We start from the raw sequence: 42,362 nt of genomic DNA on the forward strand, positions 1-42,362 counted from the left end.
TACAAGGGAAAACGCCCGCAATTGGGCAAGCGGGTATATGTAGACCCCTGCGCGACATTGGTGGGCGATATCGAGCTGGCTGACGATGCCAGCATCTGGCCCATGGTGGCGGCGCGGGGGGATGTAAACCATATCCGCATCGGTGCCCGCAGCAACATTCAGGACGGCACGATGCTACACCTGACCCGCAAGAGCGCCAGCAATCCGACCGGCTATCCACTGCTGATCGGTGAAGATGTCACGGTCGGCCATAAGGCGATGCTGCACGGCTGCACCATCGGCAACCGGGTGCTGGTCGGCATGGGTGCCATTCTGCTTGATGGCGTCGTGGTCGAAGATGATGTGATGATCGGAGCCGGCAGTCTGGTGCCGCCGGGCAAGCGACTCGAGTCAGGCTTTCTATATATAGGGAATCCCGTCAAACAGGCTCGCCCGCTCAAACCGGCCGAGCTCGCCTTCCTCAAAACCTCGGCGGACAACTATGTCCTGCTCAAGGATGAGTATCTGCAAGAGACGTTATAGGAACGGCAGAGATGAAGAAGCCCGGCATGATGCCGGGCTTCGCTTCTTATATAGCTATATAGCCGTGCAGAACGGCTGACCGGAAATCAGTGGGCCTGATCCCAGTTGTCACCGGTACCCGCTTCAACCAGCAGCGGCACATGCAGTTCGGCTGCGGCCGACATCTTCTCCTTGATGATGGCGGTGTACTCCTCCAGCTTCTCTTCGCGGATCTCGAACACCAGTTCATCGTGTACCTGCATCAGCATGCGGATCGACTCATCCTCGATACCGCGGATCCAGCTATCCACGTTGATCATGGCGCGCTTGATGATATCGGCGGCCGTGCCCTGCATCGGGGCGTTGATGGCGGCCCGTTCGGCAGCCTTGCGCAGACCGGCGTTGCGGGACTTGATATCCGGCAGATAGAGGCGACGACCAAACAGGGTCTCGACATACCCCTGGGCTTCCGCCTGCTGACGAGTGCGCTCCATATACTCCAGCACGCCCGGGTAGCGCTCGAAGTAGAGATCCATGTACTTCTGCGCTTCGGCACGACCGATCCCCAGCTGCTTGGCCAGACCGAAGGCACTCATGCCGTAGATGAGGCCGAAGTTGATCGCCTTGGCACTGCGGCGCATGTCGCTGGTCACCGCCTCGAGCGCCACCCCGAACACCTCGGCGGCGGTCGCCTTGTGGATGTCCTTGCCTTCGGCGAAAGCGGTCAGCAGACCCTTGTCGCCGGAGAGGTGCGCCATGATGCGCAGCTCGATCTGGGAGTAGTCCGCCGCCACCAGCTTGTAACCGGCGCACGGGATGAAGGCCTGCCGGATGCGGCGCCCCTGTTCGTTGCGCACCGGGATGTTCTGCAGGTTGGGATCAGATGATGACAAACGGCCCGTAGCCGCTACCGCCTGATGATAGGAGGTGTGCACCCGCCCGGTCTGCGGCTTGATCATCAGCGGCAACTTGTCGGTGTAGGTGGACTTGAGCTTGGCCAGACCGCGATGTTCCATCAGCAGTTGCGGCAGCTCATAGGTCTCCGCCAGCTCGGCCAGCACCTCTTCTGCGGTGGACGGTGCCCCCTTCGGAGTCTTTTTGATGATCGGCAGGCCCAACTTGGTGAAGAGGATCTCCCCCAGCTGCTTGGGCGAAGAGAGGTTGAACTCCTGCCCGGCCAGCTCATGGGCCTGCTTCTCCAGCTCCGCCAACCGCAGCTCGATCTCCTGGCTCTGCTGGTGCAGCAACTTGGGATCGATGGTGGTGCCGAGCAACTCCATCCGCGCCAGCACTGGCAGCAGCGGCAGTTCGATCTCGCTGAATACCCTGGCAAGGCCCGGTACGGCCTCCAGCTGACCCCAGAGGGTCTGGTGCAGACGCAGGGTAATATCGGCATCTTCCGCCGCATAGGGGGCCGCCTGCTCCAGCTCGATCTGGTTGAAGGTGAGCTGTTTCACTCCTTTGCCGGCGATATCTTCAAAGGAGGTAGTCTCGACCCCGAGGTAACGCTTGGCCAGCGAATCCATGTCGTGGCGGCTGGCGGTGGAGTTGAGCACGTAGGACTCGAGCATGGTGTCGTAGGCGATACCTTGCAAGTCGATGTCATGGTTGAGCAGCACGTTGCGGTCGTACTTGAGGTTCTGCCCCACCTTGAGACGGGTCGGATCTTCCAGCAGCGGTTTGAGCTTGCCGAGCACCACGGCCTCGCTCAGCTGTACCGGCGCCCCCAGATAGTCATGGCCAAACGGCACATAAGCAGCCTTGCCCGGCTCAACCGCGAAGGAGACGCCAACAATCCGTGCCTCCATATAATCGAGACTGGTGGTTTCGGTATCGAAGGCAAACAGCGGTGCCGCTTTCAACTGTTCCAGCCAGCCGTCAAACTCGGCTTCGTCCAGAATGCAGCGGTAGTCGGTTTCGATGGCGGCAACCGGAGTGGTGTTGTCATCGCCAGCGTCGCCCTGTCCGGCGCTCTCGCTCCCCTCTTCACCACCGGATTCCAGCTCCTTGATCAGGTTGCGCAGCTCGTATTCGCGATAGACCGCCAGCAGGGACTCCTTGTCGACCGGCTTGAGCAACAGCTCTTCCAGACTCTGTTCCAGCTCGACATCGGTCTTGATGGTCGCCAGTCTATAGGAGAGACGAACCTGCTCCTCCTGCTCGCGGAACTTGTCGGCGAACGCCTTGGAGCCACGGAAGCCGAGGGCAGCCACCTTGTCGAGGTTGGCGGCAATCTCGTCGATGCTGCCAATCCCCTGCAGCAGGGCCAGTGCGGTCTTCTCGCCGACACCGGTCATGCCGGGAATGTTGTCGACCTTGTCACCCATCAGGGCCAGGTAGTCGATGATGAGCTCGGGCGGTACGCCGAACTTCTCGATCACCCCTTCCCGATCAGTCTTCACATCTTTCATGGTGTCGATCAGGGTGACATGGTCGGAGACCAACTGCGCCATGTCCTTGTCACCGGTGCTGATCAGTACCGGCAGCTGCTTCTCGGTCGCCTGGCGGGCCAGGGTGCCGATCACGTCGTCTGCCTCGACGCCTTCGACCATCAAAAAGGGGAATCCCATCGCCTTGATCATCTGGTGGATAGGCGCAACCTGGCTGCGCAGATCGTCCGGCATGCTGGCGCGGGTCGCCTTGTACTCGGGATAGATGTCGTCGCGGAAGGTCTTGCCCTTGGCATCAAACACCACGGCCACATGACAGTCAGGATATTGCTTGCGCAGGCTGCGCATCATGTTGGCCATGACACGGACGGCGCCGCTCGGCAAACCGGTCGATGTGCGCAGATCGGCCTGCTGGGAGGCGAAGAAGGCGCGGTAAAGATAAGAGGAGCCGTCGACCAGAATAAGGGGGTTGCTAGGGGCCATGAAATCGTCCTGCCAGAGATAAACAGCCGCTAGGATGCCACAGGGCCCCCCTCACACCAAGGGGCGCAGCAACAGCACACAGCGCCCGATAAAGGGACTCAATCTGTGGATAACTCTGTGTTCAAAAATGGGGCGCATCAGAGCACACAGTGATAAAACTGTGCATAAGAATATAAAAAGCCATTAAAAACAATGTGTTGAGATCGCAAAAACCGATCGTGAGAAAGTTAGAATGATCTCGATCAATGTGGAAAAAGATTTAAGGGAGTAGGTACGGCAGGATCCAAAACGAAACAATCCTAGCACAGCAAGATGACTTGACCAGCGGAGGGCGAGCGATAACCATACAAAAGTACAACAATCCATCCTGGCTCACATTTTCAACAACGAGGAGTTTGCCATGAAAAAAGTGGCCGTGATTTTGAGTGGCTGCGGTGTCTTTGACGGGGCCGAAATCCACGAGGCCGTCATCAGCCTGCTGGCGTTGGCCCGTCAGGGAGCCGCCGTCCAGTGCTTCGCCCCGAACGTGGCGCAGCTCCATGTCATCAACCACCTGACCGGTGAAGTGAGCGAGGGGGAGAGCCGCAATGTGCTGGTCGAAGCGGCCCGTATCTGCCGTGGCCAGATCAAGGATGTGGCCGAGCTGGATGCGGCCGACTACGACGCGCTGCTGGTGCCCGGCGGCTTTGGCGCGGCCAAGAACCTGTGTGACTTCGCTATCAAAGGAGCCGAGTGCCAGATCCAGCCCGATGTGCTGAAAGCGTGTCAGAGCTTTGCCAACGCCAACAAACCGGCCGCCTATATCTGCATCGCCCCCGCCATGATCCCGCTGATCTATGGCGCCGGGACGCTGGCGACCATCGGCCATGACGAAGGCACCGCCAACGCCATCGAGGCGATGGGTGGCAGCCATCTCAACTGCCCGGTCAACGAATTCGTGGTGGATCAGGAGCGCAAGGTGATCTCCACTCCGGCCTACATGCTGGCCAACAACATAGTCGAAGCGGCAGACGGCATCGAGAAGACAGTCAAGCAGCTGCTGGCGCTATAATCCTCACCCAGCCAAAAACAGACGGGCCGCTCATGGAGCGGCCCGTTTTCAATTCTGCCTGAAGGCGATGAGTTAGATGGTTTCGCCCATTTGATCCATTTTACCCAGCAGGGCACGCAGACGCTCCTGCCATGCAGTGTGCTCGTTGCGCAGCTGATGGTTCTCGTCTTGCAGCTTGCTGTTCTGCTCTTTCAGCTCGTCCAGCTCCATCTTCAGCAGGGAGATGTTGTCGACAGCGGATTGTACTTTGGATTCGAGTTGCTCAAGGACTTCTAGTGACATATGCATACCTGTTTGTTCAATTGCGATGCCCCACAGAGGGCGATTCAAGCGCGTGAAGCCAGCATACCCCGAGCGCATCGGCACAAACAAGCCAGTGCGCTGTAAAATGCGCCTTCCATAGATGTATTGTCTAAATATGCGTCTATTTTTCTCGCATCCTGCGCCCGAGCCGCGACAACACACTGAACCGTGCGTAAAAGACCCCGCCGCCCGCGCATCATTTGCCCCCTCCTGACGGCGCCGCCGTTATCCATGCAAGGCGATATAAGCCCCCAGCAACAGACAGGCGACGACATACATCAGCAGGCCATAAAGCAGGTTCCAGCGCAGGATCAGCCCGGCACTGAGGTTGTAGCGGGAGGCCAGCGCCAGATTGGAGCCGGAGAGCGGACTGGTGCCGGTGGCAAGCCCCCATCCCAGCAGGAAACACATACCTAGCAGGCTGGGATCCGGCGCCAGCGGCCAGAGCAGCGGCGCCAGCCCGGAGATACTGATGAGCGGATGCACCCCAACGATGGCCACCAGCAGGATCAGCAGCAGAGTGAGGGATGCCTCAAGCCAGCCAAAGTGGTTGAACAGTGGCAGGCCATGACCGGCACCGAGATCGATGACCGACAGCGCGCTGTTGATGCCTGCCGCCAACAAACCGGCCCCCAGAAACAGCACCAGCTGACCGCCGATGGCGGGAAAGCGTTCCACCACCTGCCGCTTGAGGGCCGCCTTGCGCCCGACCCTAGGCATAAAAAGCAGCGCCAGCAGCGGGGCCACCAGCGCGATCACCGCCAGAATGCCGAGCTGGGGCCAGACCTGCTTGATGAGCAGTACCAGCAGCGCCAGCGTGACCGGCAACCCCAGGGTCTGCAGCCGCAGCGGATAACCGGCAAAGTCGGCCACTCCGATCCTCTCCACCTGCCAGGCAGTCAGCCCCATCGCCAGCAAGGCGGCGAGGATCCCGAACGGCAGAATATGGGAGAGCTGCAAGCCCGGCGCATAGGTGAGCGCCACCGCCATGGCGACAAAGAAGGGTGACCAGAAGGCAGCGGCACAGAAGATCCGGCTCAGCACCATCACCTGACGCCGCTCCAGGGTGCCATTGCGCTCCAGCCGATCGCCGATGATGAACAGCACCGAGAGGTTGATGACCGCCCCCAGCAGATTGAGGCTGGCCATAGTGCTCCACAGCCCCTTGCGTCCGGTCCAGGAGGTGGTGCCGGTCAAGAGACCTGAGGTGGCGAGGTTGAGGGTGCTCACCGCGGCAAACATGGTGAGCATATTGATGTTGGGCAGCAGCCAGTCACCGGCGGTGAGGGTCGCGCCCTGCCACCAGGAGAAGAAGAGCAGCCACAGCGCCGCGCCATACAAGGCCAGCGCCTGCCGCTTGGCGGCCCCCACCAGCCAGGGCCAGGTGAGCAGTGATGCCCCCCAGGCCGCCATGGCCGCTGGCCAAGGGGAGAGTCCCAGATAGAGATGGAGCAGGTTGAGCAGCCACATCCCCAAAATCAGATAACCCGACCAGCGTTTGGCCATCGACTACTCCGGCCGGGAGATCAGAGACACTGATCCATATCCAGTGAAGGCTTGTCGCACTCCGGACGGCCGACGATCTTGGCGGGTACGCCAGCGACCGTGGTATGAGGCGGCACCGGGTTGATCACCACGCTGCCCGCGCCAATTTTGGCGCCCACGCCCACTTCGATATTGCCGAGCACCTTGGCGCCCGCCCCTATCATCACCCCTTCGCGGATCTTGGGATGGCGATCGCCGCTCTCCTTGCCGGTACCACCGAGGGTAACGCTCTGCAGGATGGAGACATCATCTTCAATCACCGCCGTCTCGCCGACCACTATGCCGGTGGCATGGTCAAACATGATCCCCTTGCCGATGCGGGCAGCCGGGTGCACATCCACCCCGAACACCACCGAGATCTGGTTCTGCAGGTAGAGCGCCAGCGAGCGGCGCCCCTGACGCCACAGCCAGTTGGCGACCCGATAGCCCTGCAGGGCATGGAACCCCTTGAGGTAAAGCAGCGGGGTGGAGAAGAGGTCGACCGCCGGATCCCGCTCCTGCACGGCGCAGATGTCGGCCGCCACTACCGTCAGCAACTCGGGCTCGCTGCGCAGGGCCAGCTCGATCACCTCGCGCAGAGCGATGGCGGGCATGGTGGCGCTGTCGAGTTTGTTGGCCAGCTGGAAGCTCAGCGCCGAACGCAGATTCTTGTGATTAAGAATGGTGGAGTGGAAGAAGCTGGCCAGCATCGGCTCCTGGGCCGCCATGCACTGTGCTTCTTGCTGAATTTTGTGCCAGGTTTTGGCAACCAGTTCATCCATGTTGCAGCCTACTGTTGTTCTGGGTGAGGGCTCTGTTGTTCTTTTGTCAGCACCGAGATGGGGTCCATGTGAATGATGACATCCATCCGCTCGAATGCCTGGCGTACCGCCAGCTCGGCTTCATCGGCGATCTGATGGGCCTTGACCAGGGGGATCTGATCATCCAGTTCCAGATGCAACTGTACGAATCGGGTCGGCCCGGATTGACGGGTGCGCAGGTCATGTACACCGTGTACACCTTCTACGGCACAGCAGAGCGCCATTATTCTCGCTTGTTCTTCCGCTGGCAACTGACGATCGAGCAGGGCCTGCACCGACTCGTAGCCGATATGTCCCGCCCCCCACAGCAGGAGCAACCCGATCAGGATGGCAAACAGGCCGTCAGCCCAGTACCACCCCTGTCCCGCCAGCACCAGCGCCAGCAAGACACCGGCGTTGAGCAGCAGATCGGAGCGGTAGTGCAACATGTCCGCCTTGATGGCCACGCTGTTGGTCTTGCGAATAACGAAACTCTGGAAACTGACCAGCAGCAGGGTCAGCACAATGGAACCGCCACTAACCCAGAGACCCGCCTCTAACCGTTCAATAGGTGCCTGTTTGAGCAGGGAGGAGATGCCGTGCATCACCAGCAGCAGGGCGGAGCCGGAGATAAAGGCCGACTGGATCAGCCCCGCCAGAGACTCCGCTTTGCCGTGACCGAAGCGGTGTTCATCATCGGCCGGGGCCAGCGCATAGCGAATGGCCAGCAGGTTGATGATGGAGGCACTCACATCCATGAAAGAGTCGGTGAGCGACGCCAGCAGGGTCGACGAATCGGTCATCAACCAGGCGATCAGCTTGCCGGTGATCAGCAAGGTTGCAGTGGTAACCGCCGCCATGCTGGCAAAGGTTACCCAACGGGAATATTGTTGATGGCTCAAAACCGGCTTTCCTCTGACGATGAAAAACTTATTATACCCTGACCCCGGCGTCGATTTGGCGCGAAAATCAGTGGAACAAGAAGCGATGAACAGAATACTCCTGGTCGACGACGATCTTGAATTGACCCAGCTGCTCACCGAAATTCTGACCCTGGAAGGATTTCAGGTCACGGTCGCCGAGGATGGTGAAGAGGGGCTGCAACGGCTGGCGGAGCAGGGCTTCGATCTGGTGCTGCTGGATGTAATGATGCCAAAACTCAACGGCTTTGCCATGCTGACCAAGCTGCGCAAAACCCATGAAACCCCGGTGCTGATGTTGACCGCTCGTGGCGACAGCCAGGATCGGGTCAACGGTCTGGAGGCCGGAGCCGACGACTATCTGGCCAAGCCATTCGACGATCGGGAGCTGCTGGCCCGGGTTCGCGCCATCCTGCGCCGCACCCAGAGTGCCCCGCCCCAGCGTGGCAGCTCCTCCGACGAAGTGCACTTCATGGATATAGTGCTGCAACCCGGCCTGCAGCAAGCCCGCTGCGGCGAACAGCTGCTGGAGCTGACAGCCACCGAGTTCGGACTGCTGGAGTGCCTGTTGCGCAATCCTGGCCAGATCGTCAGCAAGAGCCACCTCTCCGAACAGGTGCTTGGCAAGAAGCTGGAGCCCTTCGATCGGGCCATCGACATGCACCTGAGCAACCTGCGCAAAAAGTTGCCGGAGCGCAGTGATGGCCAGCCCCGCTTCAAAACCGTACGGGGGCGCGGTTACCTGTGGCTAGAGCAAGAATAAAGAGTACCAGCTCCCTCAACGGCATATCGACCCATATCTTCCTCTGGTTCTGGTTCATGCTGCTGGTGATGCTGGCCGCCGTGATCAGCCTGCCCACTCTGGATCCTCGCAACCAGATCCCGCTGCCGACCCATGAGGCAGTGCGAATGCAGAAAAATGTGCAGGCCCTGCTCAACGCTGCCGATCCGGATCAGGATTTCGATCTGGCCAAAACGATGGACAAGATCGCCATGCTCCCGGTGGACAATGTCTACCTGCGCGACGAGAGGGGCCAGATCCAGTCCACCACCCATCCGCGCAAGTTTGTGGTTCGCTTCATGGTGGACGCCGACGACCCGGCCAAACCCATGCTGGGCAACGAGGATCGCAAGGCGATCGCAGGGCCTTTCCTGATGGAGCACCGCGGCCATCGCTACCACGTCTATTTCGGCCTCAATGCCGAGAATCCCTATCTGTTCCTGTTCATTCAGGTGCTGGATCACCCGATCCGCATTCTGGGCATCTCAATGCTGGTCAGCACCCCGCTCTGCCTGCTGCTCGCCTGGCGGTTGACCCGTCCCATCCTGCAATTGCAAAAGTCAGTCTCCCAACTGGCGGCCGGCAATCTGGAGGTGCAGATCCCCAACTTGGGACGGGGCGATGAGATCGGTCAGCTGGCGGATAACGTCAGCCGCATGGTAGAGACGCTCAAGAGCATGATCCAGAAGCAGAAACAGCTGCTTTCCGATATCTCCCACGAGCTGCGCAGCCCCCTCACCCGGATGCAGTTGGCGCAAGCGCTGATCCGCCGCAAACAGGGGGATAGCGCCGAGCTGGCGCGGATCGAATCGGAGATTGGGCGGCTGGACAAGCTGATCGGTGACCTGCTCGATCTGTCGCGGGTGCAACAGCATGTTGAGGCCCCTATCGTGCAGCCGCTGGCCGATCTACTGGAGCCCATCCTCGAAGATGCGATGTTTGAGGCGAACCAGAGCGGCAAGCAGCTCAGGTTGCCACCGCTGCCCGCCGAGTCGATCCAGATGTGGCCCGAGCTGCTGGCCCGGGCGGTGGAAAACCCCCTGCGCAACGCCCTCAAGTATGCCCGCGAGTTCATCAAGGTTGAATGGTATCGGGATGGGCAGGAGTGGGTGATGACTATTCGTGATGACGGGCCCGGCGTCCCCGACGAACAGCAGATATTGCTGTTCCAACCCTTCTTCCGGGTCGATGATGCCCGCAACGCCAAGACCGGTGGCACCGGGCTGGGACTGGCTATCGCATCGGAGGCGATCCAGCGTCACGGCGGCACCATTACGGCCAGCAGCAATCATCCAACCGGACTGACCATCACGATCAAGCTGCCCATCGCCTGATCCTTTTCATCCGGACGGGCGCTGGGTATGCTGGCGCCCCTTCTTGGCTTTACACCTCTTTGCAGGAGCTCGTCATGCTCGATATCGTCCTCTACCAGCCGGAAATTCCGCCCAACACCGGCAATATCATCCGGCTTTGCGCCAATACCGGTTACCGGCTCCATCTGATCGAGCCGCTGGGATTTGAGTGGGATGACAAGCGGGTAAAACGGGCGGGACTCGACTATCACGAGTTTGCCGAGGTGAAGCGCTGGCCGAGCTATGAGGCCTTTCTGGCCGCCGTGGCGCCCAAGCGGGTGTTCGCCTGCACCACCAAGGGCCGCACCGCACACTCGGCGGCCCAGTATGCCCTTGGCGACGCCCTGCTGTTTGGCCCGGAGAGTCGCGGCCTGCCCACCGAGATCATCGAGAGTCTGCCGTTCGAGCAGCGGCTGCGCATCCCTATGGTGCCCCAGAGCCGCAGCATGAACCTCTCCAACGCGGTGTCTGTCTTTGTCTACGAGAGCTGGCGCCAGCTCGGCTACGACGGTGCCATGTAAGCGCCACCGATGATCAGTGGCGGGCGTCGAGCAGATGCCCGCTGCGCTCCAGCCGCCAGCAAGTGACCCCCAGCGACAGACCGCGCCCCACCATCAGCGCCGCCATCGCCGCCCATAACGCGGCCACGCCCCACGACTGACAGAGCCACCAAATCGGGAAGAAGCCGCCAAACGCGGCCAGCAACATGCTGTTGCGCATCTCCCGCGCCCGGGTCGCCCCGATAAATACGCCATCCAGCAGGAAGCACCAGACCGCTAGCAAGGGCATGGCGATCAGCCAGGGAAGCTGACGATTTGCCTCCGCCACCACGGCCGGAATGTCGGTGATATAGCCGATAAGGTGGGCACCAAAGAGGGCAAACAGCAGGGTAAAACCACTGGCGATGAGGGAGGCCCAGCCCAGATTGAGCACGATGGCCTCCCGCAGTTTCTGCCGATCCTGCTGACCGATGGCTCGTCCTACCATGGCCTCCACCGCATAGGCAAAACCATCGAGTCCGTAGGAGATGAGCATCAGGAAGTTGAGCAGCACCGCATTGGCGGCCACCGCCACGTCCCCCAATCGTGCCCCTTGCAAGGTCATAAAGGCAAAGCAGAGCTGCAAACAGAGGGAGCGCAGGAAGATATCGCGGTTGAGGCCGAGCAACCGCACCATGGGCGCAAGCTGCCGCCAGCGCTGCCAGCCATCCTGCCACACCGTCGGCGCCAGTTGCCGCAGCTGACGGCGTACCAGCCAGATACCGACTGCCAGCGCGCAGTAGTCCGCCATGACCGAGGCCGCTGCCACGCCGCGCACCTGCCAGCCGAGCCCGAGCACAAACAGGGCATCGAGCGCCATATTGACCAGATTGGTGAGGATCAACATCACCATGGGGCTGCGGGCATCCTGCATCCCCAACAGCCAACCCATGATCACCAGATTGCAGAGCGCCGCCGGGGCGCTCCAGATCCGCACCGCCACATATTGGCCCGCATAGAGCTGCACCTCGGGCGAGCCGCCACTCAGGGCGATCAGCCGTGGCAACAGGGGGAAGAGCAACAACAGCAGCGCCAGGCCAAGAGTAATGGCCAGCCCCAGCGCCCGCAGCAGAGTATCGAGCTGGGCACGACCGTCGGCGGCGCCGTGCGCCTGCGCCGTCAGGCCGGTGGTCGACATCCGCAAAAAGCCGAGCAGCCAGAAGATGAGGTTGATCAGGGTCGCACCGACCGAGACGCCCCCCAGAAACCAGGCCTGACCGAGATGACCGATCACCCAGGTGTCCACCAGCCCCAGCAAGGGGGTGGTGATATTGGAGAAAACCATCGGCAGGGCGAGCGCAAAGACGGCGCGGTGGCGAGAGGGATCTCGCCACCAGGGGGCAACAGCTGGGGTCACGCTCAGTGGCCTGCCAACTTCAGGATGCGGGCGAAATCAGAGAGCATGGTGGCCATCTGCACCCTGGGCACCTGACCCGGCGCCACCTGCGGGCGGAATACCGCCTGCAGCTTGCCCTTGGGATTGATGAGCACGATGGAGGCGGAGTGATCGATCAGATAATCCTTCTCCCCCTGATTGGCGATGGAGTAGATCAGCCCCAGATTGCGCACAAACGGGAACAGCTTGTCGTGGGGGGCGGTAGCCGCCTTGAATTCGGGATTGAAGAAGGCGGTATAGGTCTTGAGGCGTGGAATATCGTCACGCTGGGGATCCGCCGAGATAAACACCACCTGACTGTCGGGCGCCATCTTCTTCAGCTGGTCATAGACGGAGCGCATATCTGCCAGCGTGGTGGGGCAGATATCGGGGCAGAAGGTGTAGCCGACGAACAGGAAGGTCCAGTGCCCCTTCAGGTTGGCAGGAGTGAACGGCTGGTTGTCCGCATCGGTAAAGGCAAAATCATTGATGTCCCGCCCCGCCGGATAATAATCGGCCTGTTCCGGCTGCTCTGGCTGCGTGGCGTAAAACACCAGGATCAGACAGGCTGTCAGCAGCAGAAAGAGCAGGGGATAGCGGAGCTTCATCATAACAAGAGACCCTTTCAGTTCGAGGCAGATGGCCAGCAGTGACCGGACAAGAGGGAGGCATTGTACCCCAGCGAGCCGCCAAGGTGGTTCAATCTTGTGCAACGCCCTGTCAGGAGTCGACCATTTGGCATAATTAATCGCCAGTTGCGGCCATAAAAAAACCGGCCCCCTCGGGTGCCGGTTATGGATGGATTTGTTTGTCTCTTCTGCTCAGGGGCGAGCGTTACGCCCCTGCTGCAACATCTTGCCGATGGCCCGCACGCCGATGGGAATCACGGGGGCCAGCCAGCCCTCTTCCCCCTGGCGATCGCCGTGACCCCGTTTGAACAGCAGCACCAGACGCACCACCTTCTCTTTCGGGCATCCCAGCCAGAGCGTCCAGTGCGAACCACGATGGTGCAGCCAGAGACCGTAAAACCAGGTCATCCGGCTACCTTTGACAAAACGGGTGATTGACGATTCCGCTGGCGCAGCCCCAGCCTCTGAATCCCATGGCGATCTTGATGCCATACCAGTCCTCCTTGACCGACAGGTCATGTTGCTTCGTCGGCCTGAACTGGGAACAGGCCCGTCACGACTATCTGCAACCATTACGAGTGGTCCCCTTTGCCTGACAAGGCTCGGGATCTACCCACTCCCCCTTCATATCCCGTGAAGGTGTACTGCCCGATTCTCGTTGTTACCGGCCCTCCCGTCCCGGCGCATTGCGATGGTCAGAGGGAGGTGCCAAGCCCTGTCTCGGCGACAGGGCACTGATCTGAGCATATATCTGAAATGGATGATTGGTAGCCGGTCGCGCAGGACAAAAATGCCGCCGCCGATGATCTGTTTGATATGACAGGGAAAGTGCGCCAGAAACAGCACGGCCTCCCGAAGGAGGCCGTGTGGCAAACGCAGTTGGCGGGGATGATTACATCCAGTCGGCGTTGCGGATCACCCCGACCGCCAGCCCTTCGATGGTGAGCTGCTGGCAGGAGAGGTCCACCTCGATGGGGGAGAGCTCTTCATTCTCCGGCAGCAGCCATACCTGACTGCCCTTGCGCTGGAAGCGCTTGACGGTGACATCCTCATCGAGACGGGCGACAACCACCTGACCGTTGCGCACCTCCTGGGTCTTGTGCACCGCCAGCAGATCGCCATCCAGAATACCGATGTTCTTCATGCTCATCCCCTGCACCCGCAGCAGAAAATCTGCGCGCGGATGGAACAGGGCGGGATCAACCTGATAGTGGCTCTCGATATGCTCCTGAGCCAGAATGGGTTCACCGGCGGCAACCTTGCCGATGAGCGGCAGGCCGCTCTCTTCCAGCACCTCTTCCTCTTCGAGCAACAGGCGAATGCCGCGGGACGTGCCCGGCATGATCTCGATGACCCCTTTTTTGGCCAGGGCCTTCAGATGTTCTTCGGCCGCATTGGCCGACTTGAAACCAAGCTTCTGGGCAATCTCGGCACGAGTCGGCGGCATGCCGGTCTCGCTCATGTTCACCTTGATCAGCTCCAGCACTTCGGCCTGGCGGGGGGTAAGGGGTTTCATAGAATTGGCACCTGTCTTTTTATACAGCACACTGGCAGTATATACAGTGCAGTGGCCAAGGCAAGGCGCAGCTGACATTTGTCGCGACCAACCCCTCATTTACTGCTGTTTTGATCCTGCGCAGCCGACTCATCGTACCTCTCGGCGACAAGGGGCTGTCGATTTGCTATGCTCACGCCGCATTTTTTTGGAGAGCAGACGCACATGTCCCTAGGACAGAAGATTTCCAGAGCCATCTTGCAATGGCCGGTCAGCGGCTTGGTCAATCACAAGAGCCTGCCGGAAAATCCCATCACAGAACTCAATCTGGATCCGGCCAGACCCATCGTCTATGCCCTGAAAACCAGTTCGATCACCGACCTGATGACCTTGCAGCAGTGCTGCGAGGATCTCGGTCTGCCCGGCCCCTTCACGCCGCTGGAGCTCAACGGCCAGCTGCTGCCGCGCTATGTCTGTCTGGATCGTCCGCCTCCCCTGTTTGGCAAACGCAGCAAACCGCTCCCCTTCCTGCAGGAGTTTCACCAGCTGCTGGATCTGCACAAGCAGGATCCCGAACTCGATATCCAGGTGGTGCCCGTCACCCTGTTCTGGGGCCGCGCCCCGGGTCGGGAAGGCGAAGAGGCTTCCGGCTGGAACATCATCAGCAGTCTGGCGCCGAACCGGCTGAAGAAGGCGCTCATCGTGATCCTCAAGGGTCGCGAGAATCTGGTGCGCTTCTCGCCGCCGCTCTCCCTGCGCTACATGGCGGACAAGCACGGCACCGACGAAGGGATCGCCCACAAGCTGGCACGAGTGGCCCGAACCCACTTCAGCCGCCAGCAGCTGGCTGCCACCGGCCCGAAACTGCCGAACCGCAACCTGCTGTTCAAGCAGTTGCTCGACTCCGCGGTGATCCAGCAGGCGATTGAAGAGGAGGCCCAGCGCGAGGGGATCAGCCTCGAGAAGGCGCAAAAGCGCGCCCATGGCTACATGGACGAGATCGCCTCCAACTTCTCCTACCGGCTGATCCGCCTGGGCGAGAGCTTCCTCGGCTGGCTGTGGAACAAGCTCTACCGCGGTTTGTCGGTCAATGGCGCCGAGAAGGTACGCCAGTTGGCGCAGGAAGGGCACGAGATCGTCTACGTTCCCTGCCACCGCAGCCACATGGACTACCTGCTGCTCTCCTACGTCATCTACCACCAGGGGATGGTGCCGCCCCATATCGCGGCAGGCATCAACCTCAACTTCTGGCCGGCGGGCCCCATCTTCCGCCACGGCGGCGCCTTCTTCATTCGCCGCACCTTCAAGGGCAACCCGCTCTACAGCACGGTATTCCGGGAATACCTCAACCTGCTGTTTGCCAAGGGTTACTCGGTAGAGTTCTTCACCGAAGGTGGTCGCTCCCGTACCGGCCGTCTGCTACCGCCCAAGACCGGCATGCTGGCGATGACCCTGCAGGCAATGATGCGCGGGCTGGACAGGCCGGTCACTCTGGTGCCGGTCTATCTGGGCTACGAGCACGTGATGGAGGTGAACACCTACCACAACGAGCTTAAGGGGAGTCGCAAGGAGAAAGAGAGCTTCCTGCAGGTGCTCGGCATCCTGCGCAAGCTGCGCAACTACGGCCGTGGTTTCGTCAACTTCGGCGAGCCGCTGACTCTCAACAGCTACCTGAGCGAACACATCCCCGACTGGAAAAAGCACATCGGGGAAGAGGAGCGTCCGGAGTGGATGGCGGGCACCGTCAACAATCTGGCCGAACTGCTGATGACCCGCATCAACGGCGCTGCCGCGGTCAACGGCCTGACCCTGAGCGCGCTGGCGCTGCTGGCCGCCGAGCGCCACGCCCTGACCCGCGACGAATTGCAGGCCCAGCTCAACACCTATCTGGATCTGCTCAAGGCGGTGCCTTACAGCCCGCAGAGCACCATTCCGGATGAGGATGCCAAGACCCTGCTGGATCAGGCGATGGAGCTCAACAAGTTCGAGGTGAGCGAGGACAAGCTGGGGCAGATCATCAGTCTGGACCGCTATCAGGCGATCCTGCTGACCTACTACCGCAACAACATCCTCCACCTGTTCGCCATGCCCTCTCTGGTGGCGGCACTGATCGAACGGTGCGAAGGGATCTCCCGCAGCGAGATCATGGCCCGTTGCATCGACATCTATCCGCTGCTCAAGACCGAGCTGTTCCTGCGTTATGAAGAGGATGAGCTGCCGGCGCTGGTCGATAGCCTGCTCGACGCGCTGCAGACCCAGCAACTGATCGAGACCCGCGATGACGGCTACTGGGTCAATCCGGCCAACCAGATGCGCCTGCTGCTGCTGGCTGAGAGCATTCAGGAGACCCTGCAACGCTACGCCATCGTGCTGACCCGGGTGCTGGCCCAACCCCATATCGAGGCGGAGCAGCTGGAGGCGGACGGCCTGATGATGGCAGAGCGCCTCGGCACCCTGCACGGCATCAACGCCCCCGAGTTCTTCGACCAGAAGCTGTTCAGCACCCTGATCCACACCTTGCGCAAGGAGGGCTACCTCTCTCCCGAGTGCAAGCCGGATCTCGGCCGCTTCCAGGCGCTGGCCGACAATATAGTGCCGCTGCTGAGCAACAAGATCCGCCGCACTATTCAGGCAGGCAATCAGCTCTGATCTGCAACGCAAACAAAGAAGGCCGCATGATGCGGCCTTCATTTTTATCGGAGTCTGCGTGGGAACATGTCACGCCAGCAGGTAATCGAGCACCAGACCGGCAAACACCAGCGCCCCCACATAGTTGTTGTTGAGAAACGCCTGGAAGCAGGCTTCCCGCTGCCGCTCACGAATAAGCCGCTGCTGATAGACAAACAGCACCGCCGCCCCCAGCAATCCCCAGTAATACCAGCCCCCCAGCGTCATCAGCTGCCCGACCGCCAGCAGCAGCAGCAGCGTCGAGAGTTGCAATGCGCCGATGATCCGTTTGTCGTAACGACCAAACAGGATGGCGCTGGATTTGAGGCCGATCTTGAGGTCGTCATCCCGATCCACCATGGCGTACTGGGTGTCGTAAGCCACCGTCCAGAGCAGATTGGCGAAGAAGAGCAACCAGGCCACCAGCGGCAGGGCATCCGCCTGGGCAGCATAGGCCATCGGGATCGACCAGGAGAAGGCCATCCCGAGCACCAGCTGGGGATTGGAGATAAAGCGCTTCATGAAGGGGTAGCTCACCGCCAGCAGCAGGGCGACAAACGACAGACCGATGGTGAGCGGATTCATGGTCAGCACCAGACCAAACGAGATAAGCGCCAGCACGAAGAAGAGCGCCAACACCTCCCACGGCTTGACCCTACCCGTAGGCAAGGGGCGACCAGCGGTGCGTTTGACGTGGCCATCGAAGTTGCGATCCGCATAGTCGTTGATGACGCACCCTGCCGAGCGCATCAGAAAGACCCCGACCACAAACACGGTCAGCACCCAGAGATTGGGCAGGCCACCAGCGGCCAGCCAGAGCGCCCACAGGGTTGGCCACAGCAGCAGCAGAGTGCCTATGGGTTTGTCGACGCGGGCCAACTGCATGTAGGCAAGTCCCCGCTCCTTGGTTAACAGATTCACTCCAGCTCCTTGTCACAGACGAGAGAGGGCAGAAACAGCTCATGCACCAGCAGTGGCCACTGCCCCAGAAACAGACGGGAACGACGCCCCCAGACAGTGGCGGCCGGGCAACGGGGATTGGCGGCAATATCGAAACGGGCCAGCTGCAGGTGATCGCGGCGGGCAGGCTCATGGCCAAATACCCGCTCACCCAGCGGCTGCTCGCCAAGCTCGGCAATGCCGCTCCCTTGCAACGCGTCATCGGCAAACAGGGTCCAACCCAGCACGGCGGGCCCACGATCCCCGTGCAGGATCACCTCGCGGCAGGTACCGGCCGGAGAGGCCGAATCCACCAGCCACTGCTCATCGGCAGTAAGGGCGACCGGGTGATTGCCCAGCCACTCCACCGAAAAGTGGCGATTGTGCTGACGCAGCCGCAGGGTCATGGAGCCGGGCTCCAGCAGCCAGGGGCGCAAGCTGGCGGGCAATTCACAACATTCGGGGGCCAGCCACCCGCTTAACGGCGTGAGAGGAACAGTCAACTCGGACTTCACAGCTTCACCATCCAGAGATTTCCGTGTTCAGGTTAAAATCCGGTTTATTATCCGTAAATCAATAGCGAAATGTAAGAACATCCGTGCTTGACGGCCCCGATGGCAACATCAAAAATGGGTTATCTCTTGCTGATGAGCCATCTATATGAAGATCTTCAAAATTCTGCTGGTGTTGTTACTGAGCTGTGGTGCGCTGCATGTACAAGCCTCATCCGAAGAAGAGCCGCCCGCCGAGGGCGCAGAGGGCGCTGCCAAACCCGGTTTCTCCTATCATGCGCTCGACCCCGACATCATCACCAACTACCTGAGCAACGGCAAAACCCTCGGTTATGTCCGGGTTACGGTGGAGCTGATGGCCGAGAACGAGGCCGACCTCAAGCTGCTGGAGCAGCATGACCCGTTGATCCGCGATACCATCATTCGCTTGATGGGCAGCAAGAGTGCCGAGCAGATAAAATCCCTGGTCAGCCGCGAAGAGCTGCGCAAGGAGTGCGAGACCAAGGTCAACGAACTGCTGGTCCGAGAGACTGGCAAGAAAGCAGTACGCGAACTCATCTTCACCAAGTTCCTTTACCAGTAATCCCTCCCGAAACAATCGCTTATTGGCATATCAACCAATAAGCGAGTTTTGCCGGTTCACTCGAAATGAAAATCGATTACAATACGGCCGTCGAGTCGTAGAGGTAGTCGTTATGGGCAGCAAAACCCTGTGTGAATGGCGCCGTCACGAGATCCCAGCCGATCTCAAGGCGTTGCGAAAGATAGTCCGCAAACCCAAGTTTGTCTGCGGAAAGTGCGCCCGCAGTGCCAATGACAAGGGTTATCTCTGCCAACCGCTGCGCTTGAAAGAGGAGTAACGCCCCTCCCTGTCAGGGCGTTATTGATCAGTCCACCCCTGACGCCCCTGCTCGAACAATCTGCGCGCCTGGATATCATTCGGGCAGACTCCGCGATACTCCTCGCCTGAGCGGCCGGCCAGATAGAGATGCTCGGGGCGGCAATACCATGCCAATCCCTTCTGGCGTCCCTGCTCCCACAGTTCGGTGTCCACCTGTTTGCCGCACTGGCCCTGATGGAACTCGACCCGCTCGGCGGTGAAGCCCAGCTTGCCATCTGCCTCCCCTACCTCACTCCACACCTTCTCGCAGGGATCATCGTTGGAGACACAGCCACCCAGCAGGGCAGCCAACAATATGATGGTGAGTCGCATAGTCATCCTTGAGCGTCGTTTGGGCAGTTCATTCTACCCAGCGGCCTGCCCCTGACCAAGGGCGAACACTCAACCGTGTGAGCGCGGCAAAAAATCAGGCGGGCACAATGCCCGCCTGTTCATTCAATGCTATGGATCACGGGTTGTTGAAGGGGTCATCGAAGGGATCATCGTCCTGCCAGCCTTCTTCTTCCCACTGATCCAGCTCTTCCTCCCAGGAATCCGGCTCCCAATCATCATCAGAGGAGTCGTAATCCGGCTTGTGTCCACCCATCTTCACTCTCCTTGGATAGTTCACCCGCACTCCAATTTTATCCGGAATTGTCGGGCTCGCCAGTCAGAGGGAGTTCAAAGTTTGACCAAGGTGCGGCCGGCGATCTGGCCTTGCGTGATGGCCTCGGCAGCCTCCACTACCTGCTCCAGCCCAATCTCGGTAACCGCCTGTGCGAAGAAGCTGGCAGGCAGATCCCGTGCCAGTCGCTGCCAAGCCAGTTGACGACGTTCAAACGGGCACATCACCGAATCGACCCCCTGCAACCGTACGTTGCGCAGGATGAAGGGCATCACACTGGTCGGCAGATCAAAACCGCCCGCCAACCCACAGGCCGCCACGGCGCCGCCATAGTTCATCTGGGCCAACAGCTTGGCCAGCACCTGACTGCCAACGGTATCGATGGCTGCGGCCCACAGCTGCTTCTCCAGCGGCTTGGCGGGCACAAGCAGTTCGCTGCGCGGCACGATGCGGCTGGCACCCAGCGCAGTCAGCATGGCGCCCTGCTCTTCGGGACGACCAGTCAGCGCTGCCACCTGATAGCCAAGGGCAGCCAGCAGGGCAACCGAGGTGGAGCCCACGCCGCCTGCAGCGCCGGTGACCAGCACCTCGCTGCTATCCGGAGTAATACCCGCCTCTTCCAGCGCCAACACGCAGAGCATGGCGGTGAGACCGGCGGTACCGATGCACATGGCCTGGCGCTCATCCAGCCCGGCGGGCAACGGCACCAGCCAGTCACCCTTGACCCGAGCCTGTTCGGCCATGCCGCCCCAGTGGCCTTCACCCACACCCCAACCGGTCAGCACCACCTTGTCGCCGGGCTGATAGCGGCTGTCGGCAGACTCGAGCACGGTACCGGCGAAGTCGATACCGGGCACCAGTGGCCACTGGCGCACAATCTTGCCCTTGCCGGTAATGGCCAGCCCGTCCTTGTAGTTGATGGAGCTGTAAGCGACCGCTACCCGCACTTCACCTTCCGGCAACTGGCTCTCGGTCAGTCGGGTCAGGGTTGGAACAGTCTTGCCGTCTTGGTTTTCCAGTAACAGAGCCTTGAACATGGTTGCCTCTTTGATGACGTGTGAAACGGGGATCTGCTGCTTTGACGCTTTTGCAGTTGAAAATCGAGAGCCAGAGCGGTGCTCGTCATGGGTTCAGTCGTTCTCCAGCGCAGTGAGGCAGTGCGAGAGGGTGCGCGCCAGCGCTCCCTGATTGCGCAGCACCACGGCGCGAGCCTGCTCCCCCATCTCGCGGCGGGTGTTGCCGTCGGCAAACAGCTGGCTCACCCGCTCGCCCAGCTCGGCGGCATTGGCCACGATGGCGGCGCCACCCTGAGCCACCAGCTGGCGGGTGATGTCGCTGAAGTTGAAGTAGGCGGGCCCAGTCAGGCAAGGCTTGCCGAGCGCCGCCGGTTCCAGCAGGTTGTGACCGCCGATCTTCACCAGACTGCCACCGACGAAGGCCACATCGGCCGCCGCCAGCATCAGCGGCAGCTCGCCCATGGTATCGCCGAGATAGACCTTATCCCCGGTACTCACCGTAGCACCATCAGTGCGCCGCACGCAGCCATAAGGGGCGCACAGCTCGGCCACCCGGTCGAACCGCTCGGGGTGGCGCGGCACCAGAATGAGCAGCGCGTCGGGCTGGCGTTTGAGCAGCAGATCGAAGGCGGCCAGCACCTGCTCATCCTCACCCAGATGGGTACTGGCGGCGATCCAGACCGGCCGCTCGGCGCCCAGCTGCTGGCGCAGGGCACGCCCTTTGGCCTGCACCTCGTCACCAAACTGGATATCGAACTTGATGGAGCCGGTCACCGCCAGCCGCGAACGATCGATGCCGAGGCGGGCGAAGCGGTCGGCGTCATCCTGATGCTGGCAGAGCAGATGAGTCAACGGCCGGCTCAGGGCATCGAAGGCGCCGTGGAAGCGGGCATAACGCTGGCAGGAACGCTCGGAAAGACGGGCGTTGATGATGGTCACCGGCAGGTGGCGCGCCTCACAGGCGGCCAGCCAATTCGGCCACAGCTCGGTCTCCATCACCCAGAGCGCGCGCGGCTTGAAGGTGTCGAGAAAGGCGGCAATGGCCCAGGGGTAGTCGAGCGGCGCGTAGCGATGGATCACCAGATCCCCCAGCTTGGCAGCCTGATCGGCACCGGTGCGGGTGGTAGTGGTGAGCAGGATCGGCAGATCGGGCCGCTCCGCCTTGAGGGCGCGAATGAGCGGCGTGATGGCCAGCGTCTCCCCCACACTCACCGCATGGATCCAGAGCGGCGCCTCCTGTCCGGTGGCGGGCAGCCGCCCGAGGTGCTCGGCCCAGCGCTTGCCAAAGCCGGGCTTGCCCTTCTTCGGCTTGTAGAGGGCCAGCAGCGCCAGCGGCAATCCCAGATGGATCAGCAGGTTGTAGAGCAGGCGGTAGGGCATCTTACTGACTCTGCTCCAGCTTCTTGCAGGCATCGACCACCTGCTCCGGCGCCAGGTCGATCAGGCACTTGAGATGGCCGAACTTGCAGGTGCGCTTGAAGCAGGGGCGGCACTCGATGTCGGTGTGAACGATCTCGACCCGATCCGCCAGCGGCGGGGTGTAGAGCGGCGAAGTGGAGCCATAGACGCCCACTAGCGGCCGGTTGAGGGCGGCGGCGATGTGCATCAGACCGGAGTCGTTGGAGATGACCCGGCTGGCCAGCGCCATCAGATCGATCGCCTCGTGCAGGCTGGTCTTGCCCGCCAGCACGTGGCAGTTGGGGCGAGTCAGCAGGTTGACCCGATCCCGGATGGTGTTGGCAACCGGCACATCCTTGTTGGAACCGAAGATCCACACCTGCCACCCCTCGTCCAGATGCTGCTGGGCCACCACGGCGTAGTGCCCCTCCGGCCATCGCTTGGCCGGGCCAAACTCGGCACCGGGGCAGAGCACCAGCACCGGGCGGGTGCTATCCAGCCCCAGCCGCTCCAGTGCCTTGCTCTGGTTGATCAGATCGACGTGGAGCGCCGGGTGCGGAATGGTCGGGATATCGGCCCGGCTCTTCATCTGCGCCTTGGGATAGGCGAGCGCCAGATAGCCCTCCACCATCAGCGGGAAGGCGGACTTGTTGCTGCGCAGGTCGTTGAGCAGGCCGTAGCGGCTCTCGCCCTTCCAGCCGGTACGCACCGGAATGCGGGCAAACCAGGGGATCAGCGCCGACTTCATGGAGTTGGGCTGGACGATGGCCTGATCGTACTGCTCGGCCGCCAGCTGCTTGCCGAGGCGGCGGCGCGCCACCAGCTTGAAGTCACCGTGGCCAAGGGGCATGGTGATCGCCTTGTCCACCTCCGGCATCCGCTCCAGCAGGGCGCAGCACCAGGCGGGGGCCATCACGTGCAGTTCGCACTCCGGATGGTTGGCCTTGATCGCCTTGTAGAGGCTCTGGGACATCACCATATCGCCGACCCAGGAGGGGCCGATCACCAATATTTTCATCACGCGTCTTCTCTCGGGACGGGCCCGGCTGTTAATCATCACTGGGCGAGATTATGCCCCAAGAATGACTGGATAAATAACAGAAGATCCTTGGCAATCGCCTCTGCCGTCTCATTTTCCCAGTGACGATCTTCTTCCAACTGGGCGAGATTACGCGCCACATGCAATGGTCGGATAAATAACAGAAGATCCTTGCCAGGTACCTCTGCCGTCTCATTTTTCCACAGGTCTTCTGAAGAGACGCAACGCCAGCCGGACAGGTAAACAGCTGGCAGAAACGGGCAATGGCGGCTCTCTCTTTGACCCGTTTTTCCGTTAGAATGGTCCATCAATACGCATTCGACCCGCCAGCCGGGCAATAACCGTGAGCCCACATTCGTGAAAAAACCGACTCTGGCTGCCGTTCTGATCGTCAAGAATGAAGCCGACAACCTGCGCAAGTGCCTCGCCTCCCTCGACGGACTGGTGGACGAGATCGTCATTCTGGACTCCGGCAGTCAGGACGAGACCCCGGCCATTGCCGCCGAATTTGGCGCCCGCTTCTTCGTCAACGCCAAGTGGCCGGGCTTTGGCAAGCAGCGCCGACTGGCCCAGTCCCACGTGCAGTCCGACTGGGTGCTGTGGCTGGATGCCGACGAGCGGCTCACCCCCGAGCTGAAAACCGCCATCGCCGAGGTGATGGCCAATCCGGCCAGCGATACCATCTACTCGATCCCGCGCCTCTCCTGGGTGTTTGGCCGCTTTATCCGCCACAGCGGCTGGTATCCGGATCGGGTGCTGCGCCTCTATCCCAAGGCGCTCACCAGCTACAACGAGGCGCTGGTGCACGAAAAGGTGGAAGTGCGGGCCAACATGAAGATCGTCAATATTCATGGCGACCTGCTCCACTTCACCTATCGGGATCTGGAGCACTATCTGGTCAAATCCGCCGGTTATGCCCGCGCCTGGGCCGACCAGCGCACCGCCCGCGGCAAGAAGGGCTCCCTCAGTCAGGGGCTGATCCATGCGGTCGGCTGCTTCCTCAAGATGTACCTGCTCAAAGCGGGCTTCCTCGATGGCAAGCAGGGGTTGCTGCTGGCCATCCTCTCCGCCCACTCCACCTTCGTCAAATACGCCGACCTCTGGGTGCGCCAGCAGCCGCAGCAGCCGGAATAACCGTCATACGAAACAGGGCCCCGCGGGGCCCTGTTTGCATTGCTGCGTACGTTATTTGCGCCAGAAAGGCGCCGCCCAGCGGGCCATCACCGGCACCATGGTCTTGGGATCGAGCTGGCTCATATCCTCAGGATGGTCGCTATCCTCCGGCGGGCTGAAGGCAAGGTGACGCCCTTCGCTGTTGAGGGGCTTCCAGCGCAGCGGAGTCGCGGAGCGGCGCATCGGGAAGAAACCGATGGTCGGCACGTCGAGCGCACCGGCGATATGGAGCGGCCCGGTACTGCCTGCCACGAACAGGGCGGCGTTGGCCAGCACCTGACAGAACATCGGCAGACCGTCGCTGGAGCGGTAGATCCAGCCGTTGCCGCCGTGGGCCAGCAGCTCGGCCGCCAGCTGTTCAGCCATCTTCTCCTCACCCGGGCCTGCGGTCAGCACGCACTGCAGTTCGGGGCAGGCCTGATTGAGCTTGATGATGATGCGGGCGTACTGCTCGATGGAGAGGTTGTTGGCCGAACCGCCGCTACCGGCATGCACCATCAACCAGGGGCGGCTGGCATCGAGCTTGAGCTTGAGTGCCAGCTGCTCACGCACCTGCCGCAGGGTCTCGTCATCGAACTGCAGGAAGGGGGTCTTGGGCTCCACCACGGCGACCTGCTGATCGGCCAGGAAGCGGCGGATCAGCTCCAGGTTGTACTCGGACTCCGGCTTCTGGGAGCGGGAGCGGCGCTGCACCAGTCGCTGGTTGTAGAGCACCTGGGCCAGCTTGGTCGCCGGGGCCAACCGGTAAGGGATGTGTGCCTTCCACACCAGCATGGCGTTGCGGGAGTTGGAGAAGAGGCAGATGGACGCGTCGAACGCCGCCGCCTTGATCCGCGCCAGCAGCGCTCGCTGTTGCTCCTTGTCGGCCCGCACGCCCGGATCGATGATCACCTCGTCAATCCAGGGGCAGAGCCGGGCCAGCGGCGCCGTGTAGGCCGGAACCAGGGCAGTCACATGACACTCCATGGAGCCTTTGAGCATGGCGAAACTCGGCCACGCCAGCATGAAGTCACCAATCTTGTCATTGCGAACGACCAGAATACGTTTCATAAAAAATCCCTTTGCTCCCTGTCACCAATGCAAGGAGGCTTGATGCGCGATGGCGTATTCTTGCCTGATGCACTGCTATTCTCAAGCGACGACCTTATAATGCGACCAAATTTCCAGGTTGCAGGACCGCAAAGATGACTACCAGGGTAATTTATCCCGGGACTTTTGATCCCGTTACCAATGGCCACGCCGATCTGATCGGCCGGGCCGCCAAGCTGTTTGACGAGGTGGTGGTCGGGGTCGCCAACAGCCCGAGCAAGCGCCCGCTGTTCGATCTGGCAGAACGTGTCCAGCTTGTCCAGCAAGTGACCAGCCAGCTTCCCAACGTCAAGGTGGTGGGCTTCTCCGGCCTGCTGGTCGATTTTGCCAAAGAGCATCAGGCCAACGTGCTGATCCGCGGCCTGCGCGCCGTCTCCGACTTCGAGTACGAGTTCCAGCTGGCCAACATGAACCGCCGCCTGATGCCCACGCTTGAGAGCGTCTTTCTCACCCCAGCCGAGGAGAACTCCTTTATCTCCTCCACCCTGGTGAAAGAGGTGGCGCTGCACGGTGGCGACATTCGTCAGTTTGTCGATCCCGTGGTGGCCCAGGCCATCGCAGCCAAACAGCAACAGCGCTAATTCCTCCCCTGATGGCAGATACAACAAGGGCTACCCACGGGTAGCCCTTGTTGCATCAACGCACTGCACGCCTAGCGGCGGGCAAACTGCTCGCGGATCGCCAGCGCCAGCTGATCGAGCCACTCGTAACGGCGCCGGTACATGGCCCGCTTCTTGGAGGCGATCTCCTCCAGCGGCTTGCGCGGCTGCAACTGCAGGGCGACAAAGTTGGCATCCACATCCTGCGCGCCAAACTCCTGCCACAACTCGTCGTAATCGGCCTGCAGGTTGGCCTTCTGCTTGCTGCTGTAACGCTTGGCCTGAAACACGTGAGCCCGTTTGCGCACCGCCAGCACCTCGCCGCTGCCCATCGCCAGCGCCAGCTGCTGCACCAGTTGCACCAGCAGGGATTTGGGCCGCAGCCCCTGCCCCTCCTTGGTCAGCTCGCGTACCTTATCCTGCGCGTTGGCCACCCCGGGTTCCGGCCCCTGCATGGAGCCGATCACCAGATGCAGCTGCTCGGCGCTGCCAGCCAGCGAGAAGGCGCAGCTGTAGAGACGCAACCCCTCGCTATCGATGATGGAGAGGGCCAGCTCGGCCTCGCGGCGGAAGGTGCCGTCATGGCGCAGCACGATGCGGCAATCGCTCTGGGGATAACGCCCCAGCTCGATGCCGCCCGCCAGATAGAGCGGCTCGACCAGCTGCGGATAGCAACTCAGCTGCAGCTGATAGTGGTTTTCCAGCATCTCGGCCCGCTGACGGGCACTGGCACTGGCGAAGCGATAGGGACGCATCGGCTTGTCGAGCAGCTCGGGATAAATGGCCGGCAGCGCTTTGAGCGACTCGCACCGGAACAGATTGAAGACCCGGCTTAGCGACTTGCGATAGAGCAGGCTGCGCAGCACGAACTTGCCGCGATTGAAGGTTTGGCGCTCGCACCCCTCGGGGTAGAGGAAGCGGGCCATTTTCTTGGCGCAATAGCGCTCTTGCTGGGATAGATATTCCCAGTCTATTGATTTTAAAGTCATTTCTAGTTCTCAAACCGCCTGAACGGCCGCAGATACTAGTGATGACTGCGCAAATATTCAACAGCCTGGAAATATGCTGTTACAACTTCCCCCGGATCGGGGAAAAAAGTACGCTCAGCGCTGGCAATGAGTGCAAAAAACCGTGGTGCGCTGCCCCATTCTGATCTCGGTCAGCAGGGTGTGACAGTGGAAACAGGGCTGCCCGCCACGGCCATAGACCTGCAACTGCTGCACGAAATAGCCCGGCTTGCCATCGGCGCTGGTGAAGTCCTTGAGGGTGGTGCCGCCCTGACGAATCGCCTCGGCCAGTACCCGCTTTATCTCTGCCACCAGGGTTCCCAGCCGTTTGGCACTGATAGTACCCGCCGCCCGCTTGGGGTGAATGCCGGCGGCATAGAGCGCCTCGTTGGCGTAGATGTTGCCCACCCCGACCACCACCTGATTGTCCATCAGGAACTGCTTGATTGCAGTACTGCGCCCCTTGGCTCGCCCCTGCAGGTAATCGGCATTGAAGGCATCGGTGAGCGGCTCTGGCCCCAGCTTGGCGAGCAGCGCGTGGGCTTCGGCCGGTTCACGGGTCCACAACAGGGCACCGAAGCGGCGCGGATCGTTGAGCCGCAGCAGCTTGCCATTCTCCAGCTCGATATCCACGTGGTCGTGCTTCTCGGCTGGCGTGCCGATATCCAGTACCCGCAGGCTGCCGGACATCCCCAGATGGAGGATGGCGGTGCCGAAATCGGTCTCCAGCAGCAGGTATTTGGCACGGCGGCGCACCCGATGGATGGTGAGGTCCACCAGCTCCTGAATCTCACCGGGTATCGGCCAGCGCAGGCGGCCATCCCGCACCACCACGCGCGTCACCTTGATACCGGTGAGCCAGGGAGAGATCCCCTGACGGCTGACTTCAACTTCTGGCAATTCAGGCATGGGCACCTCGCAAGTAAAAGGAAATCAGGGGGCAGGACGCAGCAGATCGCGATACTGCTCGGCAGTGAGGGCGAGCCAGAGACCGGACGGCAGCTGGGCACCATACTGACCGCTGTTCTGATAGAGGCCGATCTCGACCGGATCGTTCTGGCCGGCAATCCACACCTTGATGGTCACCGGCGCACCGCGTACCGCCTCACCGGGGGGCAGCAACCAGCTCTGCCAGCGTGCCAGACGGGCATCCAGCTGAGCAGTGTCGAGCCCCAAATCCGGCACGCTGCGCCAGCCCTGACCGATCCGCTCAATCTGCCAACTAGGCCCCTGCCAAGTGAGCACCACGGCCGCATCCGGCAACAAGGGGCGAGCCCGCTTGGCGCTGTTCTCTTGCTGGGCAGTCTCCATACGGTGCAACAGAGTGATCACGATCAGCACCACCACAATGATCACGTTATTCCAGCCTTTGCGGCTCAATTTGAACATGGCAAGCCTCCCTTTGAACCGGCAGTGTACTGAATTCGGCGCATAAAAAAACCCGGCACGAAGCCGGGTTTTTGGGAATGCAGCATCAAGTAATTACTTGATTTTGCCTTCCTTGTAGATCACATGCTGACGAACAACGGGATCAAACTTTTTGATCTCCATTTTTTCGGGCATGGTGCGCTTGTTTTTGGTAGTGGTATAGAAGTGACCAGTACCGGCGCTGGAGTTCAGGCGAATTTTCTCGCGAATACCTTTAGCCATGATCTAATTCCTTATACCTTAACACCGCTGGCGCGCAGTTCAGCCAGAACCACTTCAACGCCACGCTTGTCGATGATACGCATGCCTTTTGCGGATACGCGCAGGCTTACGAAGCGTTTTTCACTCTCAACCCAGAAACGGTGAGTGTGCAGGTTCGGCAGGAAACGACGCTTGGTAGCGTTGTTAGCGTGCGAACGGTTGTTACCAACTGCCGGGCGCTTGCCGGTTACTTGGCATACTCTAGACATGTCAGTCTCTCCAAATCTTACTTCATTGCTCGAGCAAATATCTGCCCCGCTGGCCTTCGATTGCGGGGCAAACAGAAGGCGGCATTTTATACAGCATCCGTGATCAAAGATCAACTAATACGGCGCCAGAGCACAGTCATAACCAACCGCGCTCGGCGAAAGAAACCGTGATGCCGTCACCGATCACCAAGTGATCCAGCACTCTGATATCGATCAGGGCCAAGGCGGCCGTGATCCGATCCGTGATCTGGCGGTCGGCCCGACTGGGCTCGGCGACGCCGGACGGGTGATTATGCGCCAGAATCACCGCGGCTGCATTATGTTTGAGTGCGATCTGCACGATTTCTCTGGGCCAGACGCTCGCCGAATCGATTGTGCCGAAAAAAAGCTCAACAAATTGAATGACTCTGTGCTGATTGTCGAGCAACAGCAGGGCAAATACCTCGCGCGGCCGATCCCGCAGCTGGGCTTGCAAATAGTCGCGGGTCAGCTGGGGTGAGGTGAGCGCATCACCCCGTTGCAGTTGCTGTGCCAGATGGCGCCTCGCCATCTCCAGCACCGCCTGCAACTGGGCATATTTGGCAGGGCCAAGGCCGTGGGCCTCGCAAAATGTCTGTTGATCCGCATCCAGCAAACTTCGCAAAGAACCGAATTTATTCAACAGGTTGCGTGACAGATCGACAGCACTTAAACCATTGACTCCGGTGCGCAAAAAGATCGCGAGCAGCTCGGCATCACTGAGCACAGTAGGCCCCTGACGCAACAGCTTCTCTCTGGGGCGTTCATCTTCCGGCCACTCCTTGATGCTCATTTGTCTCTCCTCTCTCCCTGTTGAGGAAAAACATAGCAAATATTTGCGTGTTCCCCGCCACAAGCCCTTGATGCCAACCCCTGTCGTCATCCCCAGCCTGTGGTATCTTAGCCGACCAGTCAAAGTGAGCCGGATAGAGAAACAGCAGATGAGATTGGCCGATAAACGCATCCTGTTGGGTGTCAGTGGCGGGATCGCCGCCTACAAGAGTGCCGAGCTGGTACGCCGCCTGAAAGATCAAGGGGCCGAAGTGCGGGTAGTGATGACCCGCTCCGCCAAGGAGTTCATCACCCCGCTGACCCTGCAGGCGGTCTCCGGTCATCCGGTGGCGGATAGCTTGCTGGACCCCTCTGCCGAAGCAGGCATGGGCCATATCGAGCTGGCCAAGTGGGCCGATCTGGTACTGATTGCCCCCGCCAGCGCCAACCTGATGGCACGTATGGCGGCCGGTATGGCCGACGAACTGCTGACCACCCTCTGTCTGGCCACTCCAGCGCCCATCGCGCTGGCGCCCGCCATGAACCAGCAGATGTATCTCAACGCTGCGACCCAGGCCAACCTCAAGACCCTGGCCAGCCGCGGCATTCTGCTGTGGGGGCCGGATGCCGGCAGCCAGGCCTGTGGCGATGTGGGCCCGGGCCGGATGCTGGATCCCCTCGAACTGGTGGATCGCTGCTGCCAGCAACTGGCCGCCGAGCCCTTGCTGGCGGGCGTCAGGCTGCTGCTGACCGCAGGCCCGACCCGCGAGGCGCTGGACCCGGTGCGCTACATCAGCAACCACAGCTCCGGCAAGATGGGCTTTGCCATCGCCCGCGCTGCCCGTGAAGCGGGCGCCGAGGTGACGCTGGTGAGCGGGCCGGTGACGCTGGCTACGCCGGCAGGCGTGACCCGTGTCGATGTGGAGAGCGCCGAGCAGATGCATCAGGCGGTAATGAGCCTGGTGGGCGAGTGCGACCTCTTCATCGGCTGCGCAGCAGTGGCTGACTATCGCCCCGAGCAGGTCGCCAGCCAGAAGATCAAGAAGACTGGTGACAACGACCAGATGGTGGTGAAGCTGGTGAAAAACCCCGACATCATCGCGGCCGTCGGCGCCCTTTCAGACAAGCCCTTCACTGTCGGATTTGCCGCCGAAACCGTGGATGTGGAACAATACGCCCTCGATAAATTGCAGCGTAAGCGGTTGGACATGATCGCCGCCAACGATGTGTCCCGCGAGGGGCAAGGCTTCAACGCCGATGACAACGCCCTGACCGTATTCTGGCAAGGGGGCCAGGCCCCGCTGCCACTGGCCGACAAGCTGACGCTGGCCCGTCACCTGATCGCCCTGATTGCGCGTCACTATCGGCGCTGAGCGTCCCGAAAGAACAAGACTCACGGCGCCCCGCCTTGCCAAGAGGGGCGCCAACACAAGATCCAACTGAAAAAGCGATTCATGACAACACAAATTGAACTGAAGATTCTGGATGCCCGTATCGGTACCGAGTACCCGTTGCCCGCCTACGCCACTCCCGGCTCTGCCGGCATGGATCTGCGTGCCCTGCTGGATGCGCCGCTGACTCTGGCTCCGGGTGATACCACCCTGGTACCGACCGGTCTGGCTATTCACATTCAGGATCCGGGTCTGTGTGCCACCATTCTGCCCCGCTCCGGCCTTGGCCATAAGCACGGCATCGTGCTGGGCAACCTGGTCGGTCTCATCGATTCCGACTATCAGGGTCAGCTGATGGTCTCGGTCTGGAACCGCGGCAAGAATGAGTTCACCATGCAACCCGGCGAGCGTATCGCCCAGCTGGTAATCATGCCGGTGGTTCAGGCCAGCTTCCAACTGGTCGATGAGTTCAACCAGAGCGAACGGGGCGAAGGCGGTTTTGGTTCTTCCGGTCGTCAATAACAGACCACACCAACCTGATGGGCGGTGCCTAATAACAGAATCAAGCCATTGTTTTTTTAGGGGAATCCATGGCAAGCAGTAATCAGAAACAGAGTCGGCGCGATCAGATCCTGCAGGCGCTCGCCCATATGCTGGAAACCAGTCCGGGTCAGCGTATCACCACGGCCCGTCTGGCGGCCGAGGTCGGCGTCTCTGAAGCAGCCCTCTATCGACATTTTCCCAGCAAGGCGCGGATGTTCGAGGGGCTGATCGACTTTATCGAGGATTCCCTGCTGTCACGGGTCAATCTGATCATGGCGGAAGAGAAGGACACCATGGCGCGCTGCCACCACATTCTGCAGCTGCTGCTGGTGTTCGCCGAGCGCAATCCCGGCATTACCCGCATCCTCAATGGCGACGCCCTGCTGGGTGAGCACGATCGGCTGCGGGATCGCATCAGCATCCTGTTCGACAAGCTGGAGACCCAGATCAAACAGGTGCTGCGCGAGAAGCGGCTGCGCGAGGGTCAGGGCTTCCAGCTCGATGAGACCATGCTGGCCAATCTGCTGCTGGCCTATACCGAGGGCCGCATCAGCCAGTTTGTCCGCTCCGAGTTCAAGCTCAAGCCCACCGCCGGATTTGAGGATCAGTGGCAATTTATTCGCAGTCAACTGCTACAAAGTTGATCGGCAGCGCTTTCACCTAGCTTGAAGAAGGGAGGCCTTGGCCTCCCTTCTTTTTTGTGGCAGCTTTTTATGGCAGTAAAATAAGCACCAGATGCGACCCGGACTGTCGCGCTGCGATGTTAGATTCATGCGCCATAAACCTTTAGCACCCGAAAGGACATCCTATGGAACCCGAAATCATTACCGAAGCGCAGACCTGGCTGGTCAATAACCAGGGCCTGCTGATCGAGTATGCCGTCAACATCGCGGCCGCCCTGCTCACCCTGCTGGTCGGCTATATCGCAGCCAATCTGCTCAGCGGTGGCGTGGTAAAAGTGATGCAGGCGCGCAAGCTCGACACCACCGTCACCCACTTCGTTGGCAGCATCCTCAAATACGCCATCCTGGTGTTCGTGGTGATCGCCGCGCTGGGCCGTGTTGGCGTGCAGACCGCCTCCTTCGTCGCCATTATCGGTGCCGCCGGTCTGGCCATCGGTCTGGCGCTGCAAGGCTCGCTCTCCAACTTTGCCGCTGGCTTCCTGCTGATCATCTTCCGCCCCATCAAGGCGGGCGAGTTTATCGAAGTGGCAGGCACGTCTGGCGTGGTGCAATCCGTTCAGCTATTCACCACCACCCTCACCTCCGGTGACAACAAGATGGTGGTAGTTCCGAACTCCGCCATCCTCAACGGCACCATCGTCAACTACTCCCGCATGGATACCCGCCGCGTCGACATGACCTTCGGTATCGGCTACGGCTCCGACCTGCGCAAGGCCAAGCAGATCCTTGAGCGTCTGGTGAACGAAGAGCCGCGCATCCTGAAGGATCCGGCCGCTACCATCGCCGTCGCCGCGCTGGCCGACTCCTCGGTCAATATCGTGGTGCGCCCGTGGGTCAAGACCGGCGACTACTGGGGTGTCTGGTTCGACTTCCACGAGAAGGTGAAACTCACCTTTGATGCCGAAGGGATCGAAATTCCCTTCCCGCAGATGGTGATGCACATGCAAAAACCGCAGGCATGATCGCGGTAAAGCAGCAACCCACAATGCCAGCCTTCGGGCTGGCATTGTCATTTCTAGCGCGCCATCCGCTGCATAATCAGGCCGGCTGAATGAAAACAATTTCAGAGCTGCGGGCCAGCCCCAATCATGAGCGAGCGCAAGATCCCCCTTGCTTTCGTGACTCATAATCCCGATGTTCTGGTTGTATACTCCCGACGGTTGCCCCATTGCGGTTAAAGACAATCGGTAAAACTCTGTTACACGGGCCGCTCGGCCGGCTCGCTATAATGCTCGGATAATAAGGTTTGGCGGGACCTTGCCTGCAAGGTTCAAACACAACTTGGCATTTCAGGAATCCTATGAAAAATATCAATCCAACCCAAACCCAGGCCTGGCAGGCACTGGAAGCCCACTTTGCAGCAAACAAAGAGACCCGACTCAAGGATCTGTTCGCGCAGGACCCGAAGCGCTTTGACAAGTTTTCCCTTACCTTCGGCGGCGACATCCTGGTTGATTACTCGAAGAACCTGATCACCGAAGAAACCCTCAAGTTGCTGGTTGATCTGGCCAAAGAGACCGATCTTCGCAGCGCGATCGATGCCATGTTTAATGGCGACAAGATCAACATGACCGAAGGCCGCTCCGTACTGCACGTGGCCCTGCGCAACCGCTCCGACCGCCCCATCGAGTGCGACGGCAAGGATGTGATGCCGGAAGTAAACGCCGTGCTGGCCAAGATGAAGGGCTTCTGCGAGGAGATCATCTCCGGCGAGTGGAAAGGCTACACCGGCAAAGCGATCCAGCACGTGGTCAACATCGGTATCGGTGGCTCCGATCTGGGCCCTGTGATGATCACCGAGGCACTGCGTCCCTACAAAAACCACCTGCAGATGCACTTCGTCTCCAACGTCGATGGCACCCACATCGCCGAGACCCTGAAGAAGATCGATCCGGAAACCACCCTGTTCCTGGTGGCCTCCAAGACCTTCACCACCCAGGAGACCATGACCAACGCCCTGACCGCCCGCGACTGGTTCATCAACATCGCCGGTGACAAGGCCCACGTTGCCAAGCACTTCGCCGCCCTCTCCACCAACGGCAAGGCCGTGGCCGAGTTCGGTATCGACACCAATAACATGTTCGAGTTCTGGGACTGGGTTGGCGGCCGCTACTCCTCCTGGTCCGCCATCGGCATGCCCATCGCTCTCTCCGTCGGTTTCGAAAACTTCGAAGCCCTGCTGCAAGGCGCCTTCGAGATGGACATGCACTTCGCCACTGCCTCCTATGAGCAGAACGTGCCGGTGCTGCTGGCGCTGATTGGCCTGTGGTACAACAACTTCTACGGTGCCGAGTCCGAAGCCATTCTGCCGTACGACCAGTACATGCACCGCTTCCCTGCCTACTTCCAGCAGGGCAACATGGAGTCCAACGGCAAGTACGTGGATCGCAACGGCAAGCCGGTTGACTACCAGACTGGCCCCATCATCTGGGGTGAGCCGGGCACCAACGGCCAGCACGCCTTCTACCAGCTGATCCATCAGGGCACCAAGCTGATCCCCTGTGACTTCCTGGCGCCGGCCATCAGCCACAACCCGATCGGTGACCACCATCCGAAACTGCTGGCCAACTTCTTCGCCCAGACCGAGGCGCTGGCCTTCGGCAAGAGCAAGGAAGAGGTTGAAGCCGAGTTCCTGGCTGCTGGCAAAACCCTGGAGCAGGTCAAGGATCTGGTGCCGTTCAAGGTGTTCGAAGGCAACCGTCCGACCAACTCCATCCTGTTCAAGAGCCTGACCCCGAAAACCCTGGGTGCCCTGATCGCCATGTACGAGCACAAAATCTTCGTACAGGGTGCAATCTGGAACATCTTCAGCTTCGACCAGTGGGGCGTGGAGCTGGGTAAACAGCTGGCCAACAAGATCCTGCCAGAACTGGGCAACAACGAGGCTGTCACCAGCCACGACTGCTCCACCAACGGTCTGATCAACACCTGGAAAGCGTGGAAAGCCTGATTTATCCAGCCTTTCTGAATGCAAAAGCCCCGCTCGATGAGCGGGGCTTTTTTATGACTGTCAGGCTGGTTTTTCTGGCTGGCCGGTCGGGTGTCCAGTCCGACCGGCGACGGGGATCGTCATCCCCGCCCCTTCATCATCCTGCCCTATGCCGGCTTAACCGCCGACGGCGATGCGTTTCATGTCTTTAATATAACCGCGCAGTACCTGACCGCTCTTCTCGCATCAGGCATGGTTGCGGGTCATACCTGATTAACCGCCAACGGCGATACGTTTCATGTCTTTCATATACCCGCGCAGTACCTGACCGATCTTCTCGATCGGGTGGTTGCGGGTCGCTTCGTTGGCCGCCAGCAGCGCCAGGTTATCCACGTTCTGCCCTTCCGCCTTGCTGGCACCCAGATCGCCCGCTTTCAGGGTCGGCATGAAGTGCTCACGCAGCAAGGGCACGGCGGCGTTGGCGAACAGGTAGTTGCCATACTCGGCGGTATCGGAGATGACCACGTTCATCTCGTACAGACGCTTGCGAGCAACGGTGTTGGCGATCAGCGGCAACTCGTGCAGGGATTCGTAGTAGGCAGACTCCTCGTATATACCGGAAGCCACCATGGTCTCGAACGCCAGCTCGACACCCGCCTTGACCATGGCCACCATCACCACGCCATTGTCGAAGTACTCCTGCTCGGCAATCTTGCCAGCGAACGCAGGGGCATTTTCGAAGGCAGACTTGCCGGTCTCTTCACGCCAGGTGAACAGTTTGACGTCATCTTCGGCCCAGTCGGCCATCATGCCGCGGGAGAACTCACCGGCGATGATGTCGTCCATATGCTTCTCGAACAGCGGGCGCATCAGGGTCTTGAGCTGCTCGGAGAGTTCGAAGGCGCGCAGCTTGGCCGGGTTGGCGAGGCGGTCCATCATCAGGCTGATGCCACCCTGCTTCAGGGCTTCGGTGATGGTTTCCCAGCCGAACTGGATCAGCTTGCCGGCATAGGCCGGGTCTGTGCCTTCGGCAACCAGCTTGTCGTAGCAAAGCAGGGAACCGGCCTGCAGCATGCCGCAGAGGATGGTCTGCTCGCCCATCAGATCGGATTTCACTTCCGCCACGAAGGAGGATTCCAGTACCCCGGCACGGTCGCCGCCGGTGGCAGAGGCCCACGCCTTGGCGATGGCCATGCCTTCGCCTTTCGGGTCATTTACCGGGTGAACGGCGATCAGGGTCGGCACACCAAAGCCACGCTTGTACTCTTCGCGCACTTCGGTACCCGGGCACTTGGGCGCCACCATCACGACGGTGATGTCGGCGCGGATCTGCTGACCCTCTTCCACCACGTTGAAGCCGTGGGAGTAACCCAGCGCGGCGCCCTGCTTCATCAGCGGCATCACGGTTTTGACCACGTCGGAGTGTTGCTTGTCCGGAGTCAGGTTCAGCACCAGATCGGCAGTCGGGATCAGCTCTTCATAGGTACCGACCGCGAAGCCGTTGTCGGTGGCTTTCTGCCAGGAGGCACGCTTCTCGGTGATGGCGGCCTTGCGCAGGGCGTAGGAGATATCCAGCCCGGAGTCGCGCATGTTCAGACCCTGGTTCAGACCCTGGGCACCACAGCCCACAATCACCACCTTCTTGCCCTTCAGCACGTTGCAGCCGTCCGCGAACTCTTCGCGCTGCATGAAACGACACTTGCCCAGTTGGGCCAACTGCTGACGCAGGTTCAAGGTGTTGAAATAGTTAGCCATGGTGATTGCTCCGTTCGATTGATTCCATGCCGGGTAGCGGCGTTGTCTGAACCACTATAGCGCGGGACACTTATTGCCTGAACTGATATATTCGAAACAGTACGTTGCAATAATTGAAAGATGATTTTTGGCAATTGCGCCCCATGCACGCCCCGTTTCGGCAATATTGCCGCTGAATTGTGCGGGGATGCGGTTGCCAGAGCCGGACGGTTCGGCATGACTTTATGCCCTGACAGCTGCAGGAAGTGATCAATGGACCTTCGTAATCTCGAACTGTTTCTCCACCTCGCCGACTCCCTTCATTTCGGCAAGAGCGCCGATGCCATGGCGGTCAGCCCCTCGACCCTGAGCCGCGCCATCCAGCGGCTGGAGCAGGAGACCGGCTGCATCCTGTTCGAGCGAGATAACCGCTCAGTGCGACTCACCCCCGCCGGCGAGAAGCTGCGGGAGTTTGGCGGCGGCCTGTTGCAGGAGTGGCGCCAGCTCAAGCAGGAGCTTAAACGCAGCGATGAACCACTGCAGGGACGGCTGCGCGTGTTCTGCTCGGTCACTGCCAGCTACTTTCTGCTGCCCGAGGTGCTGGAGCGCTTTCGCCGCCGCTACCCCCAGCTGGAGATCAAGCTGGAGACCGGCGACCCGGCGCTGGCGGTGGACAAGATCCTGGCCGACGAGGCCGATCTCGCCATCGCCGCCCGCCCCGATGCCCTGCCGGCCAAACTCGAATTTGCCAGCCTGCAGCTGGTGCCGCTGGTCTTCATCGCGCCGCGCAATGCCCCGCAGCTGAACCAGTGGTTCCGTCAAGGGGAGCCGGATTGGGAGCAGCTGCCAGTCATCCTCTCCGAGCAGGGACTGGCCCGCAAACGCAGCGATCAGTGGTTTCGCAACAAGGGGATAGCCCCCAACATCTATGCCGAAGTGGCGGGGAACGAGGGGATTGTCGCCATGGTGGCGCTCGGCTGTGGCGTGGGGCTGGTACCGGCGGCGGTGATCGACCACAGCCCGCTCGGCGACAAGGTACGGATCATCGACCTCAAGCCCGCCTTCAAGCCATTTGATGTGGGGATCGGGGTACTCAAGAAGCGGCTGGAGGAGCCATTGATCCGCGCCTTCTGGGATACCGCGCAGAATCAGGGTTCACTGCGCTGACACCGGTTTATAGATGAGTGCCGGATCAGCCATCATGACGCGACTGGGCAACGGCAGGTCGGGATTGTGCAGCTCGAGGCGCACCCGCTCATCCAGTTTTAGCCGCCGAATGGTGCTGCCAAATCCCTCTTCAAAAACCCGATCAAAAGCGCCCGATTGCCGTGCCCGCTGCAGGCCGAGCTCGATACGCTGCGCCAGCTCCGGATAGTTGGGCGAGACAAAGAAGAGCAGCGCTAGCGGATAGCGAAATACCAGACGAGGCTCGATGGCCAGATCCGGGTGCTGCCTGAGTTCATCCTCGATCTCGATGACCGAGCGCAGGAAGCAGTCAAAACGCTTCTTGCGCAGCATGTTGAAAAGCGCCTCATAAAGATTGCCCACCGTCACCTTTAGGCCGTTGGCCTTGAGCAACTGGGTATCGGGCCAGGATCTGTGCTGACCGATGGAGAGTCCGGCGCGATGCCAGTCCACCAACGAGCCGATCGCAGCAAAACGCCCCTCGTCACCCTGCCGAACAAGACACACCCGCCACCCCAGCAGCCCCTTGGCCAGCGGAATGTGGACCGCCAACAGCTCTCGTTCCCGTTCACCATCCGGGGCAAAGACGCCAATCTGAACCAGCTCGCCACTACGCAACTCCTTCACAGCCCGCCCCTGCTCCATCTGGGGGCTGGGGACCAGCTGGTAGGGGCCATACTCCGGTACGGTGAGATCGAGAGAGAGCCGCAGCAACTGGACGACGGCGGGGTTGGGGTGATCCAGCAACAGATTCCAGGCGCGGATAGGCTGCTCGGCTGCCGATACGCCAACCGCCCACAATCCCATACACCACCACCAGACTCTGATCATCCCGTGCACCATCCGCTCCTCATGCACCTCATTCTCCTCGCCATACTATAACGCCAGCCAGCGGCTCAACGGTGCCCTCTCTGAAAGATGTGTGAGCGCTCTCGTGTCAAAAGTGACAATAGGCAAACCATGCAGCTCATCGCAGACTGAGCACTCATCAACAAACACCAAGGCGCAGGGAGGAGAGCCATGAAACAGCATCTGGTAGAGATCAAGGGTTCTACCCTGTTTGACGAGTATCTGCAAAGTATGGGGGTGCCCAGCACGGCGCTGGATAGGGAGCAGGATATCTATCTGCAGGAACGCTACCTGGGAGCCATTCGTCGGGTACAGGGCGAACTGCGCTTTTATCTGCGTGCCAATGCCCTGAACAAACGGTGATCGGGAGCCGGTCACAGAACCCGCAGCAAAGGCGTATTAGACTGGTATCTTCCCCCTTTTGTCGGGAGTGCCCATGAAAGCAAGCGGTCTGGATCGGCTGTTCAAACCCCAATCAATCGCCGTGATCGGCGCCTCGACCGACCCGCTCAAGGCGGGTCATGTGATCGTGCGTCACCTGCTGGCAGGCCAATTCAAAGGGCCCATCCTCCCGGTCACTCCGCGCAACAAGGCCATCGCCGGCGTGCTGGCCTATCCCGATATTGCCAGCCTGCCGCTGATCCCGGATCTCGCCATCATCTGCACCAGACGGGAACGAGTCTTGCCACTATTGGAAGCGCTCGGCCATAAGGGCTCTGGTGCAGCCATCATACTGGCCGCCGACTTTTCCCCCGAGGAGCGGCTGGAGCTGAAACGGGTCTGCCAACAATACGGCATTCGCCTGCTCGGCCCCAACAGCATGGGAATGCTGCTACCCGGCCAAGGGATCAACGCCAGCTTTTCACCCATTGCCGCCAAGCCGGGGCAGGTCGCCTTTCTCTCGCAATCCGCCGCCGTCAGCACCACCATTCTGGATTGGGCCAAGCAGCATGAACTGGGCTTTTCCGCCTTTATCTCACTTGGCGATCACTGCGATATCGACTTCGGCCAGCTGCTGGATCAGCTCTCCCGCGACAGCGTCACCCGTGCCATCTTGATCTATATGGACAAGCTGCACGACGCCCGCCACTTTCTCTCGGCGGCGCGGGCCGCCTCGCGCAACAAGCCGATCCTGGTACTGAAAAGCGGGCGCCACGATCCGGCCCACGGCCTCGACAATGTCTATGACGCCGCTATCCGCCGCGCCGGTATGCTGCGGGTACGGGATACCCACGAGCTGTTTGCCGCAGTGGAAACACTGAGCCACTCTATGACCCTCAAGGGGGAGCGGCTCGCCATCATCTCCAACGGCCGCGGGCTGGCCAATATGGCGGTGGATGTGCTGCTGGAGCGTGGCGGCAAGCTGGCTCGCCCGCCGCTCGACATCGGCAGCGATGCCACCATCGCCACCTATCAGGAGGCGTTGGACAGCGTGTTGCAGGAGGATGGTATCGACGCCATCCTGATTATCCACGCACCCTCGCTCACAGCACCGAATGCACCGCTGGCCAGCCATCTTATCGCCCATCTGAAACAGCATCCCAGAGCGCGCCGTTTCAATATCCTCACCAACTGGGCGGGCGAATACTCGGCGCAGGAGGGTCGCAAACTCTTTACCGAGGCAGGTTTCCCGACCTATCGCACGCCGGAAAGTGCCATGGCCGCCTTCATGCACATGGTGGAATACCGCCGCAACCAGAAGCAATTGATGGAGACACCGGCATCACTGCATGGCAACCAGCTCAATGTCGAGCTCTGCCAACATCTGGTCCGTCAGGCGCAGGAGCGCAAGCAGCTGAGGCTGGATACCCATCTGGTGCATCCAATTTTGCAGGCTGCCGGCCTCTCGACCCTGCCAACCTGGATCGTCACCGATGCCATCGAGGCGACCCTGACCGCCGAGCAGATCGGCTATCCGGTGGCAGTGAAACTGCGCTCACCCGACATCCAACACAAGTCTGCCGTACACGGGGTGGTGCTCAATCTGCGCACCTCGGCAGAAGTGGCGCAAGCCGCAGATGCCATTCTGGATCGGGTCAGACAACACGATCCGGGCGCCCGCATCGAAGGCTTGCTGGTGCAACGCATGGCCCGCCGCAGCGGCGGCCTGGAGCTGCGGGTGCGGATCCAGCAAGACGCCATCTTTGGCCCCGTCATCCTGCTGGGTGAGTCGGGCGCCGAACCGCAGGAGATGGTAGCAGCCTTGCCACCGCTCAATCAGGCACTGGCGCGTTATCAGATCATCGGTGCCCTCAAGAGCCGCAAGATCCGCGAACAGGCGACGCCGGAACGACTGGATATTGATGCCTTGGGCCAAGTGCTTTGCCAGCTCTCCGAGCTATTGCTCGCCTTTCCGGAGATTCAGGAGCTGGACCTGCACCCGCTGCAAGCATGCGGCGCCGAGATGGTGGTACTGGATGCCAGCCTCACGCTGGCTAACCCCGCCATCACAACCAGCAACCGACTGGCGATCCGCCCCTATCCTACCGAACTGGAGGAAGGTGCCTGGCTTAAAGATCAACGCCATATCCTACTGCGCCCGATCCGGCCGGAAGATGAACCGGCTCACAAGCAGTTCGTGCTGCAAGTCTCTGATGAAGACAGGTACAAACGCTTCTTCGCCGATGTCGGTGAACTGGGTCACGAAGAGTTGGCCCGCATGACCCAGATCGATTACGACCGGGAGATGGCCTTCGTAGCGGTGGGGCAAGATGGCGAGCTGCAGGATCAGATCCTCGGCGTAGTGCGCGCTATCTCGACCCCGGACCAGAGCGATGCCGAGTTTGCCATTCTGGTGCGATCGGACTTGAAAGGGGTGGGGCTCGGCAAATTGATGATGGAGAAGATCATCCGTTACGCCAAAGAACAGGGGATTGGCAAGTTATCCGGCATGACCATGCCCAGCAATCGCGGCATGGTCAACCTCGCCAAACGGCTTGGCTTCAAGATCGACGTGCAGATGGAGGAGGGGGTGGTCAATATGGAACTGCTCTGTAGCCAGCAAGCGACAGAAGCCTGATTTGACCACCTGCAGGATCATTCAAATAACTGTAAATGAAGCTGATAGAACGCTGATATAGCCAGAAAATGGTGGGAATAGTCTGCTATCTGGCCATTCTTCCGACAGGTAAAAGCGAGCCATTGGCTGGTTTAACAAGCTAAAACACCAAAGCCCGGTCGTCAGACTGGGCTTGTGTTGGCTCTGGTGTGCAAATCTGTGGCTCTTATGAGCAAACCGCCCATAGCAAAAAGGCCTTCCCAATCGGGAAGGCCT

Annotated in this window: 44 protein-coding genes; 18 read left to right on the top strand and 26 right to left on the bottom strand. The window is 60.6% G+C overall.

Annotated features, from left to right (window positions below; genetic code table 11):
- Positions 1-522, top strand: a 522-nt coding sequence (locus G5154_RS20085) for a gamma carbonic anhydrase family protein (RefSeq protein ID WP_421251549.1), incomplete at its 5' end; no start/stop codon positions are given.
- An 86-nt stretch (positions 523-608) separates the two neighbouring features.
- Here the strand turns inward: G5154_RS20085 and polA are convergent.
- Positions 609-3,374 (bottom strand): DNA polymerase I, encoded by a 2,766-nt coding sequence (polA, locus tag G5154_RS20090; RefSeq protein WP_421251550.1) that lies wholly within the window; start codon positions 3,372-3,374, stop codon positions 609-611.
- 400 nt (positions 3,375-3,774) lie between these two features.
- Between polA and elbB the strand changes: the two genes are divergently transcribed.
- Entirely contained in the window at positions 3,775-4,425 is a 651-nt protein-coding gene (gene elbB, locus G5154_RS20095; RefSeq protein WP_005357423.1) for an isoprenoid biosynthesis glyoxalase ElbB, read from the top strand.
- Between the two features lie 72 nt (positions 4,426-4,497).
- On the opposite strand, the gene G5154_RS20100 is transcribed toward elbB, so the two are convergent.
- The 4 genes from G5154_RS20100 to G5154_RS20115 form a co-directional block, all read right to left on the bottom strand.
- On the bottom strand, positions 4,498-4,707 hold the full coding sequence (locus tag G5154_RS20100; RefSeq protein WP_005339554.1) for a cell division protein ZapB: 210 nt from the start codon (positions 4,705-4,707) through the stop codon (positions 4,498-4,500).
- A 246-nt stretch (positions 4,708-4,953) separates the two neighbouring features.
- Positions 4,954-6,234 carry a hypothetical protein gene (locus G5154_RS20105; RefSeq protein WP_421251551.1) on the bottom strand — a complete coding sequence of 427 codons (1,281 nt, stop codon included), beginning with the start codon at positions 6,232-6,234 and terminating at the stop codon, positions 4,954-4,956.
- A gap of 20 nt (positions 6,235-6,254) precedes the next feature.
- On the bottom strand, positions 6,255-7,034 hold the full coding sequence (gene cysE / locus G5154_RS20110) for a serine O-acetyltransferase (RefSeq protein ID WP_019446522.1): 780 nt from the start codon (positions 7,032-7,034) through the stop codon (positions 6,255-6,257).
- A gap of 8 nt (positions 7,035-7,042) precedes the next feature.
- Complete coding sequence (locus G5154_RS20115) at positions 7,043-7,954, bottom strand: cation diffusion facilitator family transporter (RefSeq protein ID WP_337073808.1); 912 nt, start codon at positions 7,952-7,954, stop codon at positions 7,043-7,045.
- 85 nt (positions 7,955-8,039) lie between these two features.
- Between G5154_RS20115 and G5154_RS20120 the strand changes: the two genes are divergently transcribed.
- The 3 genes from G5154_RS20120 to trmL all read left to right on the top strand — a co-directional run bounded on the left by G5154_RS20120 (position 8,040) and on the right by trmL (position 10,626).
- The gene (locus G5154_RS20120) at positions 8,040-8,735 is read left to right on the top strand and encodes a response regulator (protein ID WP_216979855.1); all 696 of its coding nucleotides are present in this window, start codon (positions 8,040-8,042) and stop codon (positions 8,733-8,735) included.
- Complete coding sequence (locus G5154_RS20125; RefSeq protein WP_409012620.1) at positions 8,717-10,087, top strand: ATP-binding protein; 1,371 nt, start codon at positions 8,717-8,719, stop codon at positions 10,085-10,087. The genes G5154_RS20120 and G5154_RS20125 overlap by 19 nt, the downstream gene beginning before the upstream one ends.
- A gap of 74 nt (positions 10,088-10,161) precedes the next feature.
- Positions 10,162-10,626, top strand: a complete 465-nt coding sequence (gene trmL / locus G5154_RS20130) for a tRNA (uridine(34)/cytosine(34)/5-carboxymethylaminomethyluridine(34)-2'-O)-methyltransferase TrmL (protein ID WP_266135680.1) — start codon at positions 10,162-10,164, stop codon at positions 10,624-10,626.
- A gap of 13 nt (positions 10,627-10,639) precedes the next feature.
- Here the strand turns inward: trmL and dinF are convergent, their stop codons facing one another.
- The 4 genes from dinF to lexA all read right to left on the bottom strand — a co-directional run bounded on the left by dinF (position 10,640) and on the right by lexA (position 14,164).
- Positions 10,640-12,001, bottom strand: a complete 1,362-nt coding sequence (gene dinF / locus G5154_RS20135; protein ID WP_266135681.1) for an MATE family efflux transporter DinF — start codon at positions 11,999-12,001, stop codon at positions 10,640-10,642.
- A gap of 2 nt (positions 12,002-12,003) precedes the next feature.
- A complete protein-coding gene (locus G5154_RS20140; protein WP_005339543.1) occupies positions 12,004-12,630 on the bottom strand; it encodes an SCO family protein in 627 nt (208 codons plus the stop codon).
- Positions 12,631-12,840: 210 nt separating this feature from the next.
- On the bottom strand, positions 12,841-13,056 hold the full coding sequence (locus tag G5154_RS20145) for a hypothetical protein (protein ID WP_019446524.1): 216 nt from the start codon (positions 13,054-13,056) through the stop codon (positions 12,841-12,843).
- A gap of 484 nt (positions 13,057-13,540) precedes the next feature.
- Positions 13,541-14,164 (bottom strand): transcriptional repressor LexA, encoded by a 624-nt coding sequence (gene lexA / locus G5154_RS20150; RefSeq protein WP_005339540.1) that lies wholly within the window; start codon positions 14,162-14,164, stop codon positions 13,541-13,543.
- 204 nt (positions 14,165-14,368) lie between these two features.
- Here lexA and plsB point away from each other — a divergent pair, with 204 nt between their 5' ends.
- Complete coding sequence (plsB, locus tag G5154_RS20155) at positions 14,369-16,792, top strand: glycerol-3-phosphate 1-O-acyltransferase PlsB (RefSeq protein WP_421251552.1); 2,424 nt, start codon at positions 14,369-14,371, stop codon at positions 16,790-16,792.
- Between the two features lie 69 nt (positions 16,793-16,861).
- Here plsB and ubiA read toward each other — a convergent pair whose 3' ends face one another.
- Positions 16,862-17,731 (bottom strand): 4-hydroxybenzoate octaprenyltransferase, encoded by an 870-nt coding sequence (ubiA, locus tag G5154_RS20160; protein WP_005339536.1) that lies wholly within the window; start codon positions 17,729-17,731, stop codon positions 16,862-16,864.
- A complete protein-coding gene (locus G5154_RS20165) occupies positions 17,728-18,264 on the bottom strand; it encodes a chorismate lyase (RefSeq protein WP_258721908.1) in 537 nt (178 codons plus the stop codon). Before G5154_RS20165 ends, ubiA begins: the two co-directional genes overlap by 4 nt.
- Positions 18,265-18,409: 145 nt before the next feature.
- Between G5154_RS20165 and G5154_RS20170 the strand changes: the two genes are divergently transcribed.
- Together G5154_RS20170 and G5154_RS20175 are read left to right on the top strand one after the other, a co-directional pair.
- Positions 18,410-18,844 carry a flagellar basal body-associated FliL family protein gene (locus G5154_RS20170; RefSeq protein ID WP_421245066.1) on the top strand — a complete coding sequence of 145 codons (435 nt, stop codon included), beginning with the start codon at positions 18,410-18,412 and terminating at the stop codon, positions 18,842-18,844.
- A 112-nt stretch (positions 18,845-18,956) separates the two neighbouring features.
- Positions 18,957-19,121 (top strand): hypothetical protein, encoded by a 165-nt coding sequence (locus tag G5154_RS20175; RefSeq protein WP_421245065.1) that lies wholly within the window; start codon positions 18,957-18,959, stop codon positions 19,119-19,121.
- Positions 19,122-19,141: 20 nt separating this feature from the next.
- Here the strand turns inward: G5154_RS20175 and G5154_RS20180 are convergent, their stop codons facing one another.
- From G5154_RS20180 to G5154_RS20205, 6 genes are all read right to left on the bottom strand, one after another.
- Entirely contained in the window at positions 19,142-19,474 is a 333-nt protein-coding gene (locus G5154_RS20180) for a DUF2799 domain-containing protein (protein ID WP_421251553.1), read from the bottom strand.
- Positions 19,475-19,610: 136 nt separating this feature from the next.
- Positions 19,611-19,748 (bottom strand): hypothetical protein, encoded by a 138-nt coding sequence (locus tag G5154_RS20185; RefSeq protein WP_216952376.1) that lies wholly within the window; start codon positions 19,746-19,748, stop codon positions 19,611-19,613.
- Positions 19,749-19,822: 74 nt separating this feature from the next.
- Entirely contained in the window at positions 19,823-20,803 is a 981-nt protein-coding gene (locus tag G5154_RS20190) for an MDR family oxidoreductase (RefSeq protein WP_421251554.1), read from the bottom strand.
- Positions 20,804-20,896: 93 nt separating this feature from the next.
- Positions 20,897-22,162 (bottom strand): lipid IV(A) 3-deoxy-D-manno-octulosonic acid transferase, encoded by a 1,266-nt coding sequence (gene waaA, locus G5154_RS20195; protein WP_421251555.1) that lies wholly within the window; start codon positions 22,160-22,162, stop codon positions 20,897-20,899.
- Position 22,163: 1 nt separating this feature from the next.
- Entirely contained in the window at positions 22,164-23,198 is a 1,035-nt protein-coding gene (waaF, locus tag G5154_RS20200) for a lipopolysaccharide heptosyltransferase II (RefSeq protein ID WP_421251556.1), read from the bottom strand.
- Positions 23,199-23,236: 38 nt separating this feature from the next.
- Positions 23,237-23,527, bottom strand: coding sequence for a hypothetical protein (locus tag G5154_RS20205; RefSeq protein ID WP_421251557.1), 291 nt, complete (start codon positions 23,525-23,527; stop codon positions 23,237-23,239).
- Positions 23,528-23,576: 49 nt separating this feature from the next.
- Here G5154_RS20205 and G5154_RS20210 point away from each other — a divergent pair, with 49 nt between their 5' ends.
- Positions 23,577-24,353, top strand: a complete 777-nt coding sequence (locus G5154_RS20210; protein WP_005357395.1) for a glycosyltransferase family 2 protein — start codon at positions 23,577-23,579, stop codon at positions 24,351-24,353.
- Positions 24,354-24,404: 51 nt separating this feature from the next.
- On the opposite strand, the gene G5154_RS20215 is transcribed toward G5154_RS20210, so the two are convergent.
- On the bottom strand, positions 24,405-25,442 hold the full coding sequence (locus tag G5154_RS20215; RefSeq protein WP_075114298.1) for a glycosyltransferase family 9 protein: 1,038 nt from the start codon (positions 25,440-25,442) through the stop codon (positions 24,405-24,407).
- Between the two features lie 134 nt (positions 25,443-25,576).
- Between G5154_RS20215 and coaD the strand changes: the two genes are divergently transcribed.
- Positions 25,577-26,062, top strand: coding sequence for a pantetheine-phosphate adenylyltransferase (coaD, locus tag G5154_RS20220; protein ID WP_005357393.1), 486 nt, complete (start codon positions 25,577-25,579; stop codon positions 26,060-26,062).
- Positions 26,063-26,133: 71 nt separating this feature from the next.
- Here coaD and G5154_RS20225 read toward each other — a convergent pair whose 3' ends face one another.
- The 6 genes from G5154_RS20225 to radC form a co-directional block, all read right to left on the bottom strand.
- On the bottom strand, positions 26,134-27,006 hold the full coding sequence (locus G5154_RS20225) for a VirK/YbjX family protein (protein WP_421251562.1): 873 nt from the start codon (positions 27,004-27,006) through the stop codon (positions 26,134-26,136).
- A gap of 177 nt (positions 27,007-27,183) precedes the next feature.
- The gene (gene mutM, locus G5154_RS20230; RefSeq protein WP_216979846.1) at positions 27,184-27,996 is read right to left on the bottom strand and encodes a bifunctional DNA-formamidopyrimidine glycosylase/DNA-(apurinic or apyrimidinic site) lyase; all 813 of its coding nucleotides are present in this window, start codon (positions 27,994-27,996) and stop codon (positions 27,184-27,186) included.
- A 24-nt stretch (positions 27,997-28,020) separates the two neighbouring features.
- Positions 28,021-28,476 (bottom strand): hypothetical protein, encoded by a 456-nt coding sequence (locus tag G5154_RS20235; RefSeq protein ID WP_421251558.1) that lies wholly within the window; start codon positions 28,474-28,476, stop codon positions 28,021-28,023.
- Between the two features lie 93 nt (positions 28,477-28,569).
- Positions 28,570-28,737, bottom strand: a complete 168-nt coding sequence (rpmG, locus tag G5154_RS20240; RefSeq protein ID WP_005307500.1) for a 50S ribosomal protein L33 — start codon at positions 28,735-28,737, stop codon at positions 28,570-28,572.
- Positions 28,738-28,748: 11 nt separating this feature from the next.
- The gene (gene rpmB, locus G5154_RS20245) at positions 28,749-28,985 is read right to left on the bottom strand and encodes a 50S ribosomal protein L28 (RefSeq protein ID WP_005307492.1); all 237 of its coding nucleotides are present in this window, start codon (positions 28,983-28,985) and stop codon (positions 28,749-28,751) included.
- Positions 28,986-29,121: 136 nt separating this feature from the next.
- Positions 29,122-29,796, bottom strand: a complete 675-nt coding sequence (radC, locus tag G5154_RS20250) for a RadC family protein (RefSeq protein ID WP_227342961.1) — start codon at positions 29,794-29,796, stop codon at positions 29,122-29,124.
- A gap of 148 nt (positions 29,797-29,944) precedes the next feature.
- Between radC and coaBC the strand changes: the two genes are divergently transcribed.
- The 5 genes from coaBC to pgi all read left to right on the top strand — a co-directional run bounded on the left by coaBC (position 29,945) and on the right by pgi (position 35,341).
- Positions 29,945-31,147, top strand: coding sequence for a bifunctional phosphopantothenoylcysteine decarboxylase/phosphopantothenate--cysteine ligase CoaBC (coaBC, locus tag G5154_RS20255; protein WP_421251559.1), 1,203 nt, complete (start codon positions 29,945-29,947; stop codon positions 31,145-31,147).
- An 81-nt stretch (positions 31,148-31,228) separates the two neighbouring features.
- Positions 31,229-31,687 (top strand): dUTP diphosphatase, encoded by a 459-nt coding sequence (gene dut / locus G5154_RS20260; protein WP_139736000.1) that lies wholly within the window; start codon positions 31,229-31,231, stop codon positions 31,685-31,687.
- Between the two features lie 68 nt (positions 31,688-31,755).
- The gene (gene slmA / locus G5154_RS20265; protein ID WP_005339495.1) at positions 31,756-32,352 is read left to right on the top strand and encodes a nucleoid occlusion factor SlmA; all 597 of its coding nucleotides are present in this window, start codon (positions 31,756-31,758) and stop codon (positions 32,350-32,352) included.
- A gap of 164 nt (positions 32,353-32,516) precedes the next feature.
- Positions 32,517-33,353 carry a mechanosensitive ion channel domain-containing protein gene (locus tag G5154_RS20270; RefSeq protein ID WP_041210774.1) on the top strand — a complete coding sequence of 279 codons (837 nt, stop codon included), beginning with the start codon at positions 32,517-32,519 and terminating at the stop codon, positions 33,351-33,353.
- 338 nt (positions 33,354-33,691) lie between these two features.
- On the top strand, positions 33,692-35,341 hold the full coding sequence (gene pgi, locus G5154_RS20275) for a glucose-6-phosphate isomerase (protein WP_421251560.1): 1,650 nt from the start codon (positions 33,692-33,694) through the stop codon (positions 35,339-35,341).
- 252 nt (positions 35,342-35,593) lie between these two features.
- Here pgi and ilvC read toward each other — a convergent pair whose 3' ends face one another.
- A complete protein-coding gene (gene ilvC / locus G5154_RS20280) occupies positions 35,594-37,075 on the bottom strand; it encodes a ketol-acid reductoisomerase (RefSeq protein ID WP_421263985.1) in 1,482 nt (493 codons plus the stop codon).
- Positions 37,076-37,327: 252 nt separating this feature from the next.
- Here ilvC and ilvY point away from each other — a divergent pair, with 252 nt between their 5' ends.
- Positions 37,328-38,221 (top strand): HTH-type transcriptional activator IlvY, encoded by an 894-nt coding sequence (ilvY, locus tag G5154_RS20285; protein WP_005342097.1) that lies wholly within the window; start codon positions 37,328-37,330, stop codon positions 38,219-38,221.
- Here ilvY and G5154_RS20290 read toward each other — a convergent pair.
- Positions 38,210-39,070 carry a hypothetical protein gene (locus G5154_RS20290; RefSeq protein WP_421236378.1) on the bottom strand — a complete coding sequence of 287 codons (861 nt, stop codon included), beginning with the start codon at positions 39,068-39,070 and terminating at the stop codon, positions 38,210-38,212. The two genes, ilvY and G5154_RS20290, sit on opposite strands and share 12 nt — an antisense overlap.
- Before the next feature lie 189 nt (positions 39,071-39,259).
- Here G5154_RS20290 and G5154_RS20295 point away from each other — a divergent pair, with 189 nt between their 5' ends.
- Together G5154_RS20295 and G5154_RS20300 are read left to right on the top strand one after the other, a co-directional pair.
- Positions 39,260-39,451 (top strand): hypothetical protein, encoded by a 192-nt coding sequence (locus G5154_RS20295; RefSeq protein ID WP_005342100.1) that lies wholly within the window; start codon positions 39,260-39,262, stop codon positions 39,449-39,451.
- A 73-nt stretch (positions 39,452-39,524) separates the two neighbouring features.
- A complete protein-coding gene (locus G5154_RS20300; protein WP_421251561.1) occupies positions 39,525-42,107 on the top strand; it encodes a GNAT family N-acetyltransferase in 2,583 nt (860 codons plus the stop codon).
- Positions 42,108-42,362 lie beyond the last annotated feature (255 nt).

Source organism: Aeromonas sp. 600527, from assembly GCF_049175415.1.
In the GTDB taxonomy this organism is placed as follows: Bacteria; Pseudomonadota; Gammaproteobacteria; order Enterobacterales; family Aeromonadaceae; genus Aeromonas; species Aeromonas veronii_A.

Coding starts and splice junctions, on each gene's coding strand:
- polA (WP_421251550.1), bottom strand. CDS start 3,374: ATGGCCCCTAGCAACCCCCTTATTCTGGTCGACGGCTCCTCTTATCTT.
- elbB (WP_005357423.1), top strand. CDS start 3,775: ATGAAAAAAGTGGCCGTGATTTTGAGTGGCTGCGGTGTCTTTGACGGG.
- G5154_RS20100 (WP_005339554.1), bottom strand. CDS start 4,707: ATGTCACTAGAAGTCCTTGAGCAACTCGAATCCAAAGTACAATCCGCT.
- G5154_RS20105 (WP_421251551.1), bottom strand. CDS start 6,234: ATGGCCAAACGCTGGTCGGGTTATCTGATTTTGGGGATGTGGCTGCTC.
- cysE (WP_019446522.1), bottom strand. CDS start 7,034: ATGGATGAACTGGTTGCCAAAACCTGGCACAAAATTCAGCAAGAAGCA.
- G5154_RS20120 (WP_216979855.1), top strand. CDS start 8,040: ATGAACAGAATACTCCTGGTCGACGACGATCTTGAATTGACCCAGCTG.
- trmL (WP_266135680.1), top strand. CDS start 10,162: ATGCTCGATATCGTCCTCTACCAGCCGGAAATTCCGCCCAACACCGGC.
- G5154_RS20140 (WP_005339543.1), bottom strand. CDS start 12,630: ATGATGAAGCTCCGCTATCCCCTGCTCTTTCTGCTGCTGACAGCCTGT.
- G5154_RS20145 (WP_019446524.1), bottom strand. CDS start 13,056: ATGACCTGGTTTTACGGTCTCTGGCTGCACCATCGTGGTTCGCACTGG.
- lexA (WP_005339540.1), bottom strand. CDS start 14,164: ATGAAACCCCTTACCCCCCGCCAGGCCGAAGTGCTGGAGCTGATCAAG.
- plsB (WP_421251552.1), top strand. CDS start 14,369: ATGTCCCTAGGACAGAAGATTTCCAGAGCCATCTTGCAATGGCCGGTC.
- G5154_RS20170 (WP_421245066.1), top strand. CDS start 18,410: ATGAAGATCTTCAAAATTCTGCTGGTGTTGTTACTGAGCTGTGGTGCG.
- G5154_RS20175 (WP_421245065.1), top strand. CDS start 18,957: ATGGGCAGCAAAACCCTGTGTGAATGGCGCCGTCACGAGATCCCAGCC.
- G5154_RS20180 (WP_421251553.1), bottom strand. CDS start 19,474: ATGCGACTCACCATCATATTGTTGGCTGCCCTGCTGGGTGGCTGTGTC.
- G5154_RS20185 (WP_216952376.1), bottom strand. CDS start 19,748: ATGGGTGGACACAAGCCGGATTACGACTCCTCTGATGATGATTGGGAG.
- G5154_RS20190 (WP_421251554.1), bottom strand. CDS start 20,803: ATGTTCAAGGCTCTGTTACTGGAAAACCAAGACGGCAAGACTGTTCCA.
- waaA (WP_421251555.1), bottom strand. CDS start 22,162: ATGCCCTACCGCCTGCTCTACAACCTGCTGATCCATCTGGGATTGCCG.
- waaF (WP_421251556.1), bottom strand. CDS start 23,198: ATGAAAATATTGGTGATCGGCCCCTCCTGGGTCGGCGATATGGTGATG.
- G5154_RS20205 (WP_421251557.1), bottom strand. CDS start 23,527: ATGGACCATTCTAACGGAAAAACGGGTCAAAGAGAGAGCCGCCATTGC.
- G5154_RS20215 (WP_075114298.1), bottom strand. CDS start 25,442: ATGAAACGTATTCTGGTCGTTCGCAATGACAAGATTGGTGACTTCATG.
- coaD (WP_005357393.1), top strand. CDS start 25,577: ATGACTACCAGGGTAATTTATCCCGGGACTTTTGATCCCGTTACCAAT.
- G5154_RS20225 (WP_421251562.1), bottom strand. CDS start 27,006: ATGGCCCGCTTCCTCTACCCCGAGGGGTGCGAGCGCCAAACCTTCAAT.
- mutM (WP_216979846.1), bottom strand. CDS start 27,996: ATGCCTGAATTGCCAGAAGTTGAAGTCAGCCGTCAGGGGATCTCTCCC.
- G5154_RS20235 (WP_421251558.1), bottom strand. CDS start 28,476: ATGTTCAAATTGAGCCGCAAAGGCTGGAATAACGTGATCATTGTGGTG.
- rpmG (WP_005307500.1), bottom strand. CDS start 28,737: ATGGCTAAAGGTATTCGCGAGAAAATTCGCCTGAACTCCAGCGCCGGT.
- rpmB (WP_005307492.1), bottom strand. CDS start 28,985: ATGTCTAGAGTATGCCAAGTAACCGGCAAGCGCCCGGCAGTTGGTAAC.
- radC (WP_227342961.1), bottom strand. CDS start 29,796: ATGAGCATCAAGGAGTGGCCGGAAGATGAACGCCCCAGAGAGAAGCTG.
- coaBC (WP_421251559.1), top strand. CDS start 29,945: ATGAGATTGGCCGATAAACGCATCCTGTTGGGTGTCAGTGGCGGGATC.
- dut (WP_139736000.1), top strand. CDS start 31,229: ATGACAACACAAATTGAACTGAAGATTCTGGATGCCCGTATCGGTACC.
- slmA (WP_005339495.1), top strand. CDS start 31,756: ATGGCAAGCAGTAATCAGAAACAGAGTCGGCGCGATCAGATCCTGCAG.
- G5154_RS20270 (WP_041210774.1), top strand. CDS start 32,517: ATGGAACCCGAAATCATTACCGAAGCGCAGACCTGGCTGGTCAATAAC.
- pgi (WP_421251560.1), top strand. CDS start 33,692: ATGAAAAATATCAATCCAACCCAAACCCAGGCCTGGCAGGCACTGGAA.
- ilvC (WP_421263985.1), bottom strand. CDS start 37,075: ATGGCTAACTATTTCAACACCTTGAACCTGCGTCAGCAGTTGGCCCAA.
- ilvY (WP_005342097.1), top strand. CDS start 37,328: ATGGACCTTCGTAATCTCGAACTGTTTCTCCACCTCGCCGACTCCCTT.
- G5154_RS20290 (WP_421236378.1), bottom strand. CDS start 39,070: ATGATCAGAGTCTGGTGGTGGTGTATGGGATTGTGGGCGGTTGGCGTA.
- G5154_RS20295 (WP_005342100.1), top strand. CDS start 39,260: ATGAAACAGCATCTGGTAGAGATCAAGGGTTCTACCCTGTTTGACGAG.
- G5154_RS20300 (WP_421251561.1), top strand. CDS start 39,525: ATGAAAGCAAGCGGTCTGGATCGGCTGTTCAAACCCCAATCAATCGCC.